This window comes from Enterobacter sp. HMSC16D10 (assembly GCF_001807145.1).
GTDB lineage: Bacteria > Pseudomonadota > Gammaproteobacteria > Enterobacterales > Enterobacteriaceae > Enterobacter > Enterobacter roggenkampii.
Genome location: NZ_KV787902.1, coordinates 124,650 through 169,780 on the forward strand (window position 1 = coordinate 124,650; position 45,131 = coordinate 169,780).

General features: G+C 57.3%; 45 protein-coding genes. 25 read left to right on the forward strand and 20 right to left on the reverse strand.

The window, feature by feature from the left end:
- Window positions 1-66: 66 nt before the first annotated feature.
- The 4 genes from HMPREF3143_RS19590 to HMPREF3143_RS19605 all read right to left on the reverse strand — a co-directional run bounded on the left by HMPREF3143_RS19590 (window position 67) and on the right by HMPREF3143_RS19605 (window position 5,141).
- Window positions 67-2,448: a glucose/quinate/shikimate family membrane-bound PQQ-dependent dehydrogenase gene (locus HMPREF3143_RS19590; RefSeq protein ID WP_070534138.1), complete on the reverse strand. Its 2,382-nt coding sequence runs from the start codon at window positions 2,446-2,448 to the stop codon at window positions 67-69.
- A 250-nt stretch (window positions 2,449-2,698) separates the two neighbouring features.
- Window positions 2,699-3,622: a LysR substrate-binding domain-containing protein gene (locus HMPREF3143_RS19595; RefSeq protein WP_021242540.1), complete on the reverse strand. Its 924-nt coding sequence runs from the start codon at window positions 3,620-3,622 to the stop codon at window positions 2,699-2,701.
- A 180-nt stretch (window positions 3,623-3,802) separates the two neighbouring features.
- Window positions 3,803-4,687 (reverse strand): SDR family oxidoreductase, encoded by an 885-nt coding sequence (locus HMPREF3143_RS19600; protein WP_021242539.1) that lies wholly within the window; start codon window positions 4,685-4,687, stop codon window positions 3,803-3,805.
- Window positions 4,688-4,751: 64 nt separating this feature from the next.
- Window positions 4,752-5,141 (reverse strand): YdeI family stress tolerance OB fold protein, encoded by a 390-nt coding sequence (locus tag HMPREF3143_RS19605; RefSeq protein ID WP_008502282.1) that lies wholly within the window; start codon window positions 5,139-5,141, stop codon window positions 4,752-4,754.
- A gap of 138 nt (window positions 5,142-5,279) precedes the next feature.
- Between HMPREF3143_RS19605 and HMPREF3143_RS19610 the strand changes: the two genes are divergently transcribed.
- The 4 genes from HMPREF3143_RS19610 to HMPREF3143_RS19625 are packed head-to-tail and all read left to right on the forward strand — an operon-like array spanning window position 5,280 to window position 7,773.
- Window positions 5,280-5,783: a hypothetical protein gene (locus HMPREF3143_RS19610; RefSeq protein ID WP_045354183.1), complete on the forward strand. Its 504-nt coding sequence runs from the start codon at window positions 5,280-5,282 to the stop codon at window positions 5,781-5,783.
- Between the two features lie 9 nt (window positions 5,784-5,792).
- Window positions 5,793-6,239 carry a DUF421 domain-containing protein gene (locus tag HMPREF3143_RS19615; protein ID WP_070534139.1) on the forward strand — a complete coding sequence of 149 codons (447 nt, stop codon included), beginning with the start codon at window positions 5,793-5,795 and terminating at the stop codon, window positions 6,237-6,239.
- Window positions 6,240-6,250: 11 nt separating this feature from the next.
- Window positions 6,251-6,769 (forward strand): 2-oxo-tetronate isomerase, encoded by a 519-nt coding sequence (locus HMPREF3143_RS19620; protein WP_008502279.1) that lies wholly within the window; start codon window positions 6,251-6,253, stop codon window positions 6,767-6,769.
- Between the two features lie 17 nt (window positions 6,770-6,786).
- On the forward strand, window positions 6,787-7,773 hold the full coding sequence (locus HMPREF3143_RS19625) for an SDR family oxidoreductase (protein ID WP_070534140.1): 987 nt from the start codon (window positions 6,787-6,789) through the stop codon (window positions 7,771-7,773).
- Here HMPREF3143_RS19625 and HMPREF3143_RS19630 read toward each other — a convergent pair whose 3' ends face one another.
- The 8 genes from HMPREF3143_RS19630 to HMPREF3143_RS19665 form a co-directional block, all read right to left on the reverse strand.
- Window positions 7,774-9,399 carry an alpha-amylase family protein gene (locus HMPREF3143_RS19630; RefSeq protein WP_070534141.1) on the reverse strand — a complete coding sequence of 542 codons (1,626 nt, stop codon included), beginning with the start codon at window positions 9,397-9,399 and terminating at the stop codon, window positions 7,774-7,776. It abuts the gene before it with no gap.
- An 8-nt stretch (window positions 9,400-9,407) separates the two neighbouring features.
- The gene (gene cydB / locus HMPREF3143_RS19635) at window positions 9,408-10,418 is read right to left on the reverse strand and encodes a cytochrome d ubiquinol oxidase subunit II (RefSeq protein WP_039025101.1); all 1,011 of its coding nucleotides are present in this window, start codon (window positions 10,416-10,418) and stop codon (window positions 9,408-9,410) included.
- The gene (locus tag HMPREF3143_RS19640) at window positions 10,418-11,821 is read right to left on the reverse strand and encodes a cytochrome ubiquinol oxidase subunit I (protein ID WP_032674763.1); all 1,404 of its coding nucleotides are present in this window, start codon (window positions 11,819-11,821) and stop codon (window positions 10,418-10,420) included. The genes cydB and HMPREF3143_RS19640 overlap by 1 nt, the downstream gene beginning before the upstream one ends.
- Before the next feature lie 67 nt (window positions 11,822-11,888).
- Complete coding sequence (locus tag HMPREF3143_RS19645; RefSeq protein WP_008502274.1) at window positions 11,889-12,761, reverse strand: manganese catalase family protein; 873 nt, start codon at window positions 12,759-12,761, stop codon at window positions 11,889-11,891.
- Between the two features lie 17 nt (window positions 12,762-12,778).
- Window positions 12,779-13,285: a ferritin-like domain-containing protein gene (locus HMPREF3143_RS19650; RefSeq protein ID WP_014883791.1), complete on the reverse strand. Its 507-nt coding sequence runs from the start codon at window positions 13,283-13,285 to the stop codon at window positions 12,779-12,781.
- A gap of 25 nt (window positions 13,286-13,310) precedes the next feature.
- Complete coding sequence (locus tag HMPREF3143_RS19655) at window positions 13,311-13,514, reverse strand: hypothetical protein (RefSeq protein ID WP_008502273.1); 204 nt, start codon at window positions 13,512-13,514, stop codon at window positions 13,311-13,313.
- Window positions 13,515-13,537: 23 nt separating this feature from the next.
- A complete protein-coding gene (locus HMPREF3143_RS19660; protein WP_008502272.1) occupies window positions 13,538-14,032 on the reverse strand; it encodes a YciE/YciF ferroxidase family protein in 495 nt (164 codons plus the stop codon).
- Between the two features lie 94 nt (window positions 14,033-14,126).
- Window positions 14,127-14,312 (reverse strand): con-10 family general stress protein, encoded by a 186-nt coding sequence (locus tag HMPREF3143_RS19665; protein WP_004150795.1) that lies wholly within the window; start codon window positions 14,310-14,312, stop codon window positions 14,127-14,129.
- Window positions 14,313-14,840: 528 nt separating this feature from the next.
- Between HMPREF3143_RS19665 and HMPREF3143_RS19670 the strand changes: the two genes are divergently transcribed.
- Together HMPREF3143_RS19670 and HMPREF3143_RS19675 are read left to right on the forward strand one after the other, a co-directional pair.
- Window positions 14,841-16,184: a 2-oxoadipate dioxygenase/decarboxylase HglS gene (locus HMPREF3143_RS19670; RefSeq protein ID WP_070534142.1), complete on the forward strand. Its 1,344-nt coding sequence runs from the start codon at window positions 14,841-14,843 to the stop codon at window positions 16,182-16,184.
- Window positions 16,185-16,227: 43 nt separating this feature from the next.
- Window positions 16,228-17,733 (forward strand): carboxylesterase/lipase family protein, encoded by a 1,506-nt coding sequence (locus HMPREF3143_RS19675; RefSeq protein ID WP_070534143.1) that lies wholly within the window; start codon window positions 16,228-16,230, stop codon window positions 17,731-17,733.
- On the opposite strand, the gene HMPREF3143_RS19680 is transcribed toward HMPREF3143_RS19675, so the two are convergent.
- Window positions 17,720-18,562: a LysR family transcriptional regulator gene (locus tag HMPREF3143_RS19680; protein WP_008502268.1), complete on the reverse strand. Its 843-nt coding sequence runs from the start codon at window positions 18,560-18,562 to the stop codon at window positions 17,720-17,722. The two genes, HMPREF3143_RS19675 and HMPREF3143_RS19680, sit on opposite strands and share 14 nt — an antisense overlap.
- Window positions 18,563-18,676: 114 nt before the next feature.
- Between HMPREF3143_RS19680 and HMPREF3143_RS19685 the strand changes: the two genes are divergently transcribed.
- The 4 genes from HMPREF3143_RS19685 to rimL all read left to right on the forward strand — a co-directional run bounded on the left by HMPREF3143_RS19685 (window position 18,677) and on the right by rimL (window position 23,171).
- Window positions 18,677-19,846 carry a pyridoxal phosphate-dependent aminotransferase gene (locus HMPREF3143_RS19685; RefSeq protein ID WP_021242532.1) on the forward strand — a complete coding sequence of 390 codons (1,170 nt, stop codon included), beginning with the start codon at window positions 18,677-18,679 and terminating at the stop codon, window positions 19,844-19,846.
- Window positions 19,847-19,856: 10 nt separating this feature from the next.
- Complete coding sequence (locus HMPREF3143_RS19690; RefSeq protein WP_021242531.1) at window positions 19,857-20,630, forward strand: transporter substrate-binding domain-containing protein; 774 nt, start codon at window positions 19,857-19,859, stop codon at window positions 20,628-20,630.
- A 242-nt stretch (window positions 20,631-20,872) separates the two neighbouring features.
- Complete coding sequence (locus HMPREF3143_RS19695; protein WP_021242530.1) at window positions 20,873-22,528, forward strand: glucan biosynthesis protein D; 1,656 nt, start codon at window positions 20,873-20,875, stop codon at window positions 22,526-22,528.
- Between the two features lie 103 nt (window positions 22,529-22,631).
- Window positions 22,632-23,171: a 50S ribosomal protein L7/L12-serine acetyltransferase gene (gene rimL / locus HMPREF3143_RS19700; protein ID WP_070534144.1), complete on the forward strand. Its 540-nt coding sequence runs from the start codon at window positions 22,632-22,634 to the stop codon at window positions 23,169-23,171.
- Here the strand turns inward: rimL and ydcK are convergent.
- A complete protein-coding gene (gene ydcK / locus HMPREF3143_RS19705) occupies window positions 23,166-24,146 on the reverse strand; it encodes a YdcK family protein (RefSeq protein WP_070534145.1) in 981 nt (326 codons plus the stop codon). The two genes, rimL and ydcK, sit on opposite strands and share 6 nt — an antisense overlap.
- 135 nt (window positions 24,147-24,281) lie before the next feature.
- On the opposite strand from ydcK, the gene tehB reads away from it, so the two are divergent.
- Window positions 24,282-24,875, forward strand: a complete 594-nt coding sequence (gene tehB, locus HMPREF3143_RS19710) for a tellurite resistance methyltransferase TehB (RefSeq protein ID WP_025911174.1) — start codon at window positions 24,282-24,284, stop codon at window positions 24,873-24,875.
- Here the strand turns inward: tehB and pepT are convergent.
- Window positions 24,872-26,101 carry a peptidase T gene (pepT, locus tag HMPREF3143_RS19715; protein WP_048962927.1) on the reverse strand — a complete coding sequence of 410 codons (1,230 nt, stop codon included), beginning with the start codon at window positions 26,099-26,101 and terminating at the stop codon, window positions 24,872-24,874. The two genes, tehB and pepT, sit on opposite strands and share 4 nt — an antisense overlap.
- A 111-nt stretch (window positions 26,102-26,212) precedes the next feature.
- Between pepT and HMPREF3143_RS19720 the strand changes: the two genes are divergently transcribed.
- Both HMPREF3143_RS19720 and HMPREF3143_RS19725 read left to right on the forward strand, forming a co-directional pair.
- Complete coding sequence (locus HMPREF3143_RS19720) at window positions 26,213-27,808, forward strand: ABC transporter substrate-binding protein (RefSeq protein WP_070534146.1); 1,596 nt, start codon at window positions 26,213-26,215, stop codon at window positions 27,806-27,808.
- Window positions 27,809-27,943: 135 nt separating this feature from the next.
- Window positions 27,944-28,618: a DUF3313 domain-containing protein gene (locus HMPREF3143_RS19725; RefSeq protein WP_008502258.1), complete on the forward strand. Its 675-nt coding sequence runs from the start codon at window positions 27,944-27,946 to the stop codon at window positions 28,616-28,618.
- Between the two features lie 34 nt (window positions 28,619-28,652).
- On the opposite strand, the gene HMPREF3143_RS19730 is transcribed toward HMPREF3143_RS19725, so the two are convergent.
- Window positions 28,653-29,549, reverse strand: a complete 897-nt coding sequence (locus HMPREF3143_RS19730) for a DMT family transporter (RefSeq protein WP_008502257.1) — start codon at window positions 29,547-29,549, stop codon at window positions 28,653-28,655.
- Window positions 29,550-29,722: 173 nt separating this feature from the next.
- On the opposite strand from HMPREF3143_RS19730, the gene HMPREF3143_RS19735 reads away from it, so the two are divergent.
- Window positions 29,723-30,595 carry a helix-turn-helix domain-containing protein gene (locus HMPREF3143_RS19735; RefSeq protein ID WP_070534147.1) on the forward strand — a complete coding sequence of 291 codons (873 nt, stop codon included), beginning with the start codon at window positions 29,723-29,725 and terminating at the stop codon, window positions 30,593-30,595.
- On the opposite strand, the gene HMPREF3143_RS19740 is transcribed toward HMPREF3143_RS19735, so the two are convergent.
- Window positions 30,575-31,741: a benzoate/H(+) symporter BenE family transporter gene (locus HMPREF3143_RS19740; RefSeq protein ID WP_070534148.1), complete on the reverse strand. Its 1,167-nt coding sequence runs from the start codon at window positions 31,739-31,741 to the stop codon at window positions 30,575-30,577. The two genes, HMPREF3143_RS19735 and HMPREF3143_RS19740, sit on opposite strands and share 21 nt — an antisense overlap.
- 89 nt (window positions 31,742-31,830) lie before the next feature.
- Between HMPREF3143_RS19740 and HMPREF3143_RS19745 the strand changes: the two genes are divergently transcribed.
- On the forward strand, window positions 31,831-32,358 hold the full coding sequence (locus tag HMPREF3143_RS19745) for a helix-turn-helix domain-containing protein (RefSeq protein WP_008502254.1): 528 nt from the start codon (window positions 31,831-31,833) through the stop codon (window positions 32,356-32,358).
- An 80-nt stretch (window positions 32,359-32,438) separates the two neighbouring features.
- On the forward strand, window positions 32,439-34,403 hold the full coding sequence (locus tag HMPREF3143_RS19750; RefSeq protein ID WP_070534149.1) for a peptidase U32 family protein: 1,965 nt from the start codon (window positions 32,439-32,441) through the stop codon (window positions 34,401-34,403).
- On the opposite strand, the gene HMPREF3143_RS19755 is transcribed toward HMPREF3143_RS19750, so the two are convergent.
- The gene (locus HMPREF3143_RS19755) at window positions 34,404-34,634 is read right to left on the reverse strand and encodes a DUF2554 family protein (RefSeq protein WP_070534150.1); all 231 of its coding nucleotides are present in this window, start codon (window positions 34,632-34,634) and stop codon (window positions 34,404-34,406) included.
- 244 nt (window positions 34,635-34,878) lie between these two features.
- Between HMPREF3143_RS19755 and HMPREF3143_RS19760 the strand changes: the two genes are divergently transcribed.
- Complete coding sequence (locus tag HMPREF3143_RS19760; protein ID WP_039025083.1) at window positions 34,879-35,241, forward strand: hypothetical protein; 363 nt, start codon at window positions 34,879-34,881, stop codon at window positions 35,239-35,241.
- 173 nt (window positions 35,242-35,414) lie between these two features.
- Here HMPREF3143_RS19760 and HMPREF3143_RS19765 read toward each other — a convergent pair whose 3' ends face one another.
- Together HMPREF3143_RS19765 and ftrA are read right to left on the reverse strand one after the other, a co-directional pair.
- Complete coding sequence (locus HMPREF3143_RS19765) at window positions 35,415-35,951, reverse strand: dihydrofolate reductase family protein (protein ID WP_070534151.1); 537 nt, start codon at window positions 35,949-35,951, stop codon at window positions 35,415-35,417.
- A 40-nt stretch (window positions 35,952-35,991) separates the two neighbouring features.
- Window positions 35,992-36,999, reverse strand: a complete 1,008-nt coding sequence (ftrA, locus tag HMPREF3143_RS19770) for a transcriptional regulator FtrA (protein WP_070534152.1) — start codon at window positions 36,997-36,999, stop codon at window positions 35,992-35,994.
- Between the two features lie 73 nt (window positions 37,000-37,072).
- Here ftrA and HMPREF3143_RS19775 point away from each other — a divergent pair, with 73 nt between their 5' ends.
- From HMPREF3143_RS19775 to zinT, 8 genes are all read left to right on the forward strand, one after another.
- Window positions 37,073-37,486 carry a rhodanese-like domain-containing protein gene (locus HMPREF3143_RS19775; RefSeq protein ID WP_008502248.1) on the forward strand — a complete coding sequence of 138 codons (414 nt, stop codon included), beginning with the start codon at window positions 37,073-37,075 and terminating at the stop codon, window positions 37,484-37,486.
- Window positions 37,487-37,642: 156 nt separating this feature from the next.
- Window positions 37,643-38,746, forward strand: a complete 1,104-nt coding sequence (locus HMPREF3143_RS19780; RefSeq protein ID WP_023327455.1) for a cobalamin-independent methionine synthase II family protein — start codon at window positions 37,643-37,645, stop codon at window positions 38,744-38,746.
- Window positions 38,747-38,947: 201 nt separating this feature from the next.
- Complete coding sequence (gene urtA / locus HMPREF3143_RS19785) at window positions 38,948-40,219, forward strand: urea ABC transporter substrate-binding protein (protein ID WP_008502246.1); 1,272 nt, start codon at window positions 38,948-38,950, stop codon at window positions 40,217-40,219.
- A 24-nt stretch (window positions 40,220-40,243) separates the two neighbouring features.
- The gene (urtB, locus tag HMPREF3143_RS19790) at window positions 40,244-41,818 is read left to right on the forward strand and encodes an urea ABC transporter permease subunit UrtB (RefSeq protein WP_070534153.1); all 1,575 of its coding nucleotides are present in this window, start codon (window positions 40,244-40,246) and stop codon (window positions 41,816-41,818) included.
- Window positions 41,818-42,891, forward strand: a complete 1,074-nt coding sequence (gene urtC / locus HMPREF3143_RS19795; RefSeq protein WP_063435475.1) for an urea ABC transporter permease subunit UrtC — start codon at window positions 41,818-41,820, stop codon at window positions 42,889-42,891. Before urtB ends, urtC begins: the two co-directional genes overlap by 1 nt.
- Window positions 42,891-43,688, forward strand: coding sequence for an urea ABC transporter ATP-binding protein UrtD (gene urtD / locus HMPREF3143_RS19800; protein ID WP_070534181.1), 798 nt, complete (start codon window positions 42,891-42,893; stop codon window positions 43,686-43,688). Before urtC ends, urtD begins: the two co-directional genes overlap by 1 nt.
- Window positions 43,689-43,697: 9 nt before the next feature.
- Window positions 43,698-44,396, forward strand: coding sequence for an urea ABC transporter ATP-binding subunit UrtE (gene urtE, locus HMPREF3143_RS19805; protein ID WP_070534154.1), 699 nt, complete (start codon window positions 43,698-43,700; stop codon window positions 44,394-44,396).
- Window positions 44,397-44,448: 52 nt separating this feature from the next.
- Window positions 44,449-45,090, forward strand: coding sequence for a metal-binding protein ZinT (zinT, locus tag HMPREF3143_RS19810; protein ID WP_070534155.1), 642 nt, complete (start codon window positions 44,449-44,451; stop codon window positions 45,088-45,090).
- Window positions 45,091-45,131 lie beyond the last annotated feature (41 nt).

The window sequence follows — 45,131 nt, forward strand, 5'->3', positions numbered from 1 at the left end:
TAGGCCCGCGTAAGCGTAGCGCCACCGGGCAAAAAAAAGGGACCGAAAGGTCCCTTTTTTCATCTGTTACTTCTTATCGGGTAATGCGTACGCGATAACGTAATCACCGCGATCCGGCGACTGGCGGGCGCCACCGGCGTTAATGATGATGTACTGCTTACCGGTTTTCGGCGACACGTAGGTCATCGGGCCGGACTGGCTGCCGACCGGCAGGCGGTCTTTCCAGATCTCTTTCCCGGTGGCGGTATCAAACGCGCGCAGGTAGAAATCCTGGGTGCCGGCAAAGAACAGCAGGCCAGACTGGGTCGAGAGCGATGCCCCAAGCGTCGGCATGCCGATCGGGATTGGCATGTGCATGCGAATGCCCAGCGGGCCGGTATCTTCCACCGTACCAACAGGAACCTGCCACACCAGCTTGCCGGTTTTCAGGTCAACCGCCGACATGGTGCCAAACGGCGGCTTCTGGCACGGAATGCCCAGCGGCGACAGGAAGCGCTCGCGCATCGCGCCGAACGGCGTGCCGTCCATCGGGACAATCCCCATCTCGATGCCGCTGGCATCTTTCGCCACGTTCGCGCGCGGCACCATGTAGTTTGCCAGACCCAAACGCATATCGTTGACGAACATCAGGCTGTTGTTCGGGTCAACGGAGACGCTGCCCCAGTTCATCCCGCCGAGTGAGCCGGGGAACTGCAGGGAACGGTCGAGACCCGGAGGGGTAAAGACGCCCTGATGACGCATCTCTTTAAACTGAATGCGGCAAAGCAGCAGGTCGACTGGCGTCGCGCCCCACATGTCGGACTCGGTCAGCGTCTGGTTGCCAATCATCGGCATGCCAACAGAGTACGGCTGGGTTGGGGAGTAGCGTTCACCTTCAACGTTACCCGCCGGGACAGGGCGTTCCTCTACCTTCGCCACCGGCTTGCCGGTTTCGCGGTTAAGCATGAAGATCATGCCCTGCTTGCTGGTCTGCACCAGCACAGGCGTGGTGCCGCCCTTGCCGTCAGGCAGGTCGTACAGCAGCGGCTGGGAAGGCAGGTCAAAGTCCCACAGGTCGTGGTGGGTGGTCTGGAAATGCCAGCGGACCTGGCCGGTGGCCGCGTCGACGGCGACGATGGAGGAACTGTACTTATCGTCCAGCGCGGTACGCTCGCCCGCCCAGAAGTCTGGCGTGGCGTTGCCGGTTGGCAGGTAGATCAGGTTCAGTTTGGCGTCGTAGGACATCGCAGACCAGACGTTCGGCGTACCGCGGGTGTAGGTCTGGCCTTCCGGCGGCAGGCCGGTCAGGTTCGGATTACCCGGATCCCACGCCCAGGCCAGCTTTCCGGTGTGAACGTCGTAGGCGCGGACCACGCCCGGCGGCTCGCCGGTCGAGTAGTTATCCGCGACGCGACCGCCGACGACAACGACGTTTCCGGCTACCAGCGGCGTGGAGGTCTGCTGATAATATCCGGGCTTAATCTCACCCATCCCGACGCTCAGATCCACGGTGCCATGGTCGCCAAAGTCGTCGCAGACCTTGCCGTTATCCGCGTTAATGGCAATCAGACGGGCATCGGTGGTGGGCAGGAACAGACGGCGAGGACATGCCGCTGGCTGTGTTTCTGCCTGTGACGTTGTCACGGTGGAGTGGTCTTCAAAATAGCCCAGACCGCGACAGCGCTGCCAGTTAGGGGCCGTGGCTTTGGAATCGTAGCGCCATTTTTCTTTACCGGAATCCACGTCCAGCGCCAGCACTTTACTGTACGGCGTACAGACATACAGCGTGTCGCCAACCTGCAGCGGCGTGTTCTGATCTTCCGCACCCGAGCCGTTGCTCTGCGGAATATCGCCGGTGTGCGCAACCCACGCGACTTTCAGCGAGCTGACGTTTTGCTTGTTAATCTGGTCCAGCGCGGCGAAGCGGTCGCCGTGGGTGGTGTTGCCCCAGTGCTCCCAGTTCTTTTGCTGCTCGCCGGGTGCGACGGGTTTCACCGGCACGGGCTCGTTCGCTGCCACAAGGGTTTGCGGCTTAAACATCCAGCCGAGGCTGACCAGCATGGCCACCGCGAGCAGCGCCGCGACGCCAAAAGCGGGGGCTTTGTTTGGTGCAGTGTGGTTTGCCGCACGCAGGAAGGGCCAGACGATGGCGCACAAGAACGCCAGCACGGCAAAGGTAAACAGGCGGGAGAAGAGCGGCCAGAAATCCCAGCCCGCATCGCTTACCGCCCAGAACAGCGAGGCAATAAACGCGATGCCGTAAAGCAGTATCCCGCTGATGCGGTTGAGGAAAATCAGGATCGCGGCAATCACCATTGCCACGCCCATTATCAGGAAGTAACTACTCCCGCCTACGGTGGCGAGCTTAAAGCCCAACCCGCCGACCGCCAGACCGATGAGCATCATCAGTCCGGCAAGAAGCCACTGCAGAATACGCGGTATTCCACGTGGCGCGCTGCCAAATGCCATTTCTCTCTCCTTTAGATCCCGCCGCCGTGTCGGGTATGTACCAGTTGGGTAATAAATGCGGTGGGATTGATGATTAGTACGGGTGAATTCGTTTTTATCAAACCGCTTGTGAACCATTTGGTGAATTCACGGCTATGATAAAACTGTTAAATTGTTTTACGCAATTGTTAATGAATGATTTCGCATTATTTGATTAACGCGCAGGTCTGTTCCCTCGCCCCTTTAGGGGAGAGGGCTAGGGTGAGGGGTATTAAACCGGCATCGATTTACGGATGGCGCTCAGCAGCGTCTGCGCGCCGGTGGAAAGCGGGGTATCTACACGGGTCAAAATGCCGATAGGTTCACCGGCGCCGGGGGCCGTTACGGGGAGAGCGGTCAGCGTGCCCTGGCGCAAATCATCTTTTACCGCGCCGGAGGGAACGAACCAGACGTAGTCATAGTCGAGGGTGAGCTGGCGTGAAAGCGAGGCTGACAGCGTTTCGATACACCCTGAGGGCAGCGTACACCCCTGCATTTGCAGCAAGGTTTCGGCGGTCTGACGTGGGACGGTCCCTTTCGGGCACACCACCACCGGCCACTCCATGACGCGGCTTAACGTCACCGTGTCCTGCAGCAGCGGATGATCGGGACGAACCACCAGCTTCAGGGACTCCAGGAACAGCAGCTCGTAATTGAGACCGCCCATCAGTTCAGGGTCGGACATGCGGCCAATCCCGATATCCAGCTCGCCCGATTTCAGCCCCGCGAGCAGCATGGTGTTATTCATGGTGGCAACCTGGATCGTGGTATGCCGTTGCTGCTTGTGGAACTGGCCAATCACCGGCGGAAGAATGCCCAGCGCGGCGGTGGGCAGGGCCCCGACGCGGACGACCTCGCTGGTGTGTTCTTCTTTTCGATGCAGCGACTGGCCTGCGGTATTGAGCGCATCCAGCACTTTGACGGCGTGCGTAAGGAACTGTTCGCCCACGATGGTAAGCTGCGCCCCCAGCCGACCCCGGTCAAAAAGACGGGCGCCGGTCAGCTGTTCAAGCTCGTTGAGGGTTTTCGAGAGCGCAGGCTGGCTCAGGTTAAGAGTTTCAGCCGCACGCCCCAGCGTTCCCTGTTGAGCGACGGCCACAAATGTATGCAAATGGCGCAAGCGTATGCGCTGACTGAACAGACCATTTTTTTCCATAGGCGATGTTAAAAACAGAGCGATGCGGGTGACAAGCTAAGTTGTTTAATTTTGATAACTTGATAGCAAAATATTTTTAACATTTGATCTGTTTGAGTTACAACATGTTTTTCGGCAGGGGAAGAAAAGTGAACATCCTTGTTCATTTATTGCTCATTGCAGAGAGGGAGGGTTAAGGGGTCAGATCACGCCGTCACCGCCGTCAGAACACCATACCTGGCCGGAGGTAAATGAACATTCATCCGAGGCCAGCGTGACGTACAGCGGGGCAATCTCGACGGGCTGACCCGGACGTCCCAGCGGGGTATCGCCGCCAAACTCCTTCACTTTTTCCATCGGCTGGCCACCGCTGGATTGCAGCACCGTCCAGTAAGGGCCAGGGGCGACCGCGTTGACGCGAATGCCTTTCGGACCCAGCTGCTTGGCTAAGGATTTGGTAAATACCGCCAGGCAGGCTTTGGTCTGGGCGTAGTCCAGCAGCACCGGGCTCGGCTTCACGGCCTGAACGGAGGAGGTATTAATGATAACGGACGAGGCTTTCAGGTGGCGCAGCGCCGCCTTCGTGATCCAGAAGGGGGCATAGACATTGGTTTTAAACGTCGCGTCAAAATCTTCGGTGGTCAGCTCTTCAAGGGATTCACGGAACTGCTGACGACCGGCGTTATTGACCAGAATATCCAGCCCGCCCAGCTTCGAGACGGCTTCTTCGACCAGATTCTGGCAGAAGGTTTCGTCCCGAACGTCCCCCGGCAGCGCGACGGCATTCCGGCCTTCGGCTTTGATCAGGTCGATGACCTCCGCGGCGTCTTTTTCCTCTTCAGGCAGGTAGTTAATAGCCACGTCTGCACCTTCGCGGGCATAGGCGATGGCCACTGCGCGACCGATACCCGAGTCACCGCCGGTGATCAGCGCTTTTTTACCGGCCAGGCGGCCATGCCCTTTGTAGCTGGTTTCCCCGTGGTCGGGTACAGGTTGCATTTCGGATGCCAGTCCCGGTGGCGTTTGCGGCTGTTCCGGGAACGGGGGCTGCGGGTAAGCGTTCGTACGTTGTTGGGTATCACTCATAGCTGACTCCTTAAGCCAAGGGGTGAGATTTGATGGATAACTGCAGCGTTAACGCTTCGCTGAATTATTTCTGCAAACGATCGACACGGACGACGGCAGGAGATGATTTTTTATCAAGCGAACCGTTGATGCTGATCATCTGGTCGGGTTTTACCGTTCTGCCGTCGAAGACTGCCTGGGGAATAATAACGTCGATTTTTCCGGTTTTATCCTGAAATACAAACTTATCGCCGCTACCGTCAATAAGATTACCGCGTAATGAAATGGTCGCACCGTCGTGCAGTTGTTTTGCCTGATCGATGGTCATAATACGCGCGTCATCGGTTCCGCGATATCCGCTATCCAGGGCGTGGGGCGGCGGCGGGGCTTCACCTTTTTGTAACCCGCCGTTATTATCTGCCCATGCGGCCGGAACCAGAAATATCAAAAAAGCGGAAATAAGCGATAATTTCATCGGATATCCTTCATTTTGGGTGTCTTGACTTATTAAGTATTGTTGCTATTCCTTTATGTGGCAAATGTGATAAGTCCTAAAAACATTCGCGTTAGAAATCAAAATTATCGGATAATAAGCGAAACGGTGACGATGGCCATGAAGCGTGAAAATGAAAAGTTACCCGGGATAGAGGAAAGATATCGCTTGCTGACGTTTGAATACGCGTTTCGTCAGGTGGGGTTTATTGTTCTGTTAGGTATTATCGTTGCCGCCATTGCCGGTCTGTTTTCAAGCGGAATAGTCAGCGATACGGTAAAAACAAATTCCGCCAAGTCGCTGACCATAAACTATGAGCGCTTCGGGCGGCGGGAGACGGAGACACGGATGCAGCTTGCGTTTCCGGTGAAAACGGAGGGGACCTATACCCTCAGCGTCACCAGCGAGAGTAGCGAGGCGTATGATCCAGGCAGCGTCTGGCCCCAGCCGGACGCCATGTTCAGCCACGGAAATAGCCTCTATTTTGTTTATCACAACCTGAAAAAGACGGACAACTTTTCGGTATTACTCTTTACCACACCGTCCCGGGCCGGTAAATGGAACTCGGTCATCCGCGTAAACAACGAGCCGGAGATCACCCTCTGGCAATTTATTTACCCGTAGGAGGCTGATATGGATATGGTCTTTCGTGCGCTGGCTATTTATCTGTTCCTCGTGGTGGTATTTAAAGTGGCCGGGCGACGCGCGCTGCTGCAGATGACCAGCTTTGATCTCATTCTTCTCCTGATAATTAGTGAAGCCACGCAGCAGGCGCTTCTGGGGCAGGATTTTTCCGTCACCGGCGCGATGATTACGATTACCACCCTGGTGGTAGTGGATATTATTTTTGGCCTTATGAAAAAGTATTTTTCCCCGGTAGAGAATATTCTGGACGGAACACCCGTGATTCTGGTGGAAAACGGCATTCCCCTGGCGAATAAACTCAAAAAGGTTGATGTCTCTTGCGATGATATTCTGGTGTCAGCGCGTCAGAATAATGGCATTACCGAAATAAGCCAAATTAAATATGCCATACTTGAGCGCAATGGACATATTTCAATCATTCCTTTCGAGAAATAAGAGGCGGCAAGATGAGCAATCTTTTGCACGATAACCATTACACCGTCGGTGAACTGACAAAAAAACTGGCGAGCAAGTTAACCGATGCCGGGCTGCGCTTAACCACGGCGGAATCCTGCACCGGGGGAAAGCTCTCGGTGGCGCTCTGCGCTGAAGAGAACACGGCCGATTTTTATGATGTCGGGCTGGTGGTGTTCAGCGATGCCGCGAAAGCGCGGATCCTCGGCGTGCGTCCTGAAACGCTGGCGCGCTATACCGCCGTCAGCGAACAGACGGTGACCGAGATGGCCGCCAGCATCCGCGACATTGCCCAGGCGGATATCAGCATCGCCATCAGCGGATACGCTGGCCCGGAAGGGGGCGACGACGGCACGGCGGCGGGGACGGTCTGTTTTGCGTGGAACATACGTGGCGAGACGAAAACCCGTACCGTGCTTTTCTCCGGAGACTGTCAGGACGTGGTGGAAAAAGCGGTGCATTTTTCGCTGGCAGAGCTGGTAACAACATTGTCGGACGGAAATAACGGTTGAGTTCACGTGGAGGTTCTATGGCTGTCATAGTGATTACCGGTGGGACGGCGGGCGTGGGAAAAGCCACGGCGCTGCGCTTTGCAAAAGCAGGTTACGATGTGGGCCTCATCGCCCGCGATGAAGCCAGCCTGCACTCCACCCAGGAAGAGTTGCGCCGCTTCGGCGTAAATGCACACGCCGTGCAGGCGGACGTCGCCGACAGTCAGGCGGTTGTGGATGCGGCTAACGAGATTGAGTATCGCCTCGGTGCGATTGATGTCTGGGTCAACAACGCCATGGGGGCCGTGCTGGCACCGTTTCGTACCCTTACGCCGGATGAGTTTCGGCGCGTGACCGAGGTGACATACCTCGGCTACGTGAACGGCACCCGCGCGGCGCTTGAGCTTATGGTTCCGCGCGACAGGGGCGTGATTATTCAGGTAGGGTCCGCGCTGGCCTACCGTTCCATTCCCCTGCAGTCCGCCTACTGCGGGGCCAAAGCGGCGATTCGCGGGTTTACCGATGCGGTGCGCACCGAGCTGATGCATGAGAACAGCCGGGTTCAGCTTGCGATGGTGCAGATGCCGGGGCTCAATACGCCGCAGTTCGAATGGGCAAGGAACAAGTTCGCGTGGGCGATGCGGCCGGTACCGCCGGTGTTCGAGCCTGAAGTCGCCGCCAGCGCCATCTTCAGGGTGGCGCAAAAGCCGGTGCGCGAGCTGTGGGTTGGCAGCAGCACCATTCAGTCGATTGTCGGGCAGTTCCTCTTCCCGGGTTTTCTGGACAGGCTGATGGTGAAGAAAGCCTGGGAAGGTCAGATGACCGACGATCTGAACGCGCCGGACCGCCGGGATTATCTCGACCAGCCGGTTAACGACCTGCACAAAATCCATGGCCGTTTCACTGACGAAGCGAAAACCCGCGCGTCGTCCGTGACCTCCGGTATGCCGGGCAAAGTGGCGTTAGGGGCCCTTGCGGTGGCGGGTATTGTGTTGACGCGTTTGCTCACCCGCCGGAAACCGTAATCAGCGCAGCGCGCTGCGGTGCGTCCAGAACCAGCGATAGCCGTAGCCGCCAAGGCTGAGCTCGACGGTTTTACCGCAAACCAGCGCGTCATCGTAGCGTTTGTCCGCGAGACAGGCGGTCCAGGTCGTGTTGCGGATCCCCTTCACGGTGAACTGCACCGGCTGGTCACTGAAGTTAACAAAGGTCAGGATGCTGCGTTCTTCGGTCTCGTAATAGATCCCCAGCACCGCGTCACTATCGATCGTGAGGAGCCGAAAGGGCGCAACGGCAATTTCGGGGAACTCCGAGCGGGTATTGGCGATATCAATGATGCGGTGCAGGAGCGAGTTGCGGTGGAGCAGCGAATCAGCGACGTTGATTTTTTGATAGCGGTAAGGGCCGCGGTCGATAATCGGCGCGATAAATTTTTCCGGGTCGGCTGCCGAAAAACCGCCGCCTTGCGATCCCGCCCACTGCATGGGGGTGCGCACAGCGTAGCGCTCCTCCAGATCGAGGTCATCCCCCATGCCGATCTCATCGCCATAGCGCATCACCGGAACGCCGGGCAGGGAAAAGAGTACCGCGTGGCAGAACGCCAGCCGCTTCAGATCGCCGTTGAGCATCGGTGCCAGGCGGCGGCGGATCCCGCGCTGATAGACGTTCATCTCCTCATCAGGGGCGAAGGTATCGAGGACAAACTGTTTGTCTTTCTGGCTGATGCCCTCCAGATCCAGCTCGTCGTGATTGCGCAGCCAGTTGGCAAAACAGCATGAATCGGGCGGGACGATCATTTTCTTCACCGCGTTGCGCAGCGGACGGGCGCTTTTGCGGGCCAGGCTGACGTAAAAATACTTGTTGAGCCAGAAATTGAGCACCAGATTCAGGCGGTCATTATTGCCAAAGTAGTCCTGATAGGCCTCCACCTCGACGTCCACTTCACCCAGCAGGATCGCGTCCGGATTATGTTCCTCAATAAGACGTCGCATATGCTCGAGGATCCACAGACCCTTTTTTTCATCACCGTTTCCCGCCTGCGTGGTCAGGTGGGAGGCGGCATCCAGGCGGAACCCCGACACGCCCAGTTTGAGCCAGAAGAGGATGATGTTCTCAATCTCTTTCAGCACCGCGGGTGAGGTCAGGTTCAGGTCCGGTTCGTGGCGATAGAACATGTGCCGGTAGTATTGTCCCGCCTCGTCGTCCCAGCTCCAGATGCTCTCCTCCACGCCGGGAAACATGGGGGGCGTATCGTCCTCGTCAGTATCTGACCAGAGGTAGTAATCCCGGTAGGGTGACGCCGGGTTACGGCGGGCCTGCTGGAACCAGGGGTGCGCGTCGGAGGTGTGCTGGATCAGCAGCTCAATAATGACCTGCATGCCCAGCTCGCGGGCCTGTTCGATCAGGGCAATAATATCGGCCAGCTTTCCGAAGCGGGGGTCCACCTGGAGATGGTCGCTGACGTCATAGCCTTCATCGAGAAAGGGCGTGAGATAAAACGGGGTGATCCAGATAACCGTCGCCCCCATGCGGCGAATGTACCGCAGCTTGGCCGCTATCCCGGCGATGTCCCCGCAGCCATCGCCGTTCAAATCATAAAAGAGTGCGGTATCAATCTGGTAAATAATGGCCCGTGTATGCCAGTCCGTCATAGCGTGCCTCAGTGATAGCCTTCAGTATCCGAAACCTTGCCCCGGAACACGTAGTAGCTCCAGGCGGTGTACACCAGGATCACCGGAATAATCAGTAACGTCCCAACCAGCATAAACAGCTGGCTGGCAGGCGGGGCCGCGGCCTCCCACAGAGTGATACGCGGCGGAATAATGTTCGGCCAGAGGCTGATACCCAGTCCGCTGAACCCGAGGAAGATCAGCCCCAGCGTCAGCAGGAAAGGGCGCGCGTGGCTGTCCGGATTGCGGGTCAGGCGCCAGATCAGCACGCTGAAGATCCCGACCAGCAGCGGAACCGGCAGGAACCAGAAGAAGTTGGGCAGGGTAAACCAGCGGTCGGCGACGTACTGCCAGCCGAGCGGCGTCCAGACGCTGACCACCGCGATAACCAGCATCAGCGCCAGCAGCACGTGGCGGGTCAGTTCGCGCATGCGTTGTTGCAGCGCGCCTTCGCTTTTCATGATGAGCCAGGTGGTGCCCAGCAGCGTGTAGGCGACGACCAGCCCGATGCCGCAGAAGAGGTTGAAAGGCGTGAGCCAGTCCAGCGAAGAGCCGACAAAACGTCGGCCCTCCACGTCAAAGCCGTTGATCACGGCGCCCACCACCACGCCCTGGCTGAAGGTGGCGAGCAGGGAGCCGCCGGCAAAGGAGTAGTCCCAGAATTTGCGGTGTGAAGGGGTGGCTTTGAAGCGGAACTCAAAGGCAACGCCGCGAAAGATGAGGCCGATCAGCATCGCGGTGAGGGGGATGGTCAGCGCATCAATGATCACCGCATAGGCCAGCGGAAACGCGCCGAACAGCCCCGCGCCGCCGAGCACCAGCCAGGTCTCGTTGCCGTCCCAGACGGGCGCCACGCTATTGACCATCACATCGCGCTCTTTGGCATCGCCCACGAAGTTAAACAGCAGGCCAATCCCCAGATCGAAGCCGTCCATAATGATATACATCAGCGTGGCAAACACGATGATGGCAAACCAAATCACTGAGATATCGACGCCCATCAGATTCTCTCCTCTTCCGGAACAGACTCCGCGGCTGACAGCGGACGGGCAGGCGTGCCCGAGGTGTTTGACGTCAGCGTATTAACGGGCTGAGGACCTTTCTTAATCAGCCGGATGAGATAAACATAGCCCACGCCAAATACGGATGAGTAGACGACGAAGAACGCCAGCAGGCTAATGCTCATCTGCAGGGTGCTGTGCAGCGATACCGCGTCGATGGTGCGCAGGTAGCCATAGACAACCCACGGCTGACGGCCTACTTCGGTGGTCACCCAGCCGGCAAGCAGCGCGACCAGCCCCGCAGGCCCCATGCAGAGGGCAAACCACTGGAACGGACGCGAGTGGTAAAGTCGATGGCGATAGCGTAGCCAGAGGCTGAGCAGACCGAGGGTAATCATCAGCAGACCCATCCCCACCATAATGCGGAACGACCAGAAAACGATGGTCGAGTTGGGTCGATCCTCTTTCGGGAAGTCTTTCAGGGCCGGGACCTGTTTATCCAGGCTGTGCGTCAGAATCAGGCTGCCGAGCGCGGGGATCTCCAGACCGTATTTGGTGCGTTCTTCCTCCATATCCGGCAGGCCAAACAGCAGCAGCGGGGTGGCCTCGCCGGGCGGATTTTCCCAGTGACCCTCAATAGCGGCGATTTTGGCTGGCTGATGCTCAAGCGTGTTCAGGCCGTGCATATCGCCCACCACCGCCTGGATAGGGGCGACCAGCAGCGCCATCCACATCGCCATCGAAAACATGGTGCGAACGGCGGGCGTATCGTTACCGCGCAGCAGATGCCAGGCGGCCGACGCGCCGACAAACAGCGCGCTGCTCAGGAACGCGGCGATAGCCATATGAATAAGACGGTACGGGAAGGAGGGGTTAAAGACGATCGCCAGCCAGTCCTGCGGGATAACCTGCCCGTTTTCGATAGTGAAACCCTGCGGCGTATGCATCCAGCTGTTGGAGGCGAGGATCCAGAAGGTCGACATAAGCGTGCCGAGCGCCACCATGCAGGTCGAAAAGAAGTGCAGCCCCGGGCCGACCTTGTTCCAGCCGAACATCATGACGCCGAGGAATCCGGCCTCCAGGAAGAAGGCGGTTAATACCTCGTAGGTCAGAAGCGGGCCGGTAATGCTGCCCGCGAACTGGGAGAACCCGCTCCAGTTGGTGCCAAACTGGTACGCCATCACCAGCCCGGAAACGACGCCCATGCCGAAGTTAACGGCAAATATCTTTAGCCAGAAGTGGTACAACGATCGCCAGACGTCGTTTTTGGTGCGCAGCCACATGCCCTCCAGCACCACCAGGTAGCTGGCGAGACCGATGGTGATCGCAGGAAACAGGATGTGGAACGAGACGGTAAAAGCGAACTGAATTCTGGCCAGATGAAACGCATCGAGTTCGAACATGGTCCGTACCTCTGAGACGATGGGGCACGCGAATTGCCGGGCAGGTCAGGCCTGCCCGGCAAACCGATTACGGTTTAGTCTTACCGGCACCCAACTCGGCACCGGTCAGCGGGTCGGAATGTGGATCGGACTTCGTGCGGGCAGACATCGCCTTAACCAGGGTTGCCTGCTCGGTTGTGAGCGTCACGCTGGCACTGCCATCGCCGCCATCCACCGCAGGCTGGGGGGACTCAACGTAATCGAAATGTTTATCGCTGTTCCAGCTTCCGCGAACCTCTCCACCTTCAGACATATTGTAGTACTTGTTGGTGAATTCCTCGATTGGCGGCAGTTTTCCCGGCGGGAAATTATTACGGATGGACTGCAGCGCCTTCTCAAAGGAGAGCTGATGCGCCGCCTCACGCGTCATCAGAAACGCCAGGGCATCTTTAACGCCAGGATCGTCAGTCACGTTGATCAGCCGTTCATAGATGATTTTGGCTCTGGCCTCGGCCGCCACGTTCGAACGCAGATCCGCCGTCGGCTCGCCAATGGTGTCGACGTAGGCCGCCGTCCAGGGTACGCCCGCTGAGTTGGTTAGCGGGGTTCCGCCGCCGTAGAGCAGGGAGGTGATGTGGCTGTCATTCCCGTTTTCGGTCATGGAGCGATACAGCTCGGCCTCATTTTCCACCCCTTCCGCCAGCGCGCCCTTGGCACCTTTATTCAGCATACCGACCAGGGTACCGATGATTTCGAGGTGGCTTAACTCCTCGGTCGCGATATCCATCAGCATGTCTTTACGGCCCGGATCGTCATCGCTCAACCCTTGCGTAAAGTAGCGGCAGGCGGCGGCCAGTTCACCCTGCGGTCCGCCAAATTGTTCCAGTAAAAGGTTCGCCAGGCCGGGATTCGGTTCGGCGACGCGAACCGTGTATTGCAACTGTTTGACGTGTCGAAACATGCTCACTCTCCTGTGGGTTATTTTTTCGCTTCGACACCCGACGCGTCTGAACGCAGCAGGAACTGTTCCGTCGTTTGCGGGATATGACGAATCAGCCAGTCGGCCATTTCGCGCTCTTCGGCGAGGATCGTCTCAATAGCGGGTATCGAGGCGGTGTCACCCGCTTTTTTGGCCGCCGCCAGCAGGGAGGTATAGCAGGCGATTTCAAACTGTTCGAAAACATAGCCGCTGATCGAGCCCTTCACGATTTCGTCAGAAGGGAACATGCCGCCGATGGATTGTCCCAGCGCCGCCATTTTGCTCATCGAGTCTTTTAAGACCGAACGAGAAATATCATTACGGTCGAGGATTTCCTCCAGCAATGTGATTTGCCGTTTTGTCTCATTAATATGTTGCTCAATTCTGGCGCGAACATCAGGATAATTATCGATACGGCTGGCCATGGATTCCAGCATAGATTCGGCTTGCTTTTCCATTGCATGGGCATCGCGTAGCCAGTCATGGTAGTGTTCTACGTGATTCATCATTGTATCCTCATTAGGGGTTCGCTTATTTGGTCTCACTTTCAGCAGCCTGATCGGCACGTGCGGCACTGTAGCCAGATAAATGGCCGACAATATTGGCATAAATACTGATGATAATGACCCATAGCACGCTGTTCTTCCACCAGATGACGGAAGGGATAGCGAGAATGAACCATATTATCGCTGCCGCTAAATGGCACCGTTTAATTGTCCTGGGACTGATGCTCATTTTATTTAACCTGTATTATCGCGTCATTTTTGCGCTTTTTGGTTAATATTGCCAACGGCCAGGTCGGTGAGTTTAAGGTCGGTCTCTTTCTCTTCTTCCAGCGTTTCGGCAAGAAGCTTAACGGCTTTTTTATAGCCGAGCTGTTCTGCCAGAGTGGCAAGGGTACCGTAGCTGGCTATTTCGTAATGCTCCACTTTTTGCGCAGCGGCAATTAATGCGGCATCACGGACTTCATTTTTTTCCGTGCTTTCGATGACTTCATTCGCTTCTTCTATTAAGCCTTCCATTGCGACGCATTTCATGCGCTTGAGCTTGATGCCGTCTTCCTGTTCCACGATCTGGTCGATGCGTTCGATCTGACCTTGCGTCTCTTCAAGGTGTGCGGTAAAGGCGGCGCTCAGCTTCTCGCTGGAGGCGGCGCGGGCAAGTTTGCTTAACGCTCGGGTAAGCTGCTTTTCTGCGCTGTAGGTATCCGACAGAAGATGAATAAATACATCCTCTACACTTTTCATATTCATAATTATTACGCTCCGGTAAAATAAAGAAAGGGTACTGCGAGCTTTTCAGCCCGCAGCATGCTCTCTGGTTTTATTAAAAGAGTACTAAATAAGATCAGGAGTTATCAGATTTACGGCCTCCGCCGTGACTGTTCTGTCCCCCTTTCTTACCCGCTTCAGATGCGCGTTGCGGATCGTTTTTAAAATTACCACCGCTGTGCTGGCCACCTTTACGTCCAGCTTCTGATGCTTTTTCACGGTCTTCAGCGAAATTACCGGAACCACCACGATGCTCTGCCATATTAAACCTCATAGTCATATATTGGTTATGTCAGTACGATACGAAAATATTCCGTATCACTCGTCGTTCGAGTAATAACTCTAGTCGCTGTGTGCGATCCGTCAAATGCGTTTTGCTATTTGCGGTTGCGTTATTTTTAAATATTTGTAAATTTGCGCTTCGCTTGCGTTGGAAATATGGATAGACAGGAAGGACTTGTAAACAACTGTTCAGATTATTCCTAACTTTGAGCTAAAAATTTGAAAGCTGAGGATAAAAATAATGACGACCTCAAATCGGTTAATTTGCAGTCAGGGGAAAATAAAAAATACTCCTTTATAGCTAGAAAGCGAAACCCTAAATAATTATAAGGAAAATCCTGGATAAAAAGCGCCAGGCGCGAAAGGGCGGTTTCGTTAAGGCTTGTTCAGAGGCCAGTCGCACACGGTTTGACCACTGTCGTCTTAAGATCACAAATCAGAAATCTTTCCCCCCGGAAGGAACGGGTTTCTCTACACTCCAGGTAATATTCACTGGAGGCATGACATCATGGCGAACACCATCACGGCTGATGACATTCGGGAACACTTTTCGCAGGCTATGTCGGCGATGTACCAGCAGGAAGTTCCGCAGTACGGCACCTTGCTTGAACTGGTAGCGGACGTAAACCTGGCGGTGCTGGAAAATGATCCACTATTACATGAACAACTGGCCAACGCCGATGAGCTTGCGCGTCTGAACGTCGAGCGTCACGGGGCCATCCGCGTCGGCAGTGCGCAAGAACTTTCAACCCTGCGCCGTATGTTTGCCATTATGGGGATGTACCCGGTCAGCTATTACGATCTCTCCCAGGCGGGGGTGCCGGTCCACTCAACGGCATTTCGGCCGATTGATGATGCGGCGCTGTGCCGTAATCCGTTCCGCATCTTTACTTCGCTGCTGCGCCTTGAGCTGATTGAAAACGTCGCGCTGCGCGAACGGGCGGCGGAAATTCTGTCTCACCGAAACATCTTCACCCCGCGCTGTCTGGCGCTGCTCGATCTGTATGAATCGGAAGGGCAGTTTACCGTCGAGCAGGCGCAGGAGTTTGTGCAGGAAGCGCTAGAAACCTTCCGCTGGCACCGTCATGCGACGGTCGATCAGGAAACCTATCAGGCGCTGCATAACGAGCATCGCCTGATTGCCGACGTGGTCTGCTTCCCGGGCTGCCATATTAACCACCTGACGCCGCGCACGCTGGATATTGACCGGGTGCAGGAGCTGATGCCGAAGTACGGTATTGAGCCGAAAATTTTGATTGAAGGGCCGCCGCGTCGCGAGGTGCCCGTCCTGCTGCGTCAAACCAGTTTCAAGGCGCTGGAAGAGCCGGTGCTGTTTGCCGGTGAACACAAAGGCACCCACACCGCGCGCTTCGGTGAGATTGAGCAGCGCGGCATGGCGCTGACCCCGAAAGGCCGGGAACTGTACGATAGCCTCCTTGCCCAGGCCGGTACCGGCAAAGATAACCTGACGCACCAGCTGCATCTGCAGGAGATCTTTAGCGCCTTCCCTGACAGCGAACTGTTAATGCGCCGTCAGGAGCTGGCGTATTTCCGCTATCGTCTGACGCCAGCGGGTGAAGCGCATCGGCATGCGTTCCGGCCGGGCGACGATCCGCAGCCGCTGATCGAGCGCGGATGGGTCGTCGCACAGCCGATCACCTACGAAGATTTCCTCCCGGTCAGCGCCGCGGGGATTTTCCAGTCCAATCTCGGGAATGAAACCCAGGCCCGCAGCCACGGTAACGCCAGCCGCGATGCGTTTGAAGCGGCCCTCGGCTGCCCGGTGTATGACGAATTTACCCTCTATGAGGAGGCTGAAACGCGCAGCAAACAGCGTTGCGGTTTGCTCTGAAAGCGTTACTCTGCTGGGGTGTGATGGAAAAAATAAGGTCGTTATGCAAAATCCTTCCGCCCCTGTGGTTGAAACGCGCCAGGGCGCACTCTCTGGTTTAACCGATGAAAATGTCCACGTCTGGTGCGGTATTCCTTATGCCGCACCGCCCGTTGGCGAGTGGCGCTGGCGCTCCCCGCGGCATCCTGAGCCGTGGGATGGCGTTCGCGAGGCTACCGCTTTTTCGGCCTCAAGCTGGCAAAGCAGCGAATATTGCCAGGAGCTGGGCGGGGGCGATCCCGGTCAGTTCTCGGAAGACTGCCTCTATCTGAACGTCTGGTCTCCCACAGAGCGCGCCGGGCCGCTTCCGGTTATGGTCTGGCTGCACGGCGGCGGCTTTACCATCGGTGCGGGTGGCTTACCGCCCTATAACGGCAAAGCGCTGGCCACGCGCGGCGTGGTTGTGGTGACGATCAACTACCGTCTCGGTCATCTTGGCTTTTTTGCCCATCCCGCGCTGGAAGGCGAGGAAGATCGCGTGGTGCATAATTTTGCCCTGCTGGATCAGATCGCCGCCCTCGAATGGGTAAGGGACAATATCGCCGCATTTGGTGGCGACCCCGCTAACGTGACCCTGTTTGGTGAATCCGCGGGCGCGCGCAGCGTGCTCTCTCTGCTGGCCTCTCCGCTTGCAGAAGGATTGTTCCATAAGGCGATTGTGCAAAGCGGGTACACCTTGCCGGACACGCCGCGAGAGCAGGCGTTGCAAAAAGGGAAGGCGCTGGCTGCCCATTTTGGCCTGGAAAAGGCGACAGCCGAGCAGCTGCGCGACATTCCGCCGGAGGCGTTCTGGTCGCTCACCGCGCCGCTGAACATTGCTCCGGCCCCCATCGTCGGGGATTGCGTTCTGCCTGAAGCGATGCTGGACGTCTTTTTCGCCGCTCGCCAGCACCCCGTGCCGGTAATGATCGGCTCGAACAGCGATGAGGCCAGCGTGATGGCGGTGTTTGGCATCGATCTCGCCGGGCAAATCCAGAAGCTTCGCCGGGAGCGACGCTTCGGGCTGGGGCTGATTAAGCTGCTCTATCCGGGCGTCAAAGGCGATGAGGAGCTGGGCAGGCAGGTGTGCCGCGACATGGCGTTCACTACGATGGGCTACGTCGTGATGCAGGCGCAGCAGCGCGTCGGCGGATTGTGCTGGCGTTACTGGTTTGACTATGTTGCGGAAGCGGAACATGCCACCTATATCAACGGCGCGTGGCACGGCAATGAAGTGCCTTACGTCTTTGATACCCTCGGCCAGGTGGAGCCTTCACGCCAGTATGTCAACGAACGGGATGTGCAGTTTGCTGCTCAGGTGGCCGATTATTGGGTGAGCTTTGCGCGAGACGCAGGACCTCGTGAGATCCTGCCCGGGCCGACGCACTGGCCCGCATGCCGTAAAGGGCGGGACGTATTATTACGCATTGGCGTGAATAAACATGCAGGTTTCAGGCTTGAAAACCGCTTTATGCGCGCCCGGATGAGCCTCTTCAAACGGGTGATGAAGCACCACGTCAGCCTCGATTAAGCAAACAGGCGCGAAACGCCGCCAGCCCATTTTCCTCCCCTGGCGTTTCGCGCAGCACCAGCCGGTAGCTCGCGCCGGTTTTTATGCTGGTTTCATAAGGCCGCATCAGTCTTCCCGCGCGGACATCTTCGGCCACCAGCGTTTCGTCGGCAATGGCGACGCCCAGCCCCTGAATGGCGGCCGTGATGGCGAGATCCATCGTGTCGAAGTGTTGATTTTTGTGCATGGCAAAGCCCGGACCTTCCTGTTTCGTCAGCCACAGCGACCAGTCTGTCTTATCCCTTGTCGGATGCAGGAACGTCAGCGATCCCAGCGCTGCACCCGCCCGCACCGGGCTTATCACCGGGGTGAGCGCCTCTTCGAACAGCAGGTCGCCTGCGCTCATGTGCGTGCCGAACACGATGGCCGCGTCGTAAGATTCGGTTTTGAAATTGACGTTATGATCGGTGGTGGTGGTCAGGGCGATCTGCAGATCCGGCTGCTCACGCTCCACCTCCAGCAGGCGCGGCACCAGCCAGCGCATGGCACAGGTGGGCGCCTTGAGCCGGATCACGGTTTGCTGGCTGCGGGCCTGGTCGGCCACGGTCAGCAAGTGTTCGAACGCAGACTGCAGTTCCGGGAGCAGGGCGCAGCCCTGTGAAGAGAGGCGCAGGCCGCGCGCGTGGCGTTCAAAAAGCGGAAAGCCAAACCAGGCCTCGAGGGAGGCTATCTTGCGGCTCACGGCCCCCTGCGTCAGACAAAGCTCTGCGGCAGCATGGGTCAGATTCAGGTGACGCGCGGTGACTAAAAATGCGTCGATGGCATTGAGCGGGAGCGAACGGCGCGACATGAAAATACCTCAGCTATGCATTTTTCTCATGGCTATTATGACAACAATTCGATTGTCCCGACAACAGAGATGTTGTTTGAATAGTTATGCAATGTCCATGAGAAGGGAAAGAGGATGACTTTACAAACGCCTGTGCAAACGCGCTCCAAACTGCCCGATGTGGGCACCACGATCTTTACCGTTATCGGCCAGCTCTCGGCGCAGCATAACGCGATAAACCTTTCTCAGGGCGCACCGAATTTTTCCTGCGACCCGAAGCTTGTTGCGGGCGTCACCCGCGCGATGGAGGCAGGGCATAACCAGTACGCGTCGATGACCGGCCTGCAGACGCTCAAAGAGCGCATTGCCGATAAAATTGCCACGCTTTACGGCACGCAGTATGACCCGGGCCGCGAGGTGCTGGTGACCGCCAGCGCCAGCGAAGGGCTCTACTCGGCAATCAGCGGGCTGGTGCATCCGGGCGATGAGGTGATCTACTTTGAGCCCTCCTTTGACAGCTACGCGCCGATTGTCCGCCTGCAGGGGGCAACGCCGGTTGCCATCAGGCTCACCGTGCCGGATTTTGCCGTCAACTGGGACGAGGTTCGCGCCGCGATCACCCCGCGCACGCGCATGATTATCATCAATACGCCGCACAACCCGAGCGGTCAGGTCTTCTCCGCCGACGATCTGCAGCAGCTGGCGGCGCTGACCCGCAATACTGACATCATTATTTTGTCTGACGAAGTGTACGAACACGTGGTGTTTGACGGTGAGCCGCACCACGGGATGGCTACGCACCCGCAGCTGGCGGAGCGTAGCGTGATTATTTCTTCTTTCGGAAAAACCTATCACGTCACCGGCTGGCGCGTGGGTTACTGTGTTGCACCGGCGGTACTGATGGACGAGATTTGTAAAGTCCATCAATTTTTAATGTTCTCTGCCGATACGCCAATGCAGCACGCGTTTGCTGAACATATGGTCGACCCGCAAACCTGGCTGTCGCTGTCGGCGTTTTACCAGCGCAAGCGCGATCTGCTGCAGAGTCTGCTGGCCGATTCGCCGTTTACGCTGCTGCCCAGCGCCGGATCGTTCTTCATGCTGGCGGACTACAGCCAGTTCAGCGACGAGCGCGACAGCGAGCTGGTGAAACGGCTGATCGTTGAGTACGGTGTAGCCACCATTCCGCTGTCGGCGTTTTATGCGGACGGTACGGATAATAAATTGATTCGTCTCTCTTTTGCGAAAGATGAGGCGACGTTACGGGCAGGTGCCCAGGCCCTGTGTCGGGTTAAACCACGCTAAGGAGTTTGAGATGAAATTACGCGCGCTAGTTGTCGGCATGGGATTGCTGTGTACCTTTTCCTCCTTCGCAGCGTCCGAGCTGCGTTACGGTCTGGAAGCCGAATATCCGCCGTTTGAAAGCCGCAATGCGGCAGGCGAACTGGAAGGGTTTGACGTTGAGCTGGGGAATGCCATCTGCAAAGCGGCAGCGCTGAAGTGCAGCTGGGTGGAAACCTCGTTTGATGCGCTGATCCCGGGGCTGGTGGCGAAGAAGTTTGACGCCATCAACTCGGCGATGAATATCACCGAGCAGCGCCGCAAGAGCATTGATTTTACCCAGCCGATCTACCGTATTCCGTCGCAGCTGGTCGGCAAGGCCGGCACGGCGGTTGAGGCAACCCCAGAAGGGCTGAAGGGGAAAACCATCGGCGTGCTGCAGGGCTCCATTCAGGAAACCTATGCCAAAGAGCACTGGGAAAAGCAGGGTGTCACCGTGGTGTCGTATAAAGATCAGAATATGGCCTGGGGCGATCTGCTGAATGGCCGTATCGACGCCTCGCTGGTCATGTCCGCGGCCGGGCAGGCAGGTTTCCTCAGCAAGCCGCAGGGAAAAGGGTTTGGCTTCATCGGCAAACCGGTGTCTGACGACACCATCCTCGGCAGCGGGATCGGTTTTGGGTTGCGCAAAGGTGATGAGGCCACCAAAAAGCAGCTTGATGCCGCAATTGATAAGGTACGTGCCGACGGCACGATCGCCAAACTCGCTGATAAGTACTTCCCGGGTATCGATGTCAGCGTAAAATAACCGCCTCATTGGCCCCGTCAGCTGATGTCCTGACGGGGCATTTTTATACACATTTTCCAGGCTTTCTTTACACCACTTTCGGGCCGTTCTGGTCGACAGAAAATATTTCTCACTTTGTTCATATAATCACCGGCCAACAATTGGATTCTTAACCATTTTTGTTTAGGCTGTGCGTTCTTTCTTGCCGTCATTTCGCCGAGCGCGGAACACATTCACACGACCATAAGGACGTTTTTCCAGGCATGAATCGCAGACGTTTTCTAAAAGGCTCGCTGGCAGTGGCAGCCCTGAGCGGCACATCCGGCCTTGCTTCTCTGTTTTCCAAAGCGGCATACGCTGCCGACTCTGACATTGCTGACGGCCAGAGCCGTCGTTTTGACTTCTCCGTACTGCAATCCATGGCGCATGACCTGGCGAAAACCCCGTGGGGTGGCGCGCCGCGTCCGCTGCCGGAGACGCTGGCAACCATGACGCCGCAGGCGTACAACGCCATTCGCTACGACGAAAAGCAGTCTCTGTGGAACAACATTGAAGGGCGTCAGCTGGACGTGCAGTTCTTCCATATGGGAATGGGGTTCCGTCGCCGCGTGCGGATGTTCTCGCTGGACCAGTCGACCTCTATGGCGCGCGAGATCCACTTCCGTCCTGAGCTGTTCAGCTACGGTGAAACGGGCGTGGATACCAAACAGCTGGAAGGGCAAAGCGATCTCGGCTTTGCGGGCTTCCGCGCGTTTAAGGCGCCGGAGCTGGCGCGTCGCGATATCGTCTCTTTCCTGGGGGCCAGCTATTTCCGCGCGGTGGACGACACCTACCAGTACGGCCTTTCCGCCCGCGGTCTGGCGGTAGACACCTTTACCGACACGCCGGAAGAGTTCCCCGACTTTACCGCCTTCTGGTTTGAAACCGTCAAGCCCGGCGACACCACCTTTACCGTCTATACGCTGCTGGATAGCCCGAGCATCACCGGCGCCTATAAGTTCGTGATCCACTGCGAGAAGAGCCAGGTGATCATGGAGGTGGAAAACCACCTCTATGCGCGTAAGGACATCAAGCAGCTCGGCATTGCGCCGATGACCAGCATGTTCAGCTGCGGCAATAACGAACGCCGCATGTGCGACACCATTCACCCGCAAATTCACGACTCCGACCGCCTGGCGATGTGGCGCGGCAACGGGGAGTGGATTTGTCGTCCGCTGAACAACCCGCAGAAGCTGCAGTTCAATGCCTATATGGATAAAAACCCGAAAGGGTTCGGGCTGCTGCAGCTCGATCGCGATTTCTCGCACTATCAGGACGTGATGGGGTGGTACAACAAGCGCCCAAGCCTGTGGGTGGAACCGCGTAACGACTGGGGTAAAGGCGCGGTTGGCCTGATGGAGATCCCGACCACCGGTGAAACGCTGGATAACGTGGTCTGCTTCTGGCAGCCGGAAAAAGCGGTAAAAGCGGGCGACGAGCTGGACTTCAAATATCGTCTCTACTGGAGCGCGATGCCGCCGGTGCGCTCCCCGCTGGCGAACGTTTATGCGACCCGCACCGGCATGGGCGGCTTCCCGGAAGGCTGGGCTCCAGGGGAAAACTACCCGAAAGTTTGGGCCCGTCGCTTTGCAATTGACTTCGTCGGTGGCGACCTGAAGGCCGCTGCGCCAAAAGGCATCGAGCCGGTGATTACGCTTTCCAGCGGTGAAGCGAAGCAGGTAGAGATCCTCTACGTTGAGCCGTTTGACGGCTATCGCATTCTGTTTGACTGGTACCCGACGTCGGATTCGACGGAGCCGGTGGATATGCGCCTGTTCCTGCGCTGTCAGGGCGACGCCATCAGTGAAACCTGGCTGTACCAGTATTTCCCACCGGCGCCGGATAAACGTCAGTACGTTGACGACAGGGTAATGCGTTAACCCTTGTGGGATTGTGCCGGGTGGCGGCTTCGCCTTACCCGGCCTACAATTTCGAAACGTAGGCCGGGTAAGCGCTAGCGCCACCCGGCAATTGAGAGGCACCATGTCTTCAGAAATCATCCCCGTCACCCAGGATATCGAACTTCGCGCCGTCGAAGAGCGCTACACCGCCGACCTGCACAATCTCGTTGTTAAAAACAGAGTCTTTTTGCAAACCGCCTTTGACTGGGCGCAGCACGCGGTCAGCGAAGAGGACACCCGCCGTAACGTGCAGAGCAACCAGATGCTGCATCAGCGCGGCTACGCCAAAATGTTTTTGATTTTCAAGGATGATGCGCTGGTTGGCGTCCTGTCGTTCAACACCATTGAACCGACGAACAAAGCCGGCTACATCGGCTACTGGCTGGATGAAGCCCACCAGGGGCAGGGCATTCTCTCTCAGTCACTGCAGGCGTTTATGCGCTACTACGCTGAACGCGGTGAGATCCGCCGTTTTGTGATCAAGTGTCGGGTGGCGAATCAGCACAGCAACAGCGTTGCCGTGCGCAACGGTTTTACGCTGGAAGGGTGCCTGCGGGAAGCGGAATACCTGAATGGCCGCTTTGACGACGTGAATATCTACGGCAGGATTTATACCCTATAACGCACCCAGCAGCGGCGTGCGGGTGATGCGCTGGTCGCCGTTTATCACTTTTTCGCCGCGCAGATGAATGCTCTCGCCAGCAAACGCTTCTATGACCGCATCGTCGGTGATTTCAACCCGATGCTCGATAAGCACATCGCCGCTGATTCGCGCGCGCCCCTGGATCACCACTTTATCATCCAGCATGATCGGCCCGCCGCGCAGCCATGCCTGACCGCCAATCAGGACGTGATGCTTGATGACGCAGTTGCCTTCAACCACGGCATTCTCCGCAATCTGCGAGCTGTAGCGCACCGTCGGGATGGCATCGTCGTCGAAACCGGCTATCACGCGGGCGTTGCCGTAGACTTTCGCGCAGTCGCACACCCAGACGTTGTTGAGTTCGTTACCCTCCAGGATCGCGCTGTCGAAGACTTCGGCCCGGTGTTCCACGAAGGCAAAATTAACCATCGCCTCGCCGTAGATTTGCGCCTGGTGCACAATGCGCGACTGGCTCACCGTCGCCTTATCGTAGATTTGGAGGATCTGTTCATGATCCGGCGTCAGCCCTTTGGCGGCAATGACCACGCTGTGATGCAGCACGCGCGCGTCGCCGTAGATATGGCACTCGCCCCGTACGCAGGATTGCTGAATGGTGACGTTGTCACTTATTCGCGCCCCGTGGCTAACCTCCGCGCCGTCCAGCCAGCAGCTGTCGCCGATATGCGCGTCATGGCTAATGATGCATGGAAGGGTAAGGCGCGCGTTGCCAGATACGGTTGCCCCGGCGAACACCACGCTGTTTTCATCGTAGATCCAGCAGTCGCCGTCCTGTGCGAGGGCGCGCTCATCGTCAATCCAGCCGCCTCTCGTGCCGACCGTCACGTCGTTAAAGTCCGCCGTGGCGATGATCTGCCGCAGCGTGGTGGCATGAGTGGTTTCGCCGTTTTTCCATTGCCAGAGGCGGGTCTCGTCGCTAAGGCGATATTTGTTCATCTTCATATCTCTGATAAGCGTCTTCACTAAACGTAGCAAAGTTTTCGCATTTCGAGCGGCTTGGCAACCAGACGGTAAACGCCTTAAAATGGCATGTAAAATGCACTTTCACTTTATGCGAACGCAGGAAAAACAATGACCGTCGATGAGAATTACTTCACTGAGAAATATGGCTTAACGCGTACCCATTCAGAAGTGCTGTACAGCGCGGAGATCGTGAAGCCCGGTAAAACGCTGGATCTGGGCTGCGGCAACGGCCGCAACAGCCTTTATCTTGCAGCCAACGGCTACGAAGTCACCGCGTGGGACAAGAACCCGATGAGCATCGACAATATTGAGCGCATCAAGGCGGAAGAAGGGATCGCTAATCTGCATACCGCGATTAAGGATCTGAACAACCTGAGCTTTGACGGCCAGTACGATTTTATTCTCTCTACCGTGGTGCTGATGTTCCTGGAGGCAAAAACCATCCCGGGCCTTATCGCCAATATGCAGCGCTGCACGACGCCGGGCGGTTACAACCTGATCGTTGCCGCCATGGATACGGCAGACTACCCCTGCACGGTCGGCTTCCCGTTTGCGTTCAGGAGCGGTGAGCTGAGCAACTACTATGAAGGCTGGCAGTTGCTCAAATACAACGAAGACGTTGGCGAACTGCACCGCACCGATGAAAACGGCAACCGCATCAAGCTGCGCTTTGCCACGATGCTGGCACGCAAGCCCGCTTAACGGGCGGCCAGCAGGCAGATCTGCAGGGCAGTCTTATAAGACGCCTCAAACGACGACAGCGGCAGGAATTCAAACTTCGAGTGGAAGTTATGCGCCCCGGTGAAGAAGTTCGGGGTGAGTAGCCCTTTAGCCGAGAGCGCCGCGCCGTCGGTGCCGCCGCGCATCGGCGTCGGTTTCGGCGTGATGCCGAGCGATTCCATCGCCTCGAACATCAGATCGATGGCGCGTCGGTCTTCGCCAATCGCATTGCTGATATTGCTGTAGGTATCTTCAATGCGATAGTCCACTTTGGCCGTCGGATATTGGGCGGCAATCAGCGCGGCCACGTCGGCAATCTGCTGCTTGCGCGCGGCAAAGCGCTCCTTGTCAAAGTCGCGGATATTGGCCTTAAGAACGGCCTCGTTCTGTCCGGCCTGAATGCCGTTAAACCAGATATAGCCTTCACGTCCCTCGGTGCACTCGGGCGTTTGCTGGCGGTCAAAATGGCTGATGTAGTCAGTCGCCATCAGCAGGGGATTCACCAGCACGCCTTTGGCGGACATCGGGTGCGCCGTCACGCCGGTAAAGCGGATTTCCGCGGCTGCCGCATTAAAGTTTTCGTAGACAATTTCCCCCAGCTCGCAGCAGTCGATAGTCCAGGCGAAGTCGACGTCAAAGCGCTTAAGATCGAGCGCTTTTGCACCGTTCAGGCCGATCTCTTCGTCAGGCACAAACGCCACGACGATATCCCCATGCCGATGCTCCGCCGTCAGGTTTTCCAGCACCGTCATGACCACCGTGACCGCCGATTTATTATCGGCGCCCAATACGCTGGTTCCGTCGCTGAAAATAATCTCCTCGTTCGGATAAGCCAGAATTTCAGGGTGCTCCTCTACCCGCAGCCAGATGTCTTTCTCTTTATTCAGACAGAGATCTTCACCGGTAAACGTTAATATTTGTGGATGAATATCCGGTGAAAGTCCCACGTCGACGGTATCAATATGGGTAATAAAGCCGATGCGCGGCGCACCGGGCACGTTGCCTTTTTTTACCGCCGTTACCGTGGCAAATTCATCAATCACAATATCGTCTAACCCCAGCTGTGCCAGCTCCTGCGCCAGCTCGCGCGCCATGTCGTGCTGGCCCGGCGTTGAGGGCAGAGTTTTGACTCTGGGATCGCTCTGGCTGGTGATCGCGAGATAGCGGAAAAAACGGTGCGTTAATTGTCTGGAAAGCGGCGAGCCCATAGTGATTTGTTCCTTATTTATTTTTCGGGTGTTTGCCACTTCACTTTAATGTTATTTATGAAATGGCAAAAGAATTAATTAGCCGTCGAATTAAAAAGACAGGAATAAATGATGACAAGCAAACTCACAACTTTCACATTGGCGCTCGCGGCACTCACGGTCAGTTCCGCCGTCGCCGCGAAAACGCTGGTGTATTGTTCCGAAGGATCGCCGGAAAACTTTAACCCTCAGCTTTACACCTCGGGAACCAGCGTCGACGCCAGCGCCGTGCCGGTCTATAACCGTCTGGTCGATTTCAAACCCGGCACCACGGAGCTGGTGCCGAGCCTGGCGGAGCGCTGGGAGGTGAGCGACGACGGCAAGGTTTACACCTTCCATCTGCGTCAGGGCGTGAAGTTCCAGAGCAATAAATCCTTCACGCCGACCCGCGACTTTAACGCCGACGACGTGATCTTCTCGTTTATGCGCCAGAAAGACGTGAATCATCCCTACCACAACGTCTCTAACGGCAGCTACTCCAACTTCGAAAGCCTGGAGTTCGGCAGCCTGATAACCGCCATTGATAAAGTCGATGACCACACCGTGCGCTTTACCCTGGCGCACCCGGAAGCGCCGTTTGTCGCCGATCTGGCCTGGTATTTTGCCTCAATCCTTTCGGCGGAGTATGCCGACGCGATGCTGAAAGCGGGCACGCCGGAGAAGGTGGATATGGATCCCATCGGCACCGGGCCGTTTAAGCTGGCGCAGTATCAGAAGGATTCCCGGATCCTGTTCACGGCGTTTGCCGACTACTGGCAGGGGAAATCGAAGCTGGACCGACTGGTGTTTAGCATCACCCCGGATGCCTCCATGCGTTTTGCCAAAATTGAGAAGAACGAATGTCAGGTGATGCCGTTCCCGAACCCGGCCGATCTGCCGCGCATGAAGGCCAATAAAGATATCAACCTGATGAGCAAAGCCGGGCTGAATACCGGCTTCCTGGCGTTCAACACGCAGAAGCCGCCGCTGGATAACGTGAAGGTCCGTCAGGCGCTGGCGATGGCCATCAACAAACCGGCCATTATTGACGCGGTGTTCCACGGTACCGGAACGGCGGCAAAGAACCTGCTGCCGCCGGGCGTCTGGAGCGCCGACAGCGAGCTTAAGGATTACGACTACGATCCTGAAAAAGCCAAAGCGCTGCTGAAAGAGGCCGGCTTTGCCAGCGGCGTCAGCATCGATTTATGGGCGATGCCGGTCCAGCGGCCCTATAACCCGAATGCGAAACGCATGGCGGAGATGATTCAGGCGGACTGGGCGAAAATTGGCGTACAGACCAAAATCGTTACCTACGAGTGGGGCGAATACCTTAAGCGTGTGAAGGGCGGGGAACATCAGGCCGCGCTGATGGGCTGGACGACGGCCACCGGCGATCCGGATAACTTCTTCGGCCCGCTGTTTACCTGCACCTCGGCGAACGGTGGGTCAAATTCGGCGAAATGGTGCTATAAGCCGTTTGATAAGATCATTGCTGAAGCCAAATCGATAACCGCTCATGATAAACGGGTGGCGCTGTATAAACAGGCTCAGCAGATGATGCATGACCAGATGCCTGCGGTGATGATTGCGCATTCAACGATTTTCGAACCGGTGCGCAAGGAGGTGAAGGGCTATGAAATCGACCCGTTTGGCAAACATCTGTTCTGGCAAGTGGATATAAATCAGTAATTTTTCACTGCCCGGCATGCGTCCGGGCAATCTTTTTGCAATTTGTGCTCCCGGCATCATTTTTTGTCACAACAAACCCGCCAGACTTTTGCTATAACTTCAAATGCATACTTGCAGATAACATGGAAAACTATCATGCGTACTCAAACTTTTTTTAAAGTTGCAGTGCTTACTGGTCTGTTGGCGTTGGCGGGCTGTTCTTCAAAAGTCGCCGCTCCGGAACAATACTCCGGCTTTTTAAAAGATTATTCAGGCTTGCAGCAAACGACCTCGGCGACGGGAAAACCAACGCTGCGTTGGGTCGATCCTTCGTATAACGAAGCCAATTACGACAGCATTCTCTGGACGCCAATTACCTATTATCCAACGCCAAAACCCACCACGCAAATTGGGCAAAAAACGCTTGATGAGTTGTTGAATTACACCAATAACAAAATGAAAACGGCGATTGGTACGCGTAAGCCAGTTGTCACCACGCCGGGTAAACACAGCCTGATTTTCCGTGGCGCGATTACCGGGGTGAGTTCGCAGAAAGAGGGGCTGCAGTTCTATGAAGTGGTGCCTGTTGCGCTGGTGGTTGCCGGGACGCAGATGGCAACCGGACACCGCACCATGGATACGCATCTCTTCTTTGAAGGCGAGCTGATCGATGCGGCCACTAATAAACCGGTCATGAAGGTGGTACGTAAAGGCGAAGGTAAAGAGCTGAATAACGAAAACACACCAATGACCTTTGCGACGCTGAAGCAGGTTGTTGATGACATGGCGACGGACGCCACCATGTTTGATGTGAAAAAGACCGCGAAATAAAATAAAACGGCCTGCGTAATGCAGGCCTTTTTATTTATGCCATTCGTAAGCGTCTGAACCAGGTTTCCGGTTTGGTAAACATCACCATATTTCCTCCCAGAATCAGCACTAATCCCACGATACCGTTGACATGCCAGACGTAGCCTTCATAGACCGTGGAGATGGAGAGCGCCACCAGCGGGAAGAGTAGCGTGCTGTAGGCCGCTTTGCCCGGGCCAATACGTCCCACCAGCGTGAAGTAGGCGCCAAAAGCAATCACCGAGCCAAACAGGGCCAGATACACCAGCGCGCCGAGATAGCTCACCGTCCATTCCGGTACAAAGCTATCGCCTCTGAACAGCGCAATGCAACCCATCACCAGCGTGCCATAGAGCATCGCCCAGGCGTTGGTGGTCATGGTTTCCAGGCCTCTGCGCTGATGGCGCATGCTGATCATATTGCCCAGCGAGAAGCCGTAGGTTCCGAGCGCGGAAAGCCCAATGCCCGTCAGGAGTGACGCGCTCCAGCCGCTGGCCAGCAGATCGTCCCAGAAGAGGGTGACAATCCCAACCAGCCCCAGCGCCGCCGCCGTCCAGAAACGCGCGGGCGGGCGCTGTCCGAAGAAAATAAAGCTGTTAATGGCGTTATAGAGTACCGCCATGGAGAAGATCACCGACTCCAGCCCGGTATTGATATGTGCCGCTGCCGTGTAAAAACACCAGAAGTTAAAGCAGAAAACACAGCATCCCTGAAGCAGGCAAAAAAGATGATCCCGAAGCGCCAGCGTGCGCAGGCGACGCAGGGCGAGTAACACCACCATCATGGTGAGGCTGGCGACGGCGAAGCGCCAGAAGATCGACACCGGCGCCGCGACGGGGCCCTGCTGCAGGAAAATCGCAATCCAGGTGGTTCCCCAGATAATGACCACGAGTCCGTATAATAATGCGTTCATAGTTGTCTCTTCTTAAACCGCGGAAGCCCGCAGTATGACGCTGAGATGCGTAACGGGCTTTCACCCGCTTGCGGCAGACTTGCAAAATCTTGCGCTTTTTTCTTCTGGAGGGACTGGCAACGGGCGACAACTCTTCTTAGACTGATATTCCGATTCTTCACGCGCTAACGGTTATGTCTCACGCTTACGATACCTTTGAAACGCTTTGCCAACAGAATGCAGTCCTGCGGGAAACCGTCTCGCTGAATTCGGGTATCCAGCTGGCCGCGTGGTACAACAAGCACGACACGATCACCGTAAAGAGCAACCATCATACCCTCAGCCTGTACGTGGCGGACGGCTACGAAAGCTATCAAAAAACGCCAGGAGGCTGGAAGAACGGCGGGGGGCCGGACCGTTTCTGCCTGATGCCCAAACAGAGCGAATCGACGTGGGATATCCGCGATGACCTGTCGTTTGTGCATCTCTACTGCACCGATGAACACCTGCGCGACGTGGGAGAAAAAATCTGGGATAAGCGGCCGCTTGCGCTGACCCTGGACGAGCGTATTTTTGGCAGCGACCCGAAGATCACCACGCTGTATCGCCAGTTTTTACTGGGCTGTGACTGGCAGCAGCACGCCAACCAGCTCACCCTGAGCACGGCCTCCACGCTGCTGCTGACCCATCTGCTGCAAAACTACTCAAACGTGCAGTGGAAGCTGCCGGTCGTTACGGGAGGGTTGTCCCCGTTCGTGCTGCGCAACGTCCTCGCCTTTATCGAAGAGAACCTCGGGCAGCCCCTGACGCTGGCCGAGCTGGCGGTGCAGGCCGCCCTCAGCGAATACCATTTTGCCCGCATGTTCCGCCAGTCGACGGGGCTGGCACCGCATCAGTACGTGATGCACAGGCGAATGGTCAAAGCGAAAGAGCTGGTGCAGCATACCTCCATGCCACTGACGGACATTGCGCTGGCCTGCGGGTTTAACTCCGCCAGCCACTTCAGCAACCGCTTTCGCAGCGCGACGGGCATGACGCCGTCGCAGCTACGCGCGGCGAGCGCGTGAAAACAGGGCGTAACATACCCCGCCCAGCACCAGCCCCCAGAACGCCGAACCGATGCCCAGGATCGTGACGCCGCTTGCGGTCGTCAGAAACGTAACGATGGCCGCGTCGCGCTCCGCTTCGTGACTCAGCGCCTGGTATAAACTCCCGCTAATGGTGCCAAGCAGCGCCAGACCGGCGAGCGTCTGGATCCAGCTGAGCGGCAGGGCGGCCATCAGCCCGGTAATGGAGCCACCGAAAATTCCCGCCAGCAGATAAAACCCGCCGGCTGCGATGGCCGCCAGCCAGCGTTTTTCCGCGTCCGGATGTGCATCCGGGCTTTGACAAATGGCGGCGGTAATGGCCGCAATGCAGATAGAAAAGACGCCAGACGGAGAAAACAGCAGCGCCAGTCCACCCGTCACGATGATGAGCGGTGAGGCCGCCAGCGGGTAGCCTGAGGCTTTCATGGTGGCGAAACCCGGTGCATTTTGCGAGGCCATGGTCACGAGGAAGAAGGGCAAGCCAATACTCACCAGGCTGGTGAAGGTGAAGGCGGGCGCAATAAATTCGGGCATCACCAGTGAAAGCGTGAGCTTATCCGTGACAACGTCACCACCGGCCCAGGCCACGATACCGCCCACCAGCAGCGTGACCACGATGGCATAGCGCGGTGCCAGCGCTTTTGCGATCAGCCATGCCGCAATCATGCTGCCGCACAGCAGAAAGTGCCCCTCAAGATGCGCAAACGCGTGCAGGCCAAACTGCAGCAGTACCCCGGCGAGCATGGCGGCAGCAAGCGAATAGGGGATCAACGTCATCAGACGGGCGAAAAGCCCGGTGATGCCGCAGAGCAAAATAAGCGCGTTGGCAAAGATGAACACGCCGATGGTTTCCGCCAGCGTGACGCCGTGCAGGCTGGTGGCGAGCAGCGCCGCGCCGGGCGTTGACCAGGCGGTCAGCACGGGCGCTTTGTACCACCAGGAAAGCACCAGCGTGCTGACGCCCATCCCAATCCCCAGCGCGGTCATCCAGCCTGCGATCTGCTGCGCGCTGGCGCCAGCCGCGGCGGCGGCCTGCCAGATGATGGCGGCCGAGCTGGCGTAACCCACCAGAACGGCGACAAATCCAGCCAGTACGACCGGAACAAGATGAGAGGAAGGGCGCATGAAAACTCCGTTGTGCGTTATAACGTCCGGGGTAAGGTAACACTGTGCGTTATAGCGTACAAGTGGTATGCTCGTCGTCAGGAGGAAATATGGACATCACACAACACCTTGCAGCAACACTGAAAACATTACGCCAGGCACGGGGCTGGAGCCTGTCTAAGCTGGCGGACGAAACCGGCGTATCAAAGGCCATGCTCGGGCAAATCGAGCGAAATGAATCCAGCCCCACGGTGTCGACGCTGTGGAAAATTGCCACGGGACTGAACGTGCCGTTTTCCGCCTTCATCACGCCGGAGGCGGACCGGCAGGCGGTGTTTGACCCGCAGCAGCAGGCGATGGTCGTCAAGCCGCTCTTTCCGTGGGACGAGGCGCTCCGGTTTGATTATTTCTCCATTACCCTGGCCCCCGGCGCCCTGAGTGAATCCACGCCGCATGAGGCGGGGGTGATTGAACATGTGGTGGTGGTCAGCGGCGAGCTGGAGATGAAGCTCGAGGGCAAATGGCAGACGATTTCTGCCGATTCCGGCGTCCGTTTTGCCGGCGATAAACCGCACGCCTACCGCAACAGCAGCGACCGGACGGTGCATTTTCACTCCCTCATTCATTATCCCCGCTGAGGCTACGCAAAACTGTTTCGCTGACGCAGACTTCTGACTACAATAGCCGCCATTTTGACCATAACGGATAACGACGAAGTATGCGCCTGCAATCCCATCATCTTGAACTTTTAAGCCCGGCCCGTGACGCCGCCATTGCCCGTGAAGCGATCCTTCATGGCGCAGACGCCGTCTACATTGGCGGCCCGGGCTTCGGTGCCCGCCATAACGCCAGCAACAGCCTGAGCGATATTGCTGAGCTGGTGCCGTTCGCCCACCGTTTCGGGGCGAAGGTGTTCGTCACCCTGAACACCATTCTTCATGATGATGAGCTGGAGCCTGCGCAACGTCTGATTACCGATCTCTATCAGGCCGGGGTGGATGCCCTGATCGTTCAGGATATGGGCGTGCTGGAGCTGGATATTCCGCCCATTGAGCTGCACGCCAGTACCCAGTGTGATATCCGCACGGTAGAGAAGGCGAAGTTCCTCTCCGACGTCGGCTTTTCGCAGATCGTTCTGGCGCGCGAGCTGAACCTCAATCAGATCCGCGATATTCACCAGGCAACCGACGCGACGATTGAATTCTTCATCCACGGCGCGCTGTGCGTGGCCTATTCCGGCCAGTGCAATATTTCCCACGCGCAGACGGGCCGCAGCGCCAACCGCGGCGACTGCTCTCAGGCCTGCCGTCTGCCGTATACCCTGAAAGACGATCAGGGCCGCGTGGTGGCATTTGAAAAACACCTGCTCTCGATGAAGGATAACGACCAGACCGCCAACCTGGGCGCGCTGATCGACGCGGGCGTGCGTTCCTTCAAGATTGAAGGGCGCTATAAAGATATGAGCTACGTGAAGAATATCACCGCGCACTATCGCCAGATGCTGGACGCCATCATCGAAGATCGCGGTGACCTGGCGCGCGCGTCGGCCGGTCGTACCGAGCATTTCTTTATTCCGTCGACGGACAAAACGTTCCACCGCGGCAGCACGGACTATTTCGTGAATGCCCGTAAAGGGGATATCGGCGCGTTTGACTCACCGAAGTTTATCGGTTTGCCGGTGGGGGAAGTGCTGAAAGTGGCGAAAGATCACCTTGATGTTGCGGTGACGGAGCCGCTGGCGAACGGCGATGGCCTTAACGTGATGATTAAGCGTGAGGTCGTGGGCTTCCGCGCCAACACGGTGGAGAAAACCGGTGAGAACCGCTACCGCGTATGGCCGAACGAAATGCCGGCCGATCTCTACAAGGCGCGGCCGAACGCGGCGCTTAACCGTAACCTCGATCATAACTGGCAGCAGGCGCTGCTGAAAACCTCCAGCGAGCGTCGTATCGCGGTGGATATTGAACTGGGCGGCTGGGAAGAGCAGCTGATTCTGACCATGACCTGTGAAGACGGCATCAGCGTAACGCATACGCTTGATGGCCTGTTCGCGGTGGCAAACAACGCGGAGAAAGCGCTCAACAGCCTGAAGGATGGCGTCGCGAAGCTGGGGCAGACGATTTACTATGCCCGCAACGTTGAGGTCAATCTGCCGGATGCCCTGTTTGTGCCGAACAGTTTGCTCAACCAGTTCCGCCGTGAAACCGCCGAGATGCTGGATGACGCGCGCCTGGCGAACTACCCGCGCGCTAGCCGTAAAGCGGAAACCGTTCCTGCGCCCGTCTACCCGGATACGCATTTATCCTTCCTCGCCAACGTCTACAACCATAAAGCGCGTGAATTCTATCATCGCCACGGCGTGCAGCTGATCGACGCGGCTTATGAGGCGCATGAAGAGAAGGGCGATGTGCCGGTGATGATCACCAAGCACTGCCTTCGTTTCGCGTTTAACCTGTGTCCTAAGCAGGCGAAAGGCAACATCAAGAGCTGGAAGGCCACGCCTATGCAGCTCGTAAACGGTGACGAAGTGCTGACCCTCAAATTTGACTGCCGTCCCTGCGAAATGCATGTGATTGGCAAGATGAAAAACCACATCTTCAAAATGCCGCAGCCCGGCAGTATTGTGGCGTCCGTCAGCCCGGACGATCTGATGAAAACCCTGCCAAAACGCAAGGGCAGCTAACTACCGAACGTGCGTGTCCGGTTTGCGCGATTTCAACCACAGGTGGTGTTCGCGCAAACCCTCCGCCGACTCCTCCGCCGCGCTTCGCAATTCATCGCTATCGGCTTCATGACGCAGCTGATGATCCACATTCTTTACCCACAGATATTCATGTCCTTTGTGCCCGGCCATAAGCTGGCCTGAAAAGAGGGCACAGATAAGCATCACGAGAGATAAAACTTTTTTAACCATGAGGTCGCCGCCGAATAACGTTGCGGCTTAATGATGCCGATTATTTATTATTGTTATTATTCAAATATTCAAACTAGCGCAAAGAGAATGTCAAATAATGTACGTTCATAATAAGGCTTAAGACTTTTCCTAAAGTACATATATGTATGGTAAATGTTCCATTTCTGGACCAAAGTTGGATATTTGCATTAAGGACAAATCCTATATAATAGAGAGTCTCTGGCTAAGGAATGGGTCATTACTAATGAAAAAAATAATAGCGCTTGCGCTTCTGGCGGTTGCGATCGGGGCTGTTGTGGGAATTCGTTATGCAGCTAATGACGAACCAGAATATATTCAATCAGCAGAAATTCGCGTTGGTTCTTATTTAACCAGCGACTATGGCCTTGTTGCCTGCGGCAGCAAAAAAGTTAACGATCTGCGCTGGGAATTAGATTGTACTCATCAAGAGGGAGGGAAAACATTCCAGTTTGCGGTGTTTCCTTCTGAAAAGGCACCTTATGGCGTAGCGCGATCCTTTTATCTTGAAGCCATTAATGATGATGCAAAACAGAGCGCTGAACAGGGGCTTATGCGTTATTTGCAGATCAATACCCATGCAGGTTAATAAAACTGTTTAACCTTCGTTAAGACAACGAGTGTTAGGTTGTATGGGATCCGCAGCCCGGCCATGGAGTGTCGGGACGTAGAGACCAAAATACAAATCTATCCATGCAAGCATTTACCGCCATTTTTTGGCGGTTTTTTTTTGCGCATAACGTAGCGGTGTTGGCCGTGGGGTTATGGCGTCACCCGATAGTGCGACTGCACCAGACCCGAAGGGAAGCAGCGGCTGGAGACCAGCGTCAAATCGATATCCCCGGGAAGGGCGCCAAACAGCGATTTTCCCGAACCGAGCAGGACAGGAACGGTTGTGATCACCATATCGGCCACCAGTCCTTCTCGCAGGAACGACTGTATGACTTGCCCACCATCGAGATAGACGCGACGGGCGTTCTGCCTCGCCAGATCGTCGAGCACCTCCTTTGGCGTGCGGCCGGAAAACTGTACTTTGCCCCTCAGCGCGTCGGGTACGGGCGTGTCGACCAGCTGTCGGGAGAGCACCAGCACGGGCCTGTCATAAGGCCATGTCTCAAAGGTCCGCACCTTCTCATAGCTCCCCCGGCCCATCACGATCCAGTCTTTGTCCGCGATGAACGCCGTGTAGCCATGATCCTCATTCGGGTCATCGCGCTGCAGCAGCCAGTCGATATCATCATTGTGTCGGGCGATGTAGCCATCAAGACTGGTTGCGATAAAAACGTGTGTGGTGACCATCCGGTTCTCCGTATTCCAGCAAAACCAAAAGACTGACGCCTCAGCGGGCAGTACCGGCATGAGAAAATTGTTTACGGTACTGGGCCGGGGAAATCGCGAACTGCTGGCGAAAATGATGACGCAGCGTCGATGCCTGACCAAACCCGGTCTGTTCCGCGATGCTGTCGATGCTTAAACGACTGCTTTCCAGATAATCTTTCGCCCGCAGCAGGCGCTCATTGAGTAACCAGCGGGCAGGCGTCGTTCCCGTTGCCGCTTCGAAGCGACGCAGAAACGTGCGCTGACTCATACCGACACGACGCGCCAGCGAGTCGACGCTATGCGGCTCGGTGAGATGCGTGTGCAGAAAATCAAACAGCTGACCAAGGCGCTGGCTTTCCCGCAGCTGCGCCACCGGGCGGCTCAGCTGTTGCGGCTGAGATCCATCCCGGTGAGGGGGAATGACAAGCCGCCTCGCCACGCTGTTGGCGGTTTCCATCCCGAAATCCCGACGCACGACGTGCAGACAGAGATCGATCCCCGCCGCGCTGCCTGCGGAAGTCAGGATCTCGCCTTCGTCCTGGTAGAGCACATCCTCGACCACGTCGATGTCAGGGTAGCGGGCTTTAAGCGTCTCAATGTAGCGCCAGTGCGTCGTGGCTTTGCGTCCGTTGAGCAGACCGGAGGCGGCCAGCACAAATACACCCGAGCAGATGGAGAGTAGCTGACAGCCCCGCGCGCTGGCCTGACGTAATGCGTTGCAGAGCGCGTCCGGAACCGGCGAGTCCACCCCCCGCCAGCCCGGCATCACGATCAGATCGGCAGACGCAAGCAGGGAGAGATCGCCATCGGTAATGATGCGGATCCCGCCTGTCGCCCGAAGCTCACCGTTATCAACGCTTGCCACGGCAAAACGATACCAGTCGTCGCCCAGCTCGGGGCGCGGCAGGCCGAAGATTTCCACCGCCACGCCAAACTCAAAGGTACACAGACCGTCATACGCCAGCACCACCACCTTCGGGCGGGCAATCTGTCTTAACGTTGTCATCTTTTTGCTGTTTTCTGGCATAAGCGAGCGCATTCATGAGCTGAATTTGTGGATAGAGTAGTGTTAACACAAACGCCAAAGATGAGGAAGGATCATGAGCTATGTTACTGAATTTCCGGCTGCCGAACCGCAGGAAGCCGTTACCCATTTTCTGCGTCGCCTGAGCGTCGAAACCGACTGCGCCGATGTGCATCATGCCATCACGCATAATGAGCAGGACTTTGTTTTGCTGCACGTGGTGGGGAGCCCGGAGCAGTTTGCCCGTCGCCATGTGCCGGGCGCTCTGCATATGCCGTGGAGCCAGATGACCGCTGAGCGCATGGCCCAATGGCCTGAAGGGACGCTGTTTGTCGTCTACTGCGCAGGGCCGCACTGTAACGGCGCGGACAGAGCCGCGCTGAAGCTGGCGCGTCTCGGGCTGCCGGTCAAAATCATGCTCGGCGGCATCACCGGCTGGGAAGATGAACGCTACGCGTTTGCCAGCGAGGCGTCCGTCGCCGCGCTGTGAAGATGAATTTTTTTCAACACCCGTGAAATTTTCTCGTTTGCCGGCACCGGTGAGGTATGACATTGTTTTTGGACATTTAGACATCCAGAAGTCTAAAGCTTCGAATGATGAATTATCACTGCGGGCAATTATTGCCGGCAGACTGAGGAGATTGCCATGCAACGACACCACGCCCCGTACCGCGCCGACGTAGTCGGCAGTTTTTTACGCCCGGATGCCATCAAGCAGGCTCGCCTGAAATTTGCCAGCGGCGAGATTGATGCCGGACAGCTTCGCGCGGTGGAGGACGAGGCCATTCGCCACGTCGTCGAGCAGCAGTGTGCGTGCGGCCTGCATGTGGTGACCGACGGTGAGTTTCGCCGTGCCTGGTGGCACTTCGACTTCTTCGACGGTCTTCAGGGCGTTGAGCGTTACGATTCCCAGCAGGGCATCCAGTTTAACGGCGTGCAAACCAAAGCCCACGGCGTGCGCGTCACCGGCAAGCTGGGCTTTGGCGAGCACCCGATGCTGGACGATTTCCGCTATCTGAAAAGCATCAGCGGTAACGCCCAGCCAAAAATGACCATTCCGAGCCCAAGCGTGCTGCACTTCCGCGGCGGTCGCAAAGATATTGATGCGACCGTGTATCCGGACCTTGACGTCTATTTTGATGACCTGGCGACCACGTGGCGCGATGCCATCCGGGCCTTCTACGACGCGGGCTGCCGTTATCTGCAGCTGGATGATACCGTCTGGGCCTATCTCTGTTCGGACGACCAGCGCCGTCAGATCCGCGAGCGCGGCGACGACGCCGATGAGCTGGCGCGCATCTATGCCCGCGTGCTGAACAAGGCGCTGGAGGGCAAGCCGGACGATCTGACCATCGGACTGCACGTCTGTCGCGGCAATTTCCGTTCCACCTGGATTTCCGAGGGCGGCTACGAGCCGGTAGCGGAAGTGCTGTTCGGAACGGTCAACGTTGACGCCTTCTTCCTCGAATATGATAACGACCGCAGCGGGGATTTCGCGCCCCTGCGCTTTGTTCGCCCGGGCAAACAGCAGGTGGTGTTGGGTCTTATCACTACAAAAAACGGCGAGCTGGAGAATCCGGAGGGAATTAAAGCCCGTCTCGAAGAGGCGGCGAAATACGTGGCAAAAGAGCAGATTTGCCTCAGCCCGCAGTGCGGTTTTGCCTCGACCGAAGAGGGCAACAGCCTGAGCGAAGCCCAGCAGTGGGACAAAGTCCGGCTGGTCACGCAGATCGCCAGCGAAGTCTGGTAACCCCGTTATACGGCGCTGCATTATAAAAGTGCAGCGCTGTACCATTCTGAGTCGTTCTCTTTACATCCGGCGTTCCCCTCCCAGAAATAGCGCTATCTCCATTCTGGCACTCTTTTTGCTCCTGCTTCGCTGACACTTTTTTTTCCGCGTCCACGCCGTACCGGACGTTTTCGCACAGCGTTCTTTTTCAGGAGTGAAAATATGCAGCGTCGTACCTTATTAAAAGCTTTTGCGTTATCCGCGTCCGTCGTGGCGATGGGGATGAGTTTTGGCGCGCAGGCGGCCGATACCATCAAGGTGGGGATCATGCATTCGCTGTCCGGCACCATGGCCATCTCTGAAACCCCGCTGAAAGACGTCGCGCTGATGACCATCGATGAGATCAACGCCAAAGGCGGCGTGCTGGGCAAGAAGCTGGAGCCGGTGGTGGTGGATCCGGCCTCAAACTGGCCGCTGTTTGCCGAGAAGGCGCGTCAGCTGCTGAGCCAGGATAAAGTGGCGGTGGTATTCGGCTGCTGGACGTCGGTGTCGCGCAAATCCGTACTGCCGGTCTTTGAGGAGCTGAACGGCCTGCTGTTCTATCCGGTGCAGTATGAAGGCGAAGAGATGTCGCCAAACGTCTTCTATACCGGCGCGGCGCCGAACCAGCAGGCTATCCCGGCGGTGGAATACCTGATGAGTGAAGACGGCGGCGCGGCGAAGCGCTTCTTCCTGCTGGGCACCGATTACGTCTATCCGCGCACCACCAACAAGATCCTGCGCGCGTTCCTGCATTCGAAAGGGGTGGAGGATAAGGACATCGAAGAGGTTTATACCCCGTTTGGCCATAGCGACTACCAGACCATCGTCGCCAACATCAAAAAATTCTCCGCGGGCGGCAAAACTGCCGTGGTGTCGACCATCAACGGCGACTCCAACGTGCCGTTCTACAAAGAGCTGGCTAACCAGGGGCTGAAGGCGACGGACGTGCCGGTGGTGGCGTTCTCCGTGGGTGAAGAAGAGCTGCGCGGGATCGACACCAAACCGCTGGTGGGTAACCTGGCAGCCTGGAACTACTTTGAGTCCGTGGATAACCCGACTAACCAGGCGTTTGTAGCGGATTACAAAGCCTATGCGAAGGCGCACAAGCTGCCGAACGCCGATACCGTCGTAACTAACGATCCGATGGAAGCCACTTACGTAGGTATTCACATGTGGGCGCAGGCGGTGGAAAAAGCGGGCACTACCGATGTGGACAAAGTGCGTGCGGCGATGGCCGGTCAGTCCTTTAAGGCGCCGTCAGGCTTTACGCTCACCATGGATGCCACCAACCATCATCTGCACAAGCCGGTCATGATCGGTGAAATCGAAGGCAACGGTCAGTTTAACGTGGTGTGGCAGACCGAACAGCCGGTACGCGCCCAGCCGTGGAGCCCGTTCATCGCCGGGAATGACAAAAAGCCCGACCAGCCGATGAAAACCGCCAGCAACTAAGCCATCACCGCAGGGAGAAACGTCATGAACGCCATGCGCCTGTTCATCGCTCTTGTATGGCTTTCCGGACTGCTGCCAGGGATGGTGCAGGCATCGGATGCCGATCGTTTTGTTGCCGCCAGCCGCAGCCAGCAGGCGGATTTGTTGACGCAGTGGGCCGCCGCGCCGGATGCGTCAAGACTGCCGCTCCTTGAGGCGCTGCAAAAGGAAAATCTCTACGTCGATACGCAAAAGCACGCCTTTGCACAACGCGATGGCAACGTCATCCCGCTGGGGGACAGTCATACGGCAGAGGGCCCAACCAAAGCCGTGCGCCTGACGAACCGGCTGCGCGTGCTGGCTGCAACTGCTATCGCCACGCATCAGCTGGTAAGTGACAGTGTCACCGAAAGGCGGGCGGCGGCGCGTCAGCTGCAGCGCGATGCCCAGCCCGGGATGCTCGCTTTTCTGGAAAAGCGTGTGAACGATGAGACGGACGCCGTGGCGCGTCAGGCGCTGCTGCTGGCGGTCGCGAATCTCCAGCTGGCCAGCCCGCAGCCGGAAGTGCGTCGCAAGGCCGTCGAATTGTTAGGCCAGTCAGACGATCCGGACGTGCAGTCCAGGCTCACCCCGTTTACCCAGCCACAGACGGAGCCGGATAGCGCGGTGCGCGCGGCCGCAGAAGAGAGTCTTAGCCAGATCCAGCACCGCCTGATGTGGGGCGACCTGCTGGGCCAGGCGTTTATGGGGCTGTCCCTTGGGTCGGTGCTGCTGCTGGCCGCGCTGGGGCTGGCTATCACCTACGGCCTGCTGGGCGTGATTAATATGGCCCACGGCGAGATGCTGATGCTGGGGGCATATGCGACCTGGATGGTGCAGCAGGCGATGGCCGGGCTTGCGCCCCAGTGGCTGGTGCTCTATCCCGTTATCGCGCTGCCGGTCGCGTTCTGCCTGACGGCGGGCATTGGAATGGCGCTGGAGCGCACGGTGATCCGTCATCTGTACGGTCGTCCGCTGGAAACGCTGCTGGCGACGTGGGGCATCAGCCTGATGCTTATCCAGCTGGTGCGCATGACCTTTGGTGCCCAGAACCTGGAGGTGGCGAACCCGGCATGGCTCTCCGGCGGGGTGCAGGTTTTTGCTAACCTGACGCTGCCGTGGAACCGCATCGTGGTGCTGGGCTTCGTGCTGATGGTGCTGTTCTTTACCTGGCTCATTCTGAATAAAACCCGTCTGGGGCTTAACGTGCGGGCGGTGACGCAAAACCGCAGCATGGCCGCCTGCTGCGGGGTACCGACAGGGCGCGTCGATATGCTGGCGTTCGGGCTTGGCTCCGGGATTGCGGGGTTAGGCGGCGTGGCGCTATCGCAGCTCGGTAACGTCGGGCCGGAGCTGGGCCAGGGCTATATCATCGACTCCTTCCTTGTGGTGGTGCTCGGAGGCGTAGGCCAGCTGGCAGGCAGCGTGGCCGCGGCGTTTGGGCTGGGGATCTTTAATAAAATCCTTGAACCACAGATGGGGGCGGTGCTGGGCAAGATCGTGATTCTGGTGGCGATCGTGCTGTTTATTCAGAAACGCCCGCAGGGGTTGTTTGCGCTGAAAGGGAGGGTGATTGACTGATGAGCCAGCCGCTGACCTTAACGCTGGCGCGCAAAGCGCCACGCACCACGCAGATAGTGGGCAGCCTGCTGGTGGTGTGTTTGCTGATACTGCCGTTTTTCGCCTTACTGCCTGCGACGCATCCGCTGGCGCTGTCGACCTGGATGCTGACGCTGATTGGCAAGATCCTCTGCTATGCCATCGTGGCGGTGGCGCTGGATCTGGTGTGGGGATACGCCGGTATGCTGTCCCTTGGGCACGGCCTCTTCTTCGCCCTGGGCGGCTATGCGATGGGCATGTACCTGATGCGCCAGGCGGCAGGTGACGGTCTGCCCGCGTTTATGTCGTTTCTCTCCTGGAGCGAGCTGCCCTGGTTCTGGTGGGGCACCCAGCACTTTGCCTGGGCGCTGGTGCTGATTGTGCTTGTGCCGGGCCTGCTGGCGCTGGTGTTTGGCTGGTTTGCCTTCCGCTCGAAGATCAAAGGGGTCTATTTCTCGATTATGACCCAGGCGCTGACCTATGCCGGGATGCTGCTGTTCTTTCGGAACGAAACCGGGTTTGGCGGCAATAACGGCTTTACCGGTTTTACCACGCTGCTCGGGTTTTCGGTAACGGAAACGACCACCCGCATCGCGCTGTTCCTGGCGACCGTGCTGTTGCTGCTTCTGGCCCTGGGCACCGGGTTTGCGCTGGCGAAGAGCAAGTTTGGCCGCATCCTGACCGCCGTGCGCGACGCCGAAAACCGCCTGACCTTTTGCGGCTACGATCCGCGCGGGTTCAAGCTGCTGGTGTGGACGCTTTCTGCCGTGCTGTGCGGTCTGGCGGGGTCGCTGTACGTCCCACAGGTCGGCATTATTAACCCCGGTGAAATGTCGCCGACGAACTCGATAGAGGCCGCCATCTGGGTGGCGCTGGGCGGGCGCGGCACGCTGGTGGGGCCGGTGATTGGCGCGGCGCTGGTGAACGGGGCGAAAAGTTTCTTCACCGTCGCGATGCCGGAGTACTGGCAGCTGTTTCTGGGGCTGATTTTTATCGCCGTCACGCTGTTCTTGCCGCGCGGCGTCTACGGTCTGTTGCGTAAGGGAGAGAAATGATGCAGCCAACGGAAGGATTATTTACCCGCCAGCTGCCCGGCGATCGCTACCGGGACCAGACTGACCCGGTGCTTCAGCTTGAATCCATTAACGTCAATTTTGATGGTTTTCAGGCCCTGACCGATCTCTCGCTGAATATCGGCGTGGGCGAGGTGCGCTGCGTGATTGGCCCCAACGGTGCGGGTAAAACCACGCTGATGGACGTCATCACCGGCAAAACGCGGCCAAAGAGCGGCAGGGCGATTTACGATCAGTCCATCGACCTGACCGCGCTGGAGCCTGCGGCCATCGCCCGCCAGGGCATCGGGCGTAAATTCCAGAAGCCCACGGTTTTTGAAGCGCTGACGGTGTGGGAAAACCTGGAGATCGCCATGAAAACGGATAAATCCGTCTGGGCGAGCCTGCGGGCAAAATTCAATGGGGAGCAGCGTGACCGGATCGACGAGATGCTGGTTTTGCTGCGCCTTAGCGCGGAGCGCGACCGACGGGCCGGGCTGCTTTCCCACGGACAGAAACAGTTCCTGGAGATCGGCATGCTGCTGGTGCAGGACCCGCATCTGCTGCTGCTGGATGAACCCGCCGCCGGAATGACCGACGCGGAAACGGAATACACCGCAGAGCTGTTCAAAACGCTGGCGGGCAAGCACTCCCTGATGGTGGTGGAGCACGATATGGGCTTTGTAGAAACGATTGCCGACCACGTGACGGTGCTGCATCAGGGGCGGGTGTTGGCGGAAGGGTCGCTTCGCGACGTGCAGGCCAACGAGCAGGTGATTGAGGTCTATCTGGGACGTTAAGGAGAGGGAATGCTACAGGTCAACGAACTGAATCAGTATTACGGCGGCAGCCATATCCTGCGCGGCGTGAGCTTTGAGGCGGTCACCGGCGAAGTCACCTGTCTGCTGGGGCGCAACGGCGTGGGGAAAACCACGCTGCTGAAGTGTCTGATGGGGCTGATCCCGGCGAAAACCGGGGAGGTCATCTGGCAGGGGAAAACGCTTACCCACAGCAAACCGCACCAGCGGGTGCAGTCTGGCGTGGCGTATGTCCCGCAGGGACGCGAGATTTTTCCGCGCCTGACCGTGGAGGAGAATCTCCTGCTGGGGCTATCGCGGTTTTCCGCCCGCGAGGCGAAGCAGGTGCCGGAGGAGATCTGGCAGCTGTTCCCGGTGCTCAAAGAGATGAAGCACCGTCGCGGGGGCGATCTCTCGGGTGGGCAGCAGCAGCAGCTGGCGATTGGTCGCGCGCTGGCGAGTCGTCCGCGGATGCTGATCCTGGATGAACCGACCGAAGGCATACAGCCTTCCGTCATTAAAGAGATCGGCCACGTGATCCGCACCCTGGCAAACAGAGGCGACATGGCGATCCTGCTTGTTGAGCAGTTTTACGACTTTGCCGCCGAGCTGGCCGACAGCTATTTGCTGATGTCCCGCGGCACCATTATTCAGCGCGGGCGGGGTGAAAATATGGAGCAGGAAGGCGTTCGCGGGCTGGTTGCGATCTGAAATGTTATAATATAACATCCTCATTCTTATAAAACGGAATGAGGGCGTTACTTTGGCTGCACATATTGGGAAATTTGCCATGACTCTGGGGGCGCTGCTGATCAGCGGCCAGCTGTTTGCTCACTCGCACGGCCACCAGATGACCGAAGCAGAACAGAAAGCGGCGAACGGCGTGTTTGAGGATAAAGACGTGAAGGACAGAGCGCTGTCTGACTGGGACGGCACCTGGCAGTCGGTCTATCCGTTCCTGCTCGATGGTTCGCTGGATCCGGTCTTTAAGCAGAAAGCGCAGAAGGATAAAAGCAAATCCTTTGATGAGGTGAAAGCCTACTACCGCACGGGTTATGCGACGGACGTGGATGCCATCGGTATCGAAAATAACGTGATGGAGTTCCATCAGGGGAAAGCGGTCAGCCGCTGCCAGTACGATTACAGCGGCTACAAAATTCTGACCTACGCGTCAGGCAAGAAAGGCGTGCGCTATCTCTTTGAGTGCAAGGACGCCAGCAGCAAGGCGCCGAAGTTCGTCCAGTTCAGCGACCATACCATCGGCCCGAAGGCCTCTTCGCACTTCCATATTTTCATGGGCAATACCTCCCACGAGGCGCTGCTGAAAGAGATGGATAACTGGCCGACCTATTATCCGAACGAGATGTATAAAGAGCAGGTGGTGGAGGAGATGTTGCACCACTAGGTTTTTGCTTTTGCCGGGTGGCGGCTTCGCCTTACCCGGCC

Bases quoted from the DNA above. Each gene is read 5' to 3' on its own strand.
- HMPREF3143_RS19590 (WP_070534138.1), bottom strand. From the start codon at position 2,448: ATGGCATTTGGCAGCGCGCCACGTGGAATACCGCGTATTCTGCAGTGG.
- HMPREF3143_RS19595 (WP_021242540.1), bottom strand. From the start codon at position 3,622: ATGGAAAAAAATGGTCTGTTCAGTCAGCGCATACGCTTGCGCCATTTG.
- HMPREF3143_RS19600 (WP_021242539.1), bottom strand. From the start codon at position 4,687: ATGAGTGATACCCAACAACGTACGAACGCTTACCCGCAGCCCCCGTTC.
- HMPREF3143_RS19605 (WP_008502282.1), bottom strand. From the start codon at position 5,141: ATGAAATTATCGCTTATTTCCGCTTTTTTGATATTTCTGGTTCCGGCC.
- HMPREF3143_RS19610 (WP_045354183.1), top strand. From the start codon at position 5,280: ATGAAGCGTGAAAATGAAAAGTTACCCGGGATAGAGGAAAGATATCGC.
- HMPREF3143_RS19615 (WP_070534139.1), top strand. From the start codon at position 5,793: ATGGATATGGTCTTTCGTGCGCTGGCTATTTATCTGTTCCTCGTGGTG.
- HMPREF3143_RS19620 (WP_008502279.1), top strand. From the start codon at position 6,251: ATGAGCAATCTTTTGCACGATAACCATTACACCGTCGGTGAACTGACA.
- HMPREF3143_RS19625 (WP_070534140.1), top strand. From the start codon at position 6,787: ATGGCTGTCATAGTGATTACCGGTGGGACGGCGGGCGTGGGAAAAGCC.
- HMPREF3143_RS19630 (WP_070534141.1), bottom strand. From the start codon at position 9,399: ATGACGGACTGGCATACACGGGCCATTATTTACCAGATTGATACCGCA.
- cydB (WP_039025101.1), bottom strand. From the start codon at position 10,418: ATGGGCGTCGATATCTCAGTGATTTGGTTTGCCATCATCGTGTTTGCC.
- HMPREF3143_RS19640 (WP_032674763.1), bottom strand. From the start codon at position 11,821: ATGTTCGAACTCGATGCGTTTCATCTGGCCAGAATTCAGTTCGCTTTT.
- HMPREF3143_RS19645 (WP_008502274.1), bottom strand. From the start codon at position 12,761: ATGTTTCGACACGTCAAACAGTTGCAATACACGGTTCGCGTCGCCGAA.
- HMPREF3143_RS19650 (WP_014883791.1), bottom strand. From the start codon at position 13,285: ATGAATCACGTAGAACACTACCATGACTGGCTACGCGATGCCCATGCA.
- HMPREF3143_RS19655 (WP_008502273.1), bottom strand. From the start codon at position 13,514: ATGAGCATCAGTCCCAGGACAATTAAACGGTGCCATTTAGCGGCAGCG.
- HMPREF3143_RS19660 (WP_008502272.1), bottom strand. From the start codon at position 14,032: ATGAATATGAAAAGTGTAGAGGATGTATTTATTCATCTTCTGTCGGAT.
- HMPREF3143_RS19665 (WP_004150795.1), bottom strand. From the start codon at position 14,312: ATGGCAGAGCATCGTGGTGGTTCCGGTAATTTCGCTGAAGACCGTGAA.
- HMPREF3143_RS19670 (WP_070534142.1), top strand. From the start codon at position 14,841: ATGGCGAACACCATCACGGCTGATGACATTCGGGAACACTTTTCGCAG.
- HMPREF3143_RS19675 (WP_070534143.1), top strand. From the start codon at position 16,228: ATGCAAAATCCTTCCGCCCCTGTGGTTGAAACGCGCCAGGGCGCACTC.
- HMPREF3143_RS19680 (WP_008502268.1), bottom strand. From the start codon at position 18,562: ATGTCGCGCCGTTCGCTCCCGCTCAATGCCATCGACGCATTTTTAGTC.
- HMPREF3143_RS19685 (WP_021242532.1), top strand. From the start codon at position 18,677: ATGACTTTACAAACGCCTGTGCAAACGCGCTCCAAACTGCCCGATGTG.
- HMPREF3143_RS19690 (WP_021242531.1), top strand. From the start codon at position 19,857: ATGAAATTACGCGCGCTAGTTGTCGGCATGGGATTGCTGTGTACCTTT.
- HMPREF3143_RS19695 (WP_021242530.1), top strand. From the start codon at position 20,873: ATGAATCGCAGACGTTTTCTAAAAGGCTCGCTGGCAGTGGCAGCCCTG.
- rimL (WP_070534144.1), top strand. From the start codon at position 22,632: ATGTCTTCAGAAATCATCCCCGTCACCCAGGATATCGAACTTCGCGCC.
- ydcK (WP_070534145.1), bottom strand. From the start codon at position 24,146: ATGAACAAATATCGCCTTAGCGACGAGACCCGCCTCTGGCAATGGAAA.
- tehB (WP_025911174.1), top strand. From the start codon at position 24,282: ATGACCGTCGATGAGAATTACTTCACTGAGAAATATGGCTTAACGCGT.
- pepT (WP_048962927.1), bottom strand. From the start codon at position 26,101: ATGGGCTCGCCGCTTTCCAGACAATTAACGCACCGTTTTTTCCGCTAT.
- HMPREF3143_RS19720 (WP_070534146.1), top strand. From the start codon at position 26,213: ATGACAAGCAAACTCACAACTTTCACATTGGCGCTCGCGGCACTCACG.
- HMPREF3143_RS19725 (WP_008502258.1), top strand. From the start codon at position 27,944: ATGCGTACTCAAACTTTTTTTAAAGTTGCAGTGCTTACTGGTCTGTTG.
- HMPREF3143_RS19730 (WP_008502257.1), bottom strand. From the start codon at position 29,549: ATGAACGCATTATTATACGGACTCGTGGTCATTATCTGGGGAACCACC.
- HMPREF3143_RS19735 (WP_070534147.1), top strand. From the start codon at position 29,723: ATGTCTCACGCTTACGATACCTTTGAAACGCTTTGCCAACAGAATGCA.
- HMPREF3143_RS19740 (WP_070534148.1), bottom strand. From the start codon at position 31,741: ATGCGCCCTTCCTCTCATCTTGTTCCGGTCGTACTGGCTGGATTTGTC.
- HMPREF3143_RS19745 (WP_008502254.1), top strand. From the start codon at position 31,831: ATGGACATCACACAACACCTTGCAGCAACACTGAAAACATTACGCCAG.
- HMPREF3143_RS19750 (WP_070534149.1), top strand. From the start codon at position 32,439: ATGCGCCTGCAATCCCATCATCTTGAACTTTTAAGCCCGGCCCGTGAC.
- HMPREF3143_RS19755 (WP_070534150.1), bottom strand. From the start codon at position 34,634: ATGGTTAAAAAAGTTTTATCTCTCGTGATGCTTATCTGTGCCCTCTTT.
- HMPREF3143_RS19760 (WP_039025083.1), top strand. From the start codon at position 34,879: ATGAAAAAAATAATAGCGCTTGCGCTTCTGGCGGTTGCGATCGGGGCT.
- HMPREF3143_RS19765 (WP_070534151.1), bottom strand. From the start codon at position 35,951: ATGGTCACCACACACGTTTTTATCGCAACCAGTCTTGATGGCTACATC.
- ftrA (WP_070534152.1), bottom strand. From the start codon at position 36,999: ATGCCAGAAAACAGCAAAAAGATGACAACGTTAAGACAGATTGCCCGC.
- HMPREF3143_RS19775 (WP_008502248.1), top strand. From the start codon at position 37,073: ATGAGCTATGTTACTGAATTTCCGGCTGCCGAACCGCAGGAAGCCGTT.
- HMPREF3143_RS19780 (WP_023327455.1), top strand. From the start codon at position 37,643: ATGCAACGACACCACGCCCCGTACCGCGCCGACGTAGTCGGCAGTTTT.
- urtA (WP_008502246.1), top strand. From the start codon at position 38,948: ATGCAGCGTCGTACCTTATTAAAAGCTTTTGCGTTATCCGCGTCCGTC.
- urtB (WP_070534153.1), top strand. From the start codon at position 40,244: ATGAACGCCATGCGCCTGTTCATCGCTCTTGTATGGCTTTCCGGACTG.
- urtC (WP_063435475.1), top strand. From the start codon at position 41,818: ATGAGCCAGCCGCTGACCTTAACGCTGGCGCGCAAAGCGCCACGCACC.
- urtD (WP_070534181.1), top strand. From the start codon at position 42,891: ATGCAGCCAACGGAAGGATTATTTACCCGCCAGCTGCCCGGCGATCGC.
- urtE (WP_070534154.1), top strand. From the start codon at position 43,698: ATGCTACAGGTCAACGAACTGAATCAGTATTACGGCGGCAGCCATATC.